Consider the following 57,671-nt stretch of genomic DNA (forward strand, 5'->3'; position numbering starts at 1 on the left):
TGGCGGTGATTGAACCCGCCGCCATGCAGCACGGCCAGTTTCTCGACGATGCGCAGGCCCGGGGTGGTCTTGCGGGTGCAGGTAATGCGCCCTTGGTCCCGGCGGTCTGCGCCACCAGCCCGGCGGTCAGGGTCGCCACGGTCAGACGACCGGCAAAGTTCAGCGCCACGCGTTCGCCGGACAGGATCGAGGCCGCGCTGCCGGCGATCTCCATGAGGGTCTGGCCCTTGGTGCAACGGTCCCCGTCCGCCACAAGCGGCGTGATCTTCAACGTCGGGTCCACCAGCCGGAACGCCAGGGCCGCAACCTGCATGCCCGACACAACCGCATCCTCGCGCGCGTTCAGCCGTGCGGCATAGGTCACGTCCGCCGGGATCACGGTGCGGGTAGTGATGTCGCCGCAGGTGCCCAGATCCTCGGTCAGGGCGGCGCGGACCATCGGTTCGAGGATCAGGTCGGGGACAGTGGCATGATGCATTTTGCGGTTTCCTTGAAGATTTTCGACCGCAGCGCCACGGCCTCGTCCAATGTCAGATCAGACCGCCGCCCCGGCCCTTCGGCCGTAACCGGACAATCCGACCGATAGTGCGCGCCGCGGCTTTCGGTGCGCATCAGCGCTGCTGCCGCGATCAGCGTGGCGGTTGCTGTCATGTTTCGGAACAGGTGCGACTGGCCGTGCAGCGACTCCAACACGGCGATCCGGCCCAAGGCGCGGCGCAGCCCGTCCGCGTCGCGCACCACCCCCACGCCATCAGTCATGACCTGGCGCAGTTCGGCTACGGCTTGGGGTCGGGTTCGGTGCCGCCGGACGGCAGGCCCAGCCGCACCTCGGGCGCGTCGGCCACCGTCAGGGTGCCCGCAATGTCACGGGCGCAGGCGCGGGCAAAGACCAGCGCCTCGAGCAGACCGTTCGAGGCCAGCCGGTTCGCCCCGTGCAACCCGGTCGAGGCCGCCTCGCCACAGGCCCAGAGCCCGGTCAGAGAACTGCGGCCGTTCAGGTCGGTGGCCACACCGCCCATGGTAATGCGCCGCCGCCGCCACCGGAATCGGTTGGGTTACGGGGTCGACACCGTTGCGCAGGCAGGCCTCGGTCACCGCCGGAAACTGACTGCGGATCGCCGCGCCAATCGCCGCGCGCGCCAGCGCGGGCCGGTTGCCGGCCTTGGTTTCCAGATAGACGGCGCGCGCCACGACATCACGTGGGGCCAGCTCGGCATCGGGGTGGACGCCTTGCATGAACCGTTCGCCGTGACGGTTGATCAGCACGGCGCCCTCGCCACGCAAAGCCTCGGTGGCCAGAGGCATCGGGTCTTCGCCCACGTCAATCGCGGTGGGGTGAAACTGAATGAACTCGGCATCGGCGATCCGGGCCCCGGCCCGTGCGGCCATGCCGATCCCCTGCCCGCGGATGCGCGCCGGGTTTGTGGTGCGAGCATAGAGCCCCGCCGACCCGCCCGTGGCCAGTACATGCCGCTCCGCGCAGCAGCACCGGTTCGGCCCCCGGCGTATCGGTCGGCGCCAGATATACGCCCGAGACCTTGGCCCCGTCGCTTTCCAGCCCCACGGCCAGCGCCCCTTCGATCACCTGGACCGAAGAGCGACGCCGCAGCTCGGCAATCAGGGCGCGCATGATCTCGGCACCGGCCTGGTCGCCTTTGACACGCACCACGCGGGCCACCGAATGCGCAGCCTCCTGCGATTGGATGAACCCGCCATCGGCGTCCCGGTCGAACCCGGTGCCCAGATCGGAAAGGTCCAGAATGTGATCCCGCGCCGCGCGGGTGACGAACTCGGCCACCTCCTGCAGGACCGATCCTGCGCCGGCGCGCATCGTGTCGCGGGCATGGGCTTCGGGGCTGTCGGACGGGTCCATCGCCGCCGCCACCCCGCCCTGCGCCCAGGCCGAACTGGCACCCGAGCCCAGCGGCTCGGGCGAGATCATCACCACCGGGTGCGGAGCAAGCTTGAGCGCTGTATAGACCGCGGCCAGCCCGCCGCCGATGATGACCACCCGAGGGGTCGAGACCGTCTGCATCGCCCCGATCAAATTCCCAGTTTGCGCGACAGGTCGATCATCCGCTGAACCGAAAGGCGCGCTTTTTCCGCCACGTCGGGGTCAACCTCGACCTGGCCGGTCATGGTGTCCAGCGCATACAGAACCTTTTCCAGCGTGATCTTCTTCATGTAGGGGCACATGTTGCAGGGCCCGACGAAATCGACCTGCGGCAGCGCGTCGGCGATGTTCGACGCCATCGAACACTCGGTGATCAGCATCGCCTTTTCGGGCTGTTCGTCGGTGACATATTTGATGATGCCGCTGGTAGACCCCGAGAAGTCGGCCTCGGCCACCACGTCGGGCGGGCATTCAGGATGCGCGATCAGGCGGGTGCCCGGGTTCCATTCGCGGAACTCACGCAGGTCCTGCGCCGTGTATTGTTCGTGCACGATGCACGAGCCTTCCCACCAGACCACGTTCTTCTGAGGCACGTCGCGGGCCACATTCTGCGCCAGGTACTGGTCGGGGGTCATGATGACCGTGTCGCTGTCCATCGCCGCGACAATCTGCGCCGCGTTGGACGAGGTGCAGCAGATGTCGGATGCCGCCTTCACCTCGGCCGTGGTGTTCACATAGGACACGACCGGCGCGCCGGGATAGCGGCGGCGCATCTCGGTGATGCCTTCGGCGGTGATCGACTCGGCCAGCGAACAGCCGGCCTCCATGTCGGGCATCAGAACCGTTTTTTCGGGGCTGAGGATCTTCGAGGTCTCGGCCATGAAATGCACACCGCATTGCACGATCACGTCGGCCTCGACCTCGGTCGCCTTGATGGCCAGCTGCAGGCTGTCGCCGACGAAGTCCGAAATGCCGTGATAGATCTCGGGCGTCATGTAGTTGTGGCCCAGGATCACCGCGTTGCGTTCGGCTTTCAGATCGTTGATCGCCTTGACATAGGGCGCGTAGATCGCCCAATCCGCTGGCGTGACGACTCGCGACATGCGGGCGTAGATGTCGCTCATGCTGACGGCCAGCTCGGGCGACGGGGTCAGATCGAATTTCTCGGCAAGATGCGCGCGCTGCGCGGGGAGGTCAAACACTGGACTGGTTTTCCGCCTGTTGAATAGGTGGCCTCGTTCTTATGGGGTTTCCAAACCGTTTTCCACAGTCGAACCGCGAAAAAACGCCCCGAAATTCAACGGGACGTTGGGCCACGTGACCAAATATCGCGGACAGGCCGGAGTCACCCGGCGTCAGGCACCTCAACCGCGCACCAGACGCAGTCATGATCCGAGAGCGGCTTGGCGTCGGCGGTCAGCGACGACAGCAGACCCCGGTCGCGGCAGATCAGCACCTTGCCGGCGAACCAGTCCAGCTTCATCACCCGGTCCGGGTGCGGCGTGATCAGGCTGGGCCGGGTAGTGTGGCCTTCGGTCGTGAACTCCCAGGAAAATCCGCGCTGCTCGGCCAGAGCAAACAGGGTTTCCCGGCGCCAGTCGAAATCCGGTGGCAGGTGGTTGCCGGTATTCAGATCGCCACCGATCAGCACCGGCATCCCGGGCGCAAACTCATCGAGCGCATCCAGCAGAAGCTGAAACTGCGTATGGCGATGCGCCGCCGCAGCATTGCTTTCCAGATGGGTGGAAACCACGCATACAGGCCCGTTCTCGGTCGCGACTTCTGCTGCAATCGCCATTCGGCCACCCAGCCGCGGTTGTTGCGGATCCGACGCCCCGGACTCGGCCGCAAACCAGTGGCCATGGTCGTCAAGACGGATCATGGCCACGCGTTTGAACGGAACCGAGGACAGAATCGCGTTCCCATGCCACCCGAGGGTGTTGAAATCATCCTTGCAAAAGCGCGCTCGGTCGGGCCGCCCAGATCCAGTTCGTGGAACTCGACCCCAAAGGCGTAGGCCATACCCAGCTTGTCGGCCATTTCTGCCGACGTGTGACGTTGACCGGTACGGGACATACCGTGGTCCACCTCGGACAGCAGAACGATGTCCGGGGTCACAGCCGCCAGGTGGGCTGCGCTTTCTTCGGGGAACAGGCAACGTTCCACATTCCAAGCCGCAGCCGAGAAACGTGCACCCAGAACGTCCCGGGTTGCGTTTCCGCCCAGTTGCACCACGTTCATCGCCGGTGTCTGCGCCATCAGGGCGCGGTGCGCCTCGGCCGTTCGCGGCGCTGCCAATATGCGGTCTCGGACATCATCCGAGACCGGCGGCAAAGACGACACGATGTTCGTGATCACAGGGCTTTTCCGGTTTCCGGGTGGAACAGGCTGATCGCGTCGGGCTTGAGTGAGATCCGCGTTTCTCCGGGCGCGGCTTCGACATCCTTGCCCACGTGGATCGTGAACTCCTGATCTGCCAGACGCCCGTGCAACAGGCGGTGCGCGCCAAGCTCTTCGATGATGTCGACGTGAAAGGCGATCGAGCCCTCCGCCCCGATCAGTACATCTTCGGGTCGCACACCTACAGTCACCGCGCCAGACCCTTCGGCCGTGGCAAGCACCGTGTCGCCGTTGATCATCACGCGGCCGCCCTCCAGACGTGCGCCGATCAGGTTCATCGGCGGAGCGCCCATGAAGCTGGCCACGAAGGTCGAGGCTGGACGGTGATAGATCTCGGCCGGGGTGCCGATCTGTTCGATCCGGCCCGCGTTCATCACGATGATGCGGTCGGCCATGGTCATCGCCTCGACCTGGTCATGGGTGACGTAGATCGAGGTCACCCCCAGACGCCGCTGCAGCGCCTTGATCTCGATCCGCATCTGGTTGCGCAGCTTGGCATCGAGGTTCGACAGCGGTTCGTCGAACAGGAAGAGCGCCGGATCACGCACGATGGCCCGTCCCATGGCAACCCGCTGGCGTTGACCGCCCGACAGTTGCGAGGGCTTGCGATCCAGAAACTCGTTCAGGTTCAGCATCGAAGCGGCTTCGGCCACCTTGCGGTCGATTTCGTCCTTGGGCGTCTTTCGATTTTTCAGACCATAGGCGATGTTCTTGCGCACGGTCATGTGCGGGTACAGCGCATAGTTCTGGAACACCATGGCGATGTCGCGATCGGCCGGGTCAACGTCATTCATGACGCGGCCATTGATCGTCAGTTCGCCTTCGGTGATTTCTTCCAGGCCGGCCACCATGCGCAGCAGAGTGGACTTGCCGCAGCCCGACGGGCCGACAAGAACCACGAATTCGCCATCACCGATGTCGAAACTGGACGGGTCAGCGCCTCGGCGCCGTTGGGATAGATTTTTCGGATGTTCTTCAGGGATACCTGAGCCATTGATTCTGCCTTACTTGTCGGATTCCGTCAGGCCCTTGACGAACCAGCTTTGGAAAAAGATGACGACCATGACCGGGGGGATGATGGCGATTATCGCCAGCAGGTTGGCCCGGCCGTATTCGGGAATGCGGTTGCCCTCCAGCACCTGCGTGATCTGCTTGATCCCGCGCACCAGGGTGAACATGTCCTCTTCGGTGGTGATCATCGTGGGCCACAAATACTGGTTCCACCCGAACACGAACATGATGATGAACATCGCCGCAATCATCGTACGCGACAGCGGCACCAGGATGTCGATGAAGAATTTCACCGGGCCGGCGCCGTCGATCCGCGCGGCCTCGACCAACTCTTCTGGAACCGAGCGGAAGAACTGCCTGAAGAAGAACGTGGCGGTGGCCGAGGCGATCAGCGGGATGATGAGGCCCTGATAGGTGTTCAGCATCCCCAGTTTCTGCACCACTTCGTACGAGGGCAGAATGCGCACCTCGAGCGGCAGCAACAACGTGGTGAAGATCACCCAGAAAGCCAGCGTGGCGAAGCGCAGCCGGAAATAGACGATCGCATAGGCCGCCATCATGCCGATGATGATCTTGCCGAGGGCAAAACCGATGCCCAGGATGAACGAGTTTTGAGCATGTTCATGCCCGTGTTCTGGCCGGAAAAGCCCGAGGCCTCGAACATTGCTTTCTGGAAGTTGGGGCCAAGTTCGTCCCCGATCGTCAGGCTGGGTCCGGTCTTGATCACCTCGACATCCGGAACGGTCGTCATCTGGAAGATCATCAGCAGCGGCAGCATCATGAACAACGATCCGACGATCAGAATCGTGTGATCCAGGATCGTGGACAGTCGGATGCCGCGCTTTCGCGTTTGGGTGGATGAAGTGGCGGACGCCATCGCAGGGGTATGTGCTTCGGTCATTGTCTGCCCTCCTTAGGTGTAGTGGATGCGGCGCTCGACCAGCCGGAACTGGAACACCGTCAGGGCCAGAACCAGCACCATCAGAACAACCGACTGCGCCGAGCTGCCACCCAGGTCGTTGCCGCGGAAGCCGTCCACATAGACCTTGTAGACCAACGTCATCGGGTTGTTGCCCGGCTCACCCTTCACCATCGTGTCGATCACACCGAAAGTATCAAACAGTGCGTAGGTGATATTGATGATCAGCAGGAAAAACCCGGTCGGCGCCAGCAGGGGGAAAGTCACGTCCCAGAACCGGCCCGTAGACGAGCGGTTGTCGATCAAAGCCGCCTCGCGCACCGATCGCGGGATCGATTGCAGGCCAGACAGAAAGAAGATGAAATTCACCGGAACCTGTTTCCAGACCGAAACGATAACCATCGCCGTGGCGGTGTCATTGAAATTCACGCCCAGTTTGAAATCCCACCCGATCGAGCGCGCCAGTTCGGTCAATGGCCCCCAGCTCTGGTTGAACAGGATCAGGCCGATGAAACCCGCCACCGGCGGCGCCACGGCGTAAACCCACATCAGCAGCGTGCGATAGGTCTTGGCGCCGCGCAGCACATTGTCGGCCTTCACGGCCAGCAACAACGCGATCGACAGCGAAAAGAACGTGACCAAAACGGTGAAGATCACCGTGAACCAGGCAATGCTGAGATACTCGGAATTCCCGGCAAGGTCGCTGTAGTTGTCCAGCCCGACGAAGGTCGACCCAAACCCGAACGGATCCTGAAGGAAGAAAGAAGACTGCACCGCGTGAGCGGCAGGCCAGTAGAAAAAGACCGCGATGATCAACAGCTGCGGCAACAGCAGAAGAACCGGCAGCCAGCGAGTGGAAAAACCAGCGCGTTTCATGAAAACTCCGAAAAAGGGAGGACGGTCGCACTTCTGCGACCGCCCGTTTCTTGGCGAGTGGGATCAGCTCTGGGTTTTGCGAAACGCTCGAGCAGACCGTTGGCTTCGTCCTCGATTGCCTTGAAGGCGTCCTCGACCGAGGTTTCACCCGTCAGGATCCGGCCATATTCGCGGTTCATCACGTCGCGGATCTGGACGTAGAAGCCCATGCGATAGCCCTTGGTGTTTTCACCAGCAGGCAGCGACAGCTGCTTGATGCCGACTTCGGCGGCCGGAGCACGGTCATAGTGACCATCGCCCTTCGCCATTTCATAGGCGGCGGTGGTGATAGGAACATAGCCGGTCTCGCGGTGCCACATGTACTGGGTTTCGGGCTTGGTCAGGAACTCGAAGAATGCCGCGGTGGCCTTGTTTTCCTCGTCGCTCTTGCCGGCCATCGCGAACAGGGCCGCGCCACCGATGAAGGTCTGCTTGGGTTCTTTGGTCACAGCTTCCCAATAGGGCAGGAAGGTGGCCGAAAACTCGAACGGCAGGTCCTTCTTGGACAGGCCGCCGAACGAACCGGACGAGCCCAGCCAGATGGCAACCTTGCCTTCTTCGAACGGGGTCTGGTTGTCGCTCCAGCCGGTGCCATACCATTCGAAGAACCCGTTGTCCTTCCAGTCTTTGACGGCGCTGAAGTGTGCCTTGATCGCGTCGTTGTTGACAAGAATCTTGGTGCCGTCAGCGCCTTCATAGCCGTTGTCGTTGGTGGCAAACGGCAGGTCGTGGCGCGAATGGAAGTTCTCGGTGAAGATCCAGGGCAGATGCGACTGCGACAGGCCGATATAACCGGCCTCTTTCAGCGCCGGCGCCGTCACGGTCTGGAACTCTTCCCAGGTTTTCGGCGGCGTCACACCCGCTTTTTCCAGCGCATCAACGTTGTAATACATGATGGGCGAGGACGAGTTGAACGGCATACCGATCATCTTGCCGTCGCTGTCGGCATAGAAGTAGCGAACGCCCGAGATATAATCCTCGATGTCGAACGCAACGCCGTTCTGTTCCAGCAGGTCCTGAACCGGAACGGTCGCGCCCTTGGCGCCAATCACAGTCGCGGCGCCGGCGTCGAATACCTGCAGGACGTTGGGCTGTTCACCCGCACGGAATGCGGCGATGCCGGCGGTCAGGGTCTCTTCATATGTGCCCTTGAAAACCGGCGTGATCTTGTAGTCGTCCTGGGACGCGTTGAAATCCTCGGCAATCTGGTTGACGGTGTCACCCAGGGCTCCTCCCATGGCGTGCCACCACGTAATCTCGACTTCGGCCGAGACCGTATTCGCCATCATCGCGAACGCGGCAGCAGCAGCACCTGTTTTGACGTTTATCATGTAGTTCCTCCGATTCATGTTGCGCCCCTACGGGCGGGCCAAAGCCCTGGAAACTATGGGGTATTTTCCCCGATGACATATTTCACATCCAGAAAAAGGCTGACACCTTTCGCAAAATGTGCACACGTGTTCACTAGCTTCCAACCGTGACAGTTTGATGAAAGATTCGATTCATTGCAAGAATGTTGAAACCCTCTGAACAGGCGAAACGCAAACCGCATGTGTAGCGAGAGAAACAAGGACGCAAAACGCCCCCGGCGCGCAACGGCCCAGACCGTTGCGGACCTTGCGGGCGTCTCGCGTTCAGCTGTTTCGCGCGCTTTCACGCCCGGTGCCTATGTCGATTCCGAGAAACGTAGACGGATCCTCAAGATCGCAGCCGATACCGGGTATCAGCCGAATGCCCTGGCCGCTGGCCTCAAGGCCGGGCAATCAAATTTGGTCGCCGTCTTCGTCGGCAACATGCGCAGCCCCTACGACTCGGCCTTTGTAGGTGAACTGGCCCAGGCCCTGAGCGGGTTGAAGAAATGGCCCATTCTGATCGATCGAACCGGCGCCAACACGGATCAGGCGCTGCGAGAGCTGCTGCGCTATCCGTTGGACGCATTGATTCTGCGCGGCGGCAGCATGTCCGAAGAGATCGTGGACAGATGTGCGCGGTTCGGCATCCCGATGATCTCGTCAGGCCGTCCCGTTCAAGGGCCCCGTGTCGACAATGTCTGCTGCCGCAATACCGATGGTATGACCATGATCACCGACTTGCTGATCAGCCGGGGGCGGCGCCGGTTCGGGTTTCTCAGCGGACCCGAGGAGTTCTATTCGTCTTCACGGCGACGCGCCGGGGTCCTCCAGGCGCTGGATCGGGCGGGGCTTGACCTCGTGGCCGAACACCCGACTGATTACTCGGTCGACAGCGGATACGGCGCCGCGCGCAGTCTGTTGTCCCGCGCCTCTCTGGATGCGCTTGTCTGCGCCAATGACGCCACGGCGATTGGGGCGCTATCGGCTGCGCGCGATCTGTCTCTGAACGTACCCGGCGATTTGGCGATTGTTGGTTTCGACGACATCGCCATGGCGAAATGGCCGACATTCCGCCTGACGACAGTCCGGAACCCCATCGACGCCGCCGTTGACGCGATCATCGCGTTGCTGGAGCGTAGGCTCGTCGATCCCGGACGTCCCGAAGAGAGTATCTTTTTGGACCCCAGCGTCATCGAACGCGAGACGCATTGAACAGCCGCGTCGATCGAGAAGCCTAGGCAGGGCCACCGGCGAACTGCTTGAGCTCAACCCCGCTCTTCTGCAGGGCATGGCGGACACCGGCCGCAATCGACACCGCCGTGGGCGTGTCTCCATGCAGGCAGATCGTGTCGATGCGGGTCGGGATATGCTTGCCGCTTTCGGTGATGATCGCCCCGGCCTTGACCATCTCGACCATGCGCGCGGCGGCACGGTCGGGGTCGTGGATCACCGCGCCGGGCAGGCTGCGGTCGACCAGAGTGGCGTCATCGTTGTAGGCGCGATCGGCAAAGATCTCGCAGGCCACCGGACAGCCCAGGTCTCGCGCGGCGCGCTGCTGGGCGGTTCCGGCCAGAACCATGATGATCAGATCCGGAGCCACCGACAGCGCCGCCTCGTAGCAGGCACGTGCCATCGCCTGATCCTCGGACGCCATGTTAGCCAGCGCACCGTGCAGTTTCAGATGACGCACCTGCCCGCCGGTTGCCCGTGCCATCGCCTGCGCCGCGCCGACCTGATAGCGGATCAGGTTCTGCAGCGACGGCAGGGGATAGTGCATCCGCTGACGCCCAAAGCCGTGCAGATCGGCAAAGCCGGGATGCGCGCCGATGCCCACGCCGTTTTCGACCGCCTGCGCCATCGTCGTGGCCATCACATCCCAGTCGCCCGCATGAAACCCGCAGGCCACGTTGGCCGACGTCACGATCTTCAGCAGCGCCGCGTCATCGCCCATTTTCCAGGGACCAAAGCTTTCGCCCATATCGGCGTTCAGATCGACTTGATGTGCCATGGCACAGGCTCCTTTTCTACAAAACGTCCTCTTCGCGGGCGATGGCGCCGCTGATCAGTTGATAGGATAGCAGGTCGAACATGCTGCGCGGATCGCGGATCAGCGGGCGCAGCGCCCGGGGCAGCGCGGCGCGAGCCTGGGCGGCGGCGCGCTTGGCGGCCACCGCCTCGTCCAGCGGCACGAAGCGGAACCGCAGGTCGGCCCCGGCCGGGGCCTGCGCCACCTTGGGCAGGTCGCAGGGCAGAACGGTGCCGATGCGGGGATAACCGCCGGTGGTCTGGCACTCGGCCAACAGCACGAAGGGCGTGCCGTCGCCGGTGACCTGGATGTCACCCGGCACGATGGTTTCCGACAGCACGCTGCGCCCGCCCGAGACATGAAAGCCTGGTCCGTCGCTTTCCAGCCGCACGCCCATGCGGTTGGCGCGCGCGTCCCGGCGAAAGGCGGTGGTTTGCAGCCGCTCCAGAACGTCGGCGGCGAACAGGTCGGTCTGGAAACTGGCCACGATTCGGATCTCCCCGCCCAAGAACCGGTCCTCGGGGTCAAAGGTCATGCCGGTTGCACCGCCCGCGTCCTGGCCGATCGCCAGGCGGTCGCCCGCCTTCAGCACGGCTCCGATCCCCGCCGTCAGATGCGCCGAACAGGCGCCAAGAACCGGATCGCCCTGCACCCCGCCGCCGATGCTGAGATACCCATAGCTGCCGGCCACGGCCGGACCGATGCTGAGCCGGGCGCCCGCAGGCAGCAGGTGCGAGGCATTCCAGACCGCCGTCGCGCCGTCGATCTGCGCCCGCATCCGCGCGCCCGTCAGGGCAATGCGCAGATCCTGATCGGCCTGGAATTCGCCGCCCATGCCAGCCATTTCCACGGCGGCTAGGTCGTCCGGCTGTCCCAGCAACGCCGCGCCTTCGGCCAATGCAAGCCGGTCCACCGCACCACCGCGCGACAGGCCCATGTCCAGATATCCGGGCCGCCCCATGTCCTGCAACGTCAGGCCGGGCCCGGCGCGCAATATGGTCAGATGCGCGCTCATGCCAGCGCCTCGCAACTGGCGCCGCCGCGCGGATCGCTGCGCATCCGCGCCAGCGATTCCGGGTCGGTGGGGCTGAACTGCACCTCGTCCCCGGGGCGCAGCAGGAAAGGTTCTTGCATATCGGGCTGGAACAGACGGATGGCGGTCTGGCCCACATGCTGCCATCCGGTCGGCGTGGTGACCGAGAACAGCACAAGCTGCCGCAGCGCCACCACCAGCGCGCCTTCGGGTACGCGCGGGGTCAACTCCTTTTGCCGGGGGATGTCCCAGGCGGGCGGCAATTCACCCAGATAAGGCTGACCGGGGGCAAAGCCGATGGTCTGCACACGCACCCGCGCTTGGGACAGCGACCGGATCGCCTCGGCCTCGGACAGGCCCGCCGCCTGCGCCGCCTGCGCCAGCTGCGGCGCCAGATCCGTGCCAAAGACGGTGGGCACCCGCCAGAACCTGCGCCCGCCGGGCAGGTCGGCCGCGTACCAGTCGCGCTGGTCCAGCAGCGCCTGCACCTGATGGTGCAACGCGGCATGCGTCAGATGCAGCGGATCGAACCGGGCGAAGGCCGAGACCAGCGAGGACGAGGTTTCCTCAACCCCTGCCCAGCCCTCCGCCTCGAGCGCGGCGCGAAAGGCGAGCGCAGCCCGGTTGGCCGGTTCGCTGAGTGCGGCGGCAAAGCTGATCAACAGCCCGTCCACCCCGGCGGTTCGTATGATCGGAAAATCCTGCATCGCTCCCGTCACATCTGGTTCGGCAGATAGGTCACGATGCCAGGGAAAACCACGATGATCACCAGCGCCACGATCATCAGGAAGAAGAACGGAAGCGCCGCATGGGCCACCCGCAGGATGTCGCGCCCGGTCAGCGATTGCAGCACGAACAGGTTGAAGCCAACGGGCGGGGTGATCTGCGACATCTCGACCACGATCACCAGGAAGATGCCGAACCACAGCGGGTCGATACCCGCCTGCATCACCATCGGCATGATGACCGAAGCCGTCAGCACCACAACCGAGATCCCGTCCAGAAAACACCCCATGATCACGAAGAACACCGTCAGCGCCGCCAGCAGAGTGAAAGTGGACAGGCCCAGCGACCCGATCCATTCCGCCAGCACGCGAGGAATGCCGGTGAAGCCCATCGCCACGGTCAGGAACGAGGCCCCCGCCAAAATGAAGGCGATCATGCAAGAGGTCACCGTGGCCCCCATCAGCCCGTCGACGAAACTGGCCCGGGTCAACGTGCCCTCGCGCCAGGACAGCAGCAGCGCCAGCACCACGCCCACGGCGGCCGCATCGGTGGGCGAGGCGATCCCGGCATAGATCGAGCCGATCACACCGACGATCAGCAGGATCACCGGCACCAGTCGGCGCGAGCGACGCAGTTTTTCCGCGAAACTCGCGCGGATGTCCTCGGTGGGCAGGATCGCGCGGTTGATCAGCGCCCAGATTGCGACATAGCCCACGAACAGCCCCACCAACAGCAGGCCCGGCAGAACTCCGGCCACGAACAGACGGGCGATGGATTGCTCGGTCGCCACGCCATAGACGATCAGGATGATCGACGGCGGGATCAGCAGGCCCAGCGTGGCCGAGCCGGCCAGCGTGCCGATGATCATCTTCTCGGGATAGCCGCGGCGCGAGAGTTCCGGGATCGACAGCTTGCCGATCGTGGCCGCGGTGGCCGCCGACGACCCGGACACAGCCGCAAAGATCCCGCAGGCAAAGACGTTCACATGCAGCAACTGCCCCGGCAGCCGGTTCATCCAAGGCGACAAGCCGGTGAACATGTCCTCGGACAGGCGCGAGCGGAACAGAATCTCGCCCATCCAGATGAACAGCGGAAGCGCTGCCAGCGCCCAAGAATTGCTGTGCCCCCACAAGGTGGTCGCCATGACCAGCCCCAGCGGCGCATCGGAGAACAGCGCCATCGCCGCGATCCCGACCCCCAGCAGCGAAAACGCCACCCACAGGCCCGACCCCAGAAAGGCGAACAACAGAACAAGAAGAATGATGGAAAGCGTGGCAATCGACATCTGCTGGCCCTATTCGCTCAGAAGGTTTTCGCCCTTGCCGTCCCAGCTGGGCGCGTGGCCCGCCAGCAGACCGACAAGTTCGTCGACAAGGGCAAGAGTCAGGATGGCCAGTCCCAGCAGGACCGGCATCTGCACGATCCACAACGGCACCGAGACCATGCCCGGGCTGCGGTCGCCATATTCCAGCGACTCCAGAACTAGCAGGCCCAGATACCAAGTGGCATAGGCGCTCATGGCAAGGGCAACCGTCACCACGCAGATCTCGGTCAGGCGGCGCGGTCCCTTGGGCATTCGCCCGATCAGCAGCGTCACCCGGATATGCCCGCCGGCGCGCAGCGTATAGGCCAGCGCCAGAAAGCTGGATGCGGCCAGAAAGAATCCGGTGAAATCGGCATAGGACGGGATGGTCAGACCCACGCCCCGCCCGGTCAGCGCGGCCCAGATCTTGTCGGCCAGGTTCAGCCCGACCTGCGCAAAGACCAGCACGACGATGGCCAGAATGAACAGCGCCGCCAATCCGCCGGCCGCACGATAGATGAAATCAAGACTGCGCCGCAGCATCGCCATCCCCTCCCCTTGTTGTCGAACCCGGCCGGGCGTTTGGCGCCCGGCCGGTTCGGGTCGTTTACTGCTGATAGGCCTGCAGCAACGCGGCACCGTCCTCGCCGGCGTTGGCCTTCCAGTTTTCGAGCATCTGCGCGCCGATTTCACGCAGGCCAGCCATCAACTCTTCGGATGGCTGCACCACGGTGATGCCGTTTTCCTGCAGAACTGCGGTCTGCTTGGCGGTCTCGGCCTGGCTCATTTCCCAGCCGCGGGCTTCGGCGGCGGCGGCAGCCTCGAGAACGGCGGCCTGGGTCGCGTCATCCAGACGGCGGAAGGCGCGCTTGTTCACCACGACCACGTTCTTGGGAATCCAGGCCTGGATGTCGGTGTAGTGGGTCAGAAAGTCCCACGCCTTGGAGTTCACCCCGGTCGAGGGCGAGGTGATCATCGCCTCGACCCGGCCGGTGCTGAAGGCCTGCGGAATATCCGGAACCTCGACCTGCGTGGGCGCGGCGCCCGCCAGGTTGGCGAATTCTTCCAGCGTGGCGTTGTAGGTGCGGAACTTCAGGCCCGCCAGGTCATCCACGCTGTTGATTTCCTTGGTGGTGTACAGGCCCTGCGGCGGCCACGGCACCGCGTACAGCACCATCATGCCTTGCTCGTCCAGCAGACCGTTGATCACGTCTTTCTGTGCCGCCCACAGCTTTTGGGCGTCGTCATAGTTGGTGGCCAGGAACGGCAGCGAGTCTGCGCCGAAGGCCGGGTTGTCATTGGCCAGCAACGACAGAAAAAACTCTCCGACGGGCACCTGGCCGCTGCGGACTGCCTTGCTGATCTCGGGGTGCTTGAACAGCGAACCTGCGGAATGGACCTTGATTTCAAGGGCGCCGTCTGTGGCCGCGGTCACGTCCTTGGCGAAGTCGTGGATGTTCACGGTATGGAAGGTGGCGTCCGGATAGGGCGTCGGCATGTCCCAGGTCTCGGCCTGCACTTGCATGGCCAACCCGGCCAGCGCGGCAACCGCGCCACCGGCAATCTTCATCAGTTTCATTTTGGCTCTCCCTGCTTGAGTACTGGCGCAGAAGCTGACTCAACGTTTGCGATTTGTCAACGTTTTGTTATCGTTTTGACCAAAACACTGCAGAGTCCAAAGGTCAGCACGTTGAAAACACACGCCCTTCATGCCAAAACACTGATAATTTCTCAGCGTTTTGCAGATCAAAAGGCCGCAATATGACCGATTCTTCCCCCGACACACGCCGCATCGTTTCCTCTCGCCACTTGGCCGAGGGCGAAGGCTGGGAACTTTCCGAACTCGAATTCGGCCTGATCATTGTCTATAATGCGTTCTCACGCTGGATGACCCGTTGCATGGCCGCAGCCGGGCAGGCCGATCTGGGACCGCTCGACATCCTGATCCTGCACAACGTCAACCACCGCGGACGCGACAAGCGCCTGACCGACATCTGCTTTCTTCTGAACATCGAGGACAGCCACACCGTGAACTACGCCCTGCGGAAACTGCTGAAGGCTGGGCTTCTGACGTCGGAAAAGCGTGGGAAAGAGGTGTTCTACCGCACCTCGCCCGAGGGAGTGGAGCTATGCGACGCCTACCGGAAAGTTCGCCAGCAATGCCTGCTGGAAGGGCTGTCAGCCACCGACCTGTCGGGCCCGGATCTGAGGGACCTGGCCCGCGATCTGCGGGCCCTGTCCGGCCACTATGACCAGGCCAGCCGCGCGGCGGCGTCTTTGTAGCGCCTTAGCATCCGCCCACGCAGCATGATCGGTAAGAAATAAAATGGTGCGGGTGGAGGGACTTGAACCCCCACGCCTTGCGGCGCCAGAACCTAAATCTGGTGCGTCTACCAATTTCGCCACACCCGCAACACGGCGCCGACGCGCCGAATGGAAGGGCTGATAACAAACCTTTTGGACAAGCGCGAGAGGAAATCTTGCCGTCTGCGGCGGAATATTGACCCCCGTTCGGAAACAATGGAAATGACCTAGGCGAGGGGAAGATCGACCCGCGCAACGGCGCCAGAATGTTTGGCATCCGGCTTCCCGGTTTATTTTTATCGCCAAATGGATTTCTTGACGCGGAAACCCGTCGTTTTCGGAGCGAAACAAAGCGCCATAATTGTTCTGTTTTTGGACACATTCCCAAATTTTCAAAAATTGCTAAATTCTCGCTGACGTTGTGGATCTCATTGGGACGTCTCTACCACCCTTATCAACCCCGCACTGAACCAATAGCAATGCGGTCCCTCCGCCTTCTGCCGTGGCGTGAACTCATCCTCTGATCTGGTTTTCCATTTTTCATATATTGTACAAAACACTAACCATCAGTCGAATTCATCACGACAAACCAAATCGCACGCCGAAACACACCCCGGTTTCAAACCCGGCGGTCCTGTCTATTTTAATTATTACACCCTGAAGTTGCGGCATTGTCATGCAACGGCCACCATAATTGCGCCACATTTCAAACGCCAAAATATCTCAATCACGTCAAAATAACACCGTGATGAAGGTAATTCTGTCTACCAAGGAGTTAATGAGTCTTTTTCGCCTTTACGGCACCGTACGAGTTTTTTGCTCAACTCCAGTACAAGGGTCTCAGTCGTGACCGAACAGATCAACTCCGCTGCCACCGAGCAAGACGTCGTCTTTCTTGCAAGAGAAAGCTTTGTCGGCGAGCTCAAAACCTCAACCAGCAATTCCCGAACACAGGTTTCGGCATTGCCCTGAAGACGCATGAGGGCAACGAATACCTGTTGGCAAATGCGCGAATGCCCCTTCCATCGGCCAAATCAAATGGGTTTCCGACCGGACGTCGGGTCGCGCGCCTGGACAATGGAACCCGGTTCAGCTCGATCGAAGTGCTGGCCGATTCGCGCCTTCGATACCATCTCGCCCGGAACCGAGGCCGAGATGCTGGGCAACGCTCTCGAACTGATCGCCCGGATCGACAGCTTTTCAGGCATGGCGCCTGCCAGTTTGACGGAATCCGGGCATACCCAAATCGCTGCAACCGGAACCGGAGGCTGAACATGGCCCGCAACGACCACCTTTTGTCTGTAGGAAACGAGGCATTGGCGCCGATGTCGGAAGCCATGTCCGCACTGACGACACAGATCGACCAACTGACAGAGGTGGCGGATGCGCGCTCGACTGCGCGGCTGGCCACGCTCAAGACCCGTATGGAAAACTTCACCGCCAGCGTCACTTTCGTCGGCCAGGTGAAGGCGGGCAAATCTTCGATCGTCAACATTCTGGCCGGTCGGCCCGGTCTGCTGCCGTCGGATGTGAACCCGTGGACCTCGGTCGTGACCACGCTGAACATCAACACCCGCATGCCCGGTGAATACAGATCCAAGTTCACCTTCTTCGAGCAGGAAGAATGGGACAATCTTATGGTCGGCGGTGGCCGTTTGGGCGAACTGGCCAATCGCGCAGGCGCCGACGACGAGATAGAGGACATCCGCCGTCAGATCGCGCAGATGAAGGCCAAGTCCGAGGAACGCCTTGGCAAGCATTTTGACCTGATCCTAGGCCAAAGCCACCAATACGATTACTTCGACGAAGAGCTGATCCAGCGCTATGTCTGCCTGGGTGACGAAGACGATCCGGACATCAACCCGAAAACGGGCCGGTTCGCCGACGTGACCAAAGCCGCGGAATTGTACATGGACATTCCGCAGTACCCGATCGCGCTGAAATTGTGCGACACGCCGGGCGTCAACGACACGTTCATGGTGCGCGAACAGATCACTCTGCGCAGCCTGCGCGGATCGGAGGTCTGCGTCGTGGTTCTGGCGGCAAGCCAGGCGCTGACCACTATGGACATGGCGCTGATGCGGATCATCGCGCAGTTCGAGAACCGGCAGATCGTCCTGTTCGTCAACCGGATCGACGAGCTGACCGACCCGGTCAAGCAAGTCCCCGAAATTCGCGACCGAATTCAGGATACACTCAAGCAAAACGGAATCGACACAAGCACCAGCGTTGTTTTCGGCAGTGCGTTGTGGGCCGAGGCCGCGCTGACCGGCAACCCGGACATTCTCACCGACGATTCCCGCCAGGCCCTCAACACGTTCTATCTGGCCGCCGGCTTTGGAGATCAGGCCGCATCGCTGGACAAGATCTGGGCCCTTTCTGGTCTGCCTGACCTGCTGTTGGCCATGAACGAACGTATCGCCCAAGGCGCAGGAACGCGTCTTTTGGACCGTGTCCGTCACCGCGCCCGCAACATCGCAAGTCAGATTCGCGCCACCTCGGTCGCAAAGAGCCTGTCGGGCGGAGACGGCGTTGTTCGCGATCTTGACGGCGTGTCACCCGAAGATGCGATCGCCACCGTCGCGGCCGAATATGACAAGAAAGCTGCTGTACTGACGACGTCCCTGCGCGACAAGGTGTTGGAACGTCTGGCTTCGGCCGAGGCAAACTTCGTCAAACGTGCAACGGACTCGTTGATAGCGCATCTCGAGCAGAACGGCGAACAGGGCACCTGGCAATACGACCCGGCCGGGCTTCGTACCCTTCAGAAGGCCGCCTATTTCAGCTTTGCCCGCGCAATGCGCAAGGACGCCAGCGCGCTGTATTCCGCAGCCGCAGCGGATGTCGAGGCCCTGTATCAGAAGCTTCTGGGTAACCACTTGGGCGAATTCAGCATCGAGGCGCCCATTGTGCCGCGCGTACCGCCGCCATTGGGCATTGGCAGAACGATCGCGCTGGACCTTCAAAGCACATGGTGGCGTCGCTGGTGGCAACGCCGGAAAGGGTTTGAAGCCTATGCGGCGGACTACACCCGCCTGATCGCATCAGAAGCCAATTCGATCACCAAGGATCTCGAAGAAACCCAGATCGCAGCCGTTCTGGAAAATGTTCGGGCCGTCCTGTCGGATTTCATGCGCGAGCAGCAGGAAACCCTTCTGAGCATCTCGCAATCCGCCGAAAAGGCACCGGGGACCGCCCCGGACCTGATGGCCGGGCTCGAGCCGAAGAAGTCACGTGACGAAATCCTCGGCGACATCCTCAAAGACCTCAGCAACGAAGCAGCGTAAGAAAGCCATGGCAAAAGATTCACAAATCCGCTTCGTCTCTCCTCGGGCATGGGAACGCATCGAGCAGTGGTCCCGCCGCAAACCGGTTTTTGCGCTGATGGGAGAGTTCAGCGCCGGAAAGTCCACGCTCATGAACTTTCTTCTGCGCAAGCAGGCCCTACCGACGCAGGTTACGGCCACCCAGCTGCCGCCGGTCTGGTTCAGTTGGGGCAACAAACCGGCTTACGTCCAGCGCCATGACGGGACCACTTCTCCGATTGGTTTGGACGAATTGGACAAGGTGGGCGTCAACGACGCGCAGTTCATCCGCATCTATCTTGAAGCGGACATTCTCGAGGCCGTCGACCTGATCGACACGCCCGGCATTTCGGACCCCAAAATTCAGGCCGATGTCTGGCGCCGTGCGGTAGGTCAAGCCAACGGGGTGCTATGGTGTACGCACTCGACGCAGGCCTGGCGCGAGACCGAACGCGCCACGTGGGTTTCGTTGCCGGAACGGCTTCAGCACAACTCGCTTCTGTTGGTCACGCGCGCGGACGCACTGGATCTGAAAGACCGCCAGAAAGTGCTCCGCCGCATCAACCGCGAAGCGGGGCACCTGTTCAATCGGACAATCCTGTTTTCCGCCCGTGACGCGATCATCGCGCGTGACAAAACGGGCGACGCCGAGCTGTGGTCGCGCAGCGGCGGCGGCAAGATGATCGACAGCTTTCTTGAGATCACCGAGCAGATCATGGACAGCCGTGCGGAAAAACTTGCCCGCTACCAGATCGACAAGAGCCTCGCCGGCACGCCCCGGTTCAACCGGTGCGTCCCGAACGATCCGATCGCCAGACCGCAGCCGAAGAGCCCGCGCCTTTCAAGTTGACCAACCCGTTGGATCAGGATGATGGATTCGAAGCGGTCCGGAACTCGGACGATGTGATCGCAACCTTCCCGGTTCGACCGGCCCGGGTGGAGCGCCGCGGCGAGTCGACCGAACGCGAGCGGATCAACCCCGATGACGCCGACCGCTTGCGCGCCGAAATGACGCCAGTGCCCGATGACGATTTGCGAGCGCTGTTCCGGGACGAGGATGAGGATCGGCTCAGCGTCGCCGCAACTTCGACTGCGGTGACTCAGCTGGACGACGAAGACTTTGACGAGGTCGATGACGATACGCTCGATTTCGAGGACGACGAAATGCTGGTCGCAGACGCCGATGACCAGACCAACGATCAGGGTGCCCAGGACGAAGACCTGCTGGCCACGCTGTCAGAACGTTTGGTTGGCGAGTCCCCCGCGCCGGCAGCAGACGAACAGGACGAGACCCCGGCACCCAGTGTCGAAGACTCGGTCTCGTCCATTGCTTCGCTGTTGTCCCAGCAACAGGGTGACGATGCCACGACCTATGAACCTGAGCCGGAATCGAACGGCTTGATTTCGGCCCAGACCCCTGAAGACCAGGAACCCGAAGTGCCTTGTGAGCAGGTCGGCGAAGGCGAAACCTCGCTGGAACACCTTTTGAGCGTGCCGGCAGGAGCTCCGCTTAGCGCGGCGGCGATGTGGCGGGAAATCGCGGCCAGCGAAGATATTCCCCAAGACGTGGACGGGCTGCACGCCGTGTTCCAAGCCTTTCTTGAGGAGTTCGACAAGATCGCTCACGAGCACACCGGGCGCGACGAACAGGACAGGATTCAACCGGTGCCAAATCCGAAAGACAGGGCGGAGTGGCATGTGTTGTAACCGGGCCTCAAGGGACACGCGGGAAACGATAAACCGTTTCCCGTCCCGAACGGCAATGCTACTCAGCGGCGCGACGGTTTCGAACCGCTCCGCCTTTGGGCTTAATAAGGGATAACAGAGCTTTAGATGACGATTGACGCCGCATTGACCACCGCCATGGAGACCATTCCCGACTGCATCGCAGCGGGATATGTCGACATGGAAACGGGCATGCTTCTGGGCATGTCGGCAACCGGCACCGAGGATGGCGCAGCCTTGGAAACCCTCGCCGTTGCGGTGGCAAATCTGTTTCAGGGTCGGGGCGTTCAAGCATTCGAAGCGCTGTTGGCCTCGGCCGGACTACAGGATCCGGAGAACCCGGGATTTGGGGAAATCTCGGTGTTTTCGAACGACCGGCTGCACATCTTCATGCGGACCCGGGCCTATCCGGAACACGTGGTCTGCTACATCTGCCGCGACAGCGCGAATATCGGGCTGACGCTTACAAAATCACATCTCAGCCTGGGGCCGGTAGCGGCCGCAGTTTAGACGGGACCAGAGGGGGTCACGGCATGATGGCGACAGACATAATCGACATGCTCGAAAACATCGGGCGGTCTGCGACGCCCCGTTTGTCGCCGGCCGTTCGGTTGACCGGGGACACGGCCGAGGCCCGGCGGGCCAGCATACTGAACCTGATCCGGGGAACGGTTCTTCCAAGACGCCTGGAGTTCAACGCCCAGAACGGAACGATCCTGGCGATCGAGGTGAACAGCTCACGGATCACGGATGTTTATTCGGCAAGCACCGGCGCCCTTCCGGATTTCGAAACCGAACCGCGCGAAGCGCTGATCAAAAAGCTGGCGCGGCTCGTGTCCGACCTAGCCGCGACTGCCCCACCGATCGAAGTTGTGTCTTTGAAACCGGACGGTCCGCTGGAGGCGGATGACGTCGGCATCACGTTCAGCGAAATGCAGAAAGCCTGTGCCGAGATCGTTCTACCGTCAGAGCCGCGGGTTTCGGTTGTCCCGGATCCCGTCGAGGACACGAAAGAGCAGGACAGCGCTGAAGGGCAAGAACCCAGCGTAGCCGCGGCTTTCTTCGACGGCGCCGAGCGGTTCGCCATGGGACGCCTGCTGACAAGTGCGGAGGGGCGACCCACCAGTTCGATGGCGTGTGCGCCGATGGACAGCCTCTTCATCCTTCGGATGATCTGTTGACCCGGTTCGCACAGGATCTGGCGGGATGGGATGCCGACAATGCCGGGCTGCTCGAGCAGCCGCAACTGATCGTCATGCGGCCGTCAGGCGGCAAGGGCGCGGGTGTCGCTCTGGTTCGGGATGGTCGCAATACAGCCGCCGCCGTACATGACGCGCGCAAGCTGGGTGCCGTCGTCAACCTGTGGAAATCTCTGCGGGAGTCGGTCTGATGGCACCGCTTTCGCGACAGTTGAAGTTAAGTTTGAAGCAAACCTTGGGTACCAGTTTTTAGGGTAGTGTTATGAGTGAAACCAACCGCCGGGAATTGATCCGGATCGCCAGCGAAATGAAAGAGGTGAGCAATGACGAGACCTGTCAGTTCATCTCTCGCATCGTTGACGATCTCAGCGGCCTGAAACCGTCGATTGCATTCGTCGGGCAGATCAAGGCCGGAAAGTCCCGCCTGATCAACGGCTTTACGGGACAGGCAGAATTTCTGCCGTCGGACGTGAACCCGTGGACGACCGTGATCACCGACATGCATTTCGGACATCCCTCCGGGCGCACATCGGGGGCCGAATTCCATTTCTTCGACAACCGCCAATGGCAGGCGCTGATCGCCGAAGGCGAAGAACTGCGCAACATGTTCCCCGACGATGAGGACAGCTATAAGCGCGAGATGATCGAGGAGCAGGTCGAGGCGATGAAAAACCGCGCTCGTCTGCGCCTGGGTGACAGTTTCGAACAGCTGATGGGCCAGCATCACGACCTCGAAGAACTGACGTCTGATGACCTTGCCCGCTATGTCTGTGCCGGGGATGATCCGACCGACGAAGCCGAACATGATCCGGGATCGGACCGGGGTTTGTACAGCGACATCACCCGCAAGGCCGAGGTGTATTTTGATCTTGGACACTTCCCGTTCCCGCTGACCGTGACCGACACGCCCGGCGTCAATGATCCGCTGTTGATCCGCGAAGAGATCTCGCGCCAGTACCTCAAGGAATCCGACTTTTTCGTCGTGGTTCTGTCCGCGCACCAGGCCCTGTCGCGCGCCGATTTGAAACTGTTCCGGCTGATGCAGGCGCTTGAGCTGGGTCAGATCGTGGTTTTCATCAACCGGGTCGACGAATTGGGCGGCGGTGCGGAAGACGCGGCGAAAGTACGCGCCGACGTTTTGGACGGGTTGGAAAAGGCGCTGGGGAAGTCCAGCATCGACGTTCTGATGGGCAGCGCTCAGTGGGCGCATTACGCACTGACCGGGGACGAAACCGGCGTCAACCACGATCACATCCTCGCCTGGCTGCGGGCGCATCCCGAACAGATGAAGCAGTACCTTGCCGGCGTCGAAGAGATCAAACGCGGCCCCGGCCCCATCAGCCGCGAGGCGGTTCTGCGGTATGCCGCGATGATCGCCTCGGGCTTGCCCGATCTGCGCCGGCATGTCACCACCGCGCTGACTGACGGCCCGCGCAACGAACAACTGCGTATGGCGTGGCAACATCTGAACGGCTTTGCCCAGGGCGAGCTGGAACGCAGCAAGGCCCGCCTCCGCGCGCTGGAAGAAGATGGCCAACCTTCGGACGATGCGGCTGACGAGAATGACAAGACCCTCGCCGAGTTGCGCAAGCTTGTATCGGACAAAACCGCAGAAATCACCCGCGACATGGATGATGTTCTGGCAAACTTGCGTGGTGTGATGGATGACACCGTGGCCGAAGCCGTCGTATCGGTTGTGCGCGGACCCGACGGGCAATCCCCGTTGCTTGCCAAAGGTGGCGCAACCGAACTGAACTTTACACCGTTGCGCGAACGCATGCGCGAACTGGTGCAGGGTGCGACTCAGGTCATTCGCCAGCGGATGCTCAGCGAACTCTATGCCATCGACATGCAGGCCAACGCGTCTCTGCGGTCCCTGCCGGGCTGGCAGGAGCCGACCGACAGCCGTATGAACACCAGTGCCGTGCGCTGGTTCCGTCCGGATACCACCGCATTGACCCGAGGGATTACGGTCGAGTTGCGGGTGAACTGGTTGTCGCGTCTGATTTCGCGGAAATCCGTCGTCTCTCGCGCCGAGCGCATGATCGTGCAGGAATTCGAGATGATCGGAGACGATCTGATCGATACCGCGCGTGAGAACCTGCTGGAGCGCCTGAATACCGCTCTGGACCATTTCCTGGCCCTGCTCGCCGGGCATCTTGAAAACCGCACCGCGACGGGCGAGACATGTGAGCGCACCCAGGCGCAGGTCGATTTCGACCGCGCACGCCGGATCGCGGACGAATTGCAATCGACCTTTGGCGCTGAACACAGCGACGAACGACAAGCGGAGGCCGCCGAGTGATTGAATTTCCCGGAACCGAGACGGAAGTGCGTCAGCTTGACCGTTTTCTGACCGCAACCGAACGCCTTCCGTCCACGCCCGAGTTGGACGACATGCGCGCGCGGGCACAATCCCACGCCGAGCGGTTGTCAAACGCGGTCTCAATCGGTTTTGCAGGGGAATTCGGCGCCGGGAAGTCCAGTCTTGCCAACATGCTCGCCGGAGCTGACATCCTGCCCACGGGTCCGCAACATCTGAAATTGCCTCTGGTGATTGTCACCTATGCGGACACACCTGAAACGACCGTTGGGTGGTGGGACCGCGAGCCAAAGGTTTATTCCGGCATCGCCCTGGAAAAGGCCGCGGCCGACAATCCTGATTTTATCTCGGTGGGGCTGAACACCCCTGCCCTGCGCGAAATCTCGTTGTTCGACCTGCCCGGCTCCGGTGCGCTGGACGACACTTACAAACAAACGCTTGATTTGTTGAAATTCGTCGATTGCGCCATCTGGTGCACGAACGGAACCAACGCTTGGCGCGAGACCGAGCGCCATTTGTGGGCACAAGTCCCGCAAAACCTGCGCGACAACAGCTTGCTAGCCGTCACTCACACGGACCTGCCCCTGTCCGCGACGCCCTCGATCGCGTTCTGTCGCGGTTGGAGAAGGAGAAGTCGGGCATGTTCCGCGCGATCGTACCGATCGGGACACCAGTTGCCGTTCGCGCCATGGCGCAAGAGCCGGAACCGGACTTCGCCTTGTGGGAAACCTGCGGCGGCCAGAACCTTGCGGAGAAGGTGCTTGAAATTGCATCGCATCGCCGCCGAACGGATCTGGAGGCCGCGCGGCAGGACCTTGCCGCTGACTTCCTGCCGTTCTTGGAGACATTGACCGGCGCGGGCGAAGCCGCAGCCTCGGACACCAGAACGGTACAGCCCAGTCTGGAATCTGCGCTGCCGCCGCTGGACAACCCGATCCTCGAAGACTGGCTGGCGGCGATCGCCAGCATTTACGAAGACCTGCGCGACAGTTCGGACATCGAACCGGCCGCCTTCCTGCAAAGCTGTCAGGAAATTGTCGAGGATTTTGCTGAACGGCTGGAAAACGGGTCCGAGATCGATCCCGAAGCCGACTGGATTCCGGGCGAGTTCGAAAAGGCCACCGACCTGCTTCTGCTGCTTCAATTCGAGAGCGGCGAAGGGCCACTCAAGGATGCGATCAGCATACTGGCGCAGCTCAGCGACAACCTGGCGTGGGCCGGCAGCACGGTCGCTTCGGCCCCTCCGAAGACCGGAACCTGAGTCATTCCCGCAAAGATTGAGCCGCGGCGCGGCGAATCGTTAACACTGGAATCATGATTCCATTGTTTCGAATCCGTGGACCATGGGTCGTCTGGCGCCCGGACTGAATCCTTTTTGTTCGCCGGGAGACACTACATATATGTATTCTATCAGATTTTTAATCAATATATTGATCTGCGCCCGAAACCGTTCTCAGTGAAGCCATGAGGCGGCCCCATTAAAGTCAAATTTGAAACGTCTAACCGTTCTCAAGTGTCCTGCGGTTGTGTTGGTTGTGTGTTCGTGGGCTGATTGCCCGGTTATTTTGGCCGCAAGTTTTTGGAATGATGGGCGGGAAGAAATGAACCACAACCAGGCTGTCGGTGCATCGCACGACGAACCTCAAATTCAAGGTCTGCAACCGGGCGCGAAACTGCTGCGCGGCCAGTACGAAATTCTTCGCTTCCTCAGCAATGGCGGGTTCGGCATCACGTATTTGGCGCGTGACAGCCTGGAACGCGATGTGGTCATCAAGGAATGCTATCCGGGTGCCTTGTGCCGCCGCAACGGTGACCTGGTCGAACCCAATGATCCGGCCTTCAAGGACGACCTACGCGCGATCATCGACCTGTTCATTCAGGAAGCCCGCAACCACGCTCGCCTGGTCCACCCCAATATCGTCGACGTGCACCAGGTCTTCGAAGACAACGATACTGCATATATCGCGATGGACCTGATCCGTGGATGCGATCTGCTGGATTACATCGAGGACCCCAAGACCGAAACCGGCCCGGACTTTATCGTCCAGGTCACCGAAAAGATGCTGTCCGCGGTTTCATTCATCCACCAAAGCGGGATGCTGCACCGGGACATTTCGCCAGACAACATCCTGATCGACGAAAACGGCGAACCGATCCTGATCGATTTCGGCGCCGCGCGCGAACAGGCTGCCAACCAATCGGCGGCGCTGTTGACGCTTCGGGTGATCAAGGATGGGTACTCGCCGCACGAGTTCTACGTGCGCGGCTCGGAGCAGGGTCCCAGCAGCGACTTGTATGTGTTGGCGGCAACGCTCTACCACGCGATCAGCGGCGAGCGCCCGATCGACGGCCAATCGCGCCTGAATGCCTTCAACAACGGACAGAAAGATCCCTATCAGCCGCTGACCGGTCGCTTCCAGGGTTACCCGGATGGCTTCCTTGAGGCGATCGACAAGGCCATGGAGGTCCACGCGACCGACCGCCTTCAATCCGCACTGGACTGGTTGCGGATGTTCCGCGGCCCCGGTGTCGAATTCGACAGCTTTGCCTATCGCCCCGTTTCGGTAATTGTCGCCTTGGACGGCAAGGACGAAGAGGCCGAAAAGGCCCGCATCAAGGCCGAAAGCGAAAATGCCGAAGCGGTGGTAACAGCCCTGCTGGCCGGCAATTCCGATCTGGCTCTTGGGCATGGCGAAAAGAACGACGACGGTCCGGCAAGTTTTGCCCAGAAGGACGAGCCCGCAGCGGCGGTGGATACGGTCGTCCAAAAAGGATCGGGCGGCAACGGCAAGTTGATCGCGGGTGTCGCCGCAATCGCGATTCTGGCCGCTGGTGGCTTCTTCCTGATGTCCGGCGGCTCGACCGAGACGGACCCGGAACCGATCCAGACCGCGACGCCCACCGAAACGGCCGAACCTGCCGAAACGCAGACGGCTGAACCAGTGATCGCACCAGAAGCAACCAAGGCAGAAGAAACCGCAGCAGCAACAGAAACAGAACAGCAGGTGGCAGAAGACCAGCCTGTCGAGCAGGCCGCAGCGGCTGTCACACCGCCGGCGGTGGATACACAGGAAGAAGCGGCTCAGCCCAAAGAACCTATCGAAGTGGCGGCGGTTGCACCGAGCGCTCCGGTCAATCTGGCCGAGACCCAAGTCAGCTATGCCCATTGGGATGTCAAAATCCCGTTCTCGACTTCGCAGCGGCGCGCCTCGACCGGAAACATCATCGCCATCACCGGTGTGGATGCCGACCAGGACATGTCCACGATCGGTGAATGGGTTCAGCGAGGCGCGGCGATCTATACCCTGAACGGCAACCCTGTGCGCGCCGGAACGACGCTTGCCGCACAGGTTCTGGACAACCTTCAGGTTGACCCGGACGGCTATATCCGTGTCGCGGCGCGGTATCGCCCCATCGGACAGACCCGCGCGCAGAACGGTCTGCTGGCCCTGCCCGCAATCCGCGAGTTCGGGCTGGCCAACGGTTACTCGTTCGAAGCCCGCGGCGCTGATTTGCCCGAATGGCAGACAGTTGTTGCCGGAGCACCGGCCGCAACGGCAGGTGGCCTGCAGACCGGCGACATTCTTGTCCGCGAGACTGTCTCGGGAACTGAGATAATTGCTGCCGACAGTCTGGATACTGCGCTGAACGCGTTGGTTTCCGAAAACAAGCCCGAAGCACGGTTGGTTGTGCTTAGAAACGGGGCGGAAACAACCGCCGTGATGCCTTTGGCGCAGGAGTGATCAGACCGGTACGTATTTGATCCGCTAGTTTGTGTTTGCTGAGGAGGATGCCGCGTTTTGGCCCTCCTGGTGGGGACCGGCCCACCGCGGAAGGTAAGAGTGTTTCAGGTTTCCAACTTCATAAGTGCCGCTGCGCCATGCGCAGCGGTTCGTAGCAGCCCCACGGGTCACCTAAGCCCGTGCAAGTAGTCAAAAGGTGTCGACACCATGTTCAAATACAAAAGCCCACTCAGCCGGCTTCTCGAGGGTGCCGGCAAAACCAAAGAAGCCGAAGGGTCGGAACCCGAAGTCGAAACGACAGACAAGGCCGAGCCGATTGCGGACTTCAATGCACTGCGCCAGGCTCTGGCTGGTGGAAACCTGAGCACGGACAGCTACGAGGAAACCGACGAACTGATCCCTGAAGAGAAGATGCCCGATTTCGCCGAGACCGAACAGACGGTGGAAGAGGCAACAGAGAGCGAAGAAACAGCCGAAGCCGCGCCTGAAGCGCCGGAAGAAGCCGAACAGGTCGTGACGCTGCACGTTGCGGCAACCGAAGAAGAAGAGACCATCCAGTCGGTCATGGCCGAAACTGCCGAACCCGATCTGGAGGAAGTCCAAGAGGAAGAGGCCTCGGCGCCGACCCCGTTCGAGTTGCCGGAACCCATTGCAATCGAAACCGCCCCGGACGAAGCAGCGGCAGATGCCGAACCTGTGGCCAGCGAGCCCGAAGAAGCCGAAGCCGCTCCGGAAGCAACCGAAGCGCCGGCCTCGGATCGTCGGTCGCGCGTCAAGACCACCTTCCTCGGGTTCGAGCGCCCTGACACACATGTGCAGGAACTGATCGAAACAGCCGAGCCGGTGGCCAAGACCGAAACCGCAGGCGCGACATTCCCGGTCGGTTGGCTGGCAGTAACCAGTGGCCCCGGGCGGGGGTCCAGCATCACGCTGACCGAAGGGCTTATGCAGATTGGCCGCAACGATGACCAGGCGATCCAATTGGATTTTGGCGACACCGGGATTTCACGGTCGAACCACGCCGTCATTGCTTATGACCCCGAAGACCGCAAATGCTATCTGGGCCATGGCGGCAAGGCAAACCTTGTGCGCCTGAACGGCAAACCCGTTCTCAGCACCGTGCCGCTGTCCAGCGGCGACCTGATCCGCATCAGCGAAACGTCGCTGCGGTTCGTGGCCTTCTGTGACGAAAACTTCGACTGGCGGGACGCGTAACGGATGCTGGCTACTCCGGCATATGACATTGCACTGATCCTTGATCAGGGTCAGCGCGACACGCAGGAAGACGCGGTTGCCTCGCGGGTCTTTGACGCCGCTAACGCCGGTTATGTCGTGGTGGCAGACGGGATGGGCGGTCACGCCGCGGGCGAAGTGGCCTCGGATCTGGTGGTCAAGTCCTGGTGCGAAGTGCTCGACGCAGTTCTGGAGACTCCGGAATTGACCGAGAATACGCTGCTGGATGCGCTGCCCATGGCCGCAATGCAGGCCAACGCGGCCGTGGCGGGGTACGGCGACGACCAGCAACAAGGCTTCAACATGGGCTCGACCCTGCTGGGTGTTCTGCTGCTGGGCAACAAAGTGTTCTGGATCTCGATCGGCGACAGCCCATTGTACCTGTTCCGCAACGGCGTTCTGTCTCAGATTAACGAAGATCATTCGATGGCCCCGGTCATCGACGCACAGGTGACCCGAGGGGAGCTGTCCGAAGCCGAAGCGCAGTCCCATCCCGACCGCAACCAGCTGACCTCGGTCATCATGGGCGCGGCGATCCCCAAGGTAGACTGCCCCGAAGACGCGCTGGAACTGACGACCGATGACATCCTCATCCTCGGCAGTGACGGGCTGCAGTATCTGGTCAACCACGACATCCAGTCCATCCTTCAGGACAACGCTTCGGCCCTCTCCCAGGACATCGCCGACAGCCTCCTCAAGGCGCTGATCGCCAAGGGTGATCCGGATCAGGACAACATTTCAATCGCCGTCATCAAAACGGCCCGACAATAACAAAAGCAAAGCAACAGGACCCATGAGAACACACCTGATCATATCCAGCATTGCCCTGGCGGCAGCAACGGGGGCAGCCTCGGCGCAAGAGGCATGCTCGACCTACGAGATCCAGCGCGGCGACAGCCTGCGTGAACTGGCCATAAAGGTCTATGCGACCGAAGACTATCGCATCATCTACGACGCCAACCGCGACACGATCGGGTCCAACCCCAACATCATCCGCGTCGGCGACGTTCTGACCTTCCCTTGCCTCGAGGATGTCGGCCGCGCCGCGCCTGAACCGGAAACCGAGGCCGAGCGCATGGCCGCCGAGATGGCAGCCGAACTGGTCAAGGCCGCGGAAGAACGTGCCGCCAAGGCCATCGCCGAGGCCGAAGCCCGCGTTGCGGAGGCCCAGCAGGCCAGCGACAAGGCTGTCATCGAAGCCAAGGCCGCCGCGAAGAAGGAAATCGAGGCCGCCCGCGCGGAAGGTGCCGCGTTGATCCGCAACGCCGGTGACGGCACCCGCCCCGAGATCCGCGACCGGCAGTTGCTGCTGATCACCGGGGGCAACTACGCGCCGTTTACGGACGAAGCCCTGCCCAATCGCGGTCTGTACACGAACCTAGTCGAAACCGCGATGCTGCGGGCGGCGCCGGAACAGGCCTACAAGATCCAGTTCGTGAACGACTGGTCGTCGCATCTGGACCTGCTGATGCCCACCCTGGCCTTTGATGCCACGTTCCCTTGGTCGCGCCCGAATTGCGAAGAAGCCGAGACACTTTCGGAAAGCGACCGGAACCGGTGCGAGACCTACAACTTCTCGAACCCGTTCTATGAAGTGGTCGATACATTCTTCGCGAAGGATGGCTCAGGCTACGAAACCTCGCTCAGCTACGCGGAATTCGTCGGCACCACGATCTGCCGCCCCGAGGGCTGGTCAACCTCGCATATGGACGCTGTGGGTCTTTATGAGCCTGCGATCACCATCTTGCGCCCCGTCGATCCGGACGAGTGTTTCCACGCAGTCATGGACGGGCGGGCTGACCTGGTCGCCATCGAAGCGCATCTGGCCGTCGAGGCCATCGGTCGGCTGGGCTACGAACACAAGATCATCGAAAACCCCAACCTGGCGGCGATCAAGTCGCTCAACGTCATGACCCACAAGGACAATCCGGATGGGGAAGCGATCCTCGAGACGCTCAATCAGGGTCTGGCGATCATGCAGCAATCGGGCGAATGGCGCGACATCGTCTCGACCGCCCTGCGGTACCAAATGGAAAACGGATAAGGGCCGGCAAGGTCTGACAAAACAAAAGTCTGGAGGAAGTGGACATGTTTGAAATCAATCTGAAGAAACTGGTGGCGGCAGCCACCGCAGTAACCGCCCTCAGCGCCGGCGCCGCCGCCGCTCAGGAGGCCTGTACCAACTATACGGTTCAGGACGGTGACACGATGGCAACCATCGCCATCGCGGCCTACGGCACATCGAACTACCAGCCGATCTTCAACGCAAACCGCAACGTCATCACCAACCCGAACTCGCTTGAGCCGGGCATCGTTCTGGCCCTGCCCTGTGAAGACGGCAGCCTGCCGAATGGCCGCAGCGCGCAGGAAATCATCGCCGCGGAAGAACAGCGCGCTGCAAGCGTGAAACGCTCGAGCGTTTATGAGCCGCCGATCAAACTGGTCACCGGTAACGGCTGGGCGCCCTTCGCAGATGAATCGCTGAATGGCGGTGGCATCATCCCGCGTCTGGCAACCACCTCGCTGCAGCGGGGCGGCAACGCCCGCGACTATTCGGTCAGCTTTGTTGACGACTGGAACTCGCACCTGGAAACCCTGCTGCCGCTGGGCGCGTTCGACGTGTCGATGGCATGGAACATGCCGGACTGCACCAACCGCAGCTACGAATGGTCCTGGGAAACCGAGGTGCGCTGCACGCAGTTCGACTCGTCGGTCCCAGTCTATGACATCGTGGTCGGTTTCTACACCCTGCCCGAAAGCCAGTTTGCCAACGCGACCACCTTTGACGAGCTGAAAGGGTCGACCATCTGCCGCATGGACGGCTGGTTCATCCACGATCTGGAACAGCAAGGTCTGATCAATGGCGACACCATCACCTTGATGCAGCCGATCACCGCGCGGGAATGTCTGGATGCCGTGCTGACCGGCACTGCAGATGTTGCAACCTTCGAGGTCCAGCTGTTCTCGGACACCATGGTTGAAATGGGCCTGAACCAGAACGACCTGATCGAGAACCCCTTCGTGACCTCGCTGTCGTCGCTGCGTTTCATCGCGCACCGTTCGAACCCGTTCGGCAAGCAGTACCTGGCCATGCTGAACAAGGGCCTGAACGAAATGCGTGAATCCGGCGAATGGTACGCGATCGTTTCGGACTCGCTGCGCGAGCACAACGACAAGCTGATGGCCGCGTCGAACTGATCCCTCGGTTCCGCGAATGACTGGGGCTGGTCGACTGACCGGCCCCTTTTTTATTCTCCGATCAACTGATCCAGCCGACCCGCAAGGCCGCCGGGGGCCAAGACTGTTTTTTGTCAAACATCCGATGGCCGACGGACGACCTCCGGTCGAGGTTGCCTGGCAGATGACCGCCACTGCAAGCACCCGAATCACTAAGGCACTCACACGCTGCTACTACTATTTAAGCGACGCTCGTGAGATACGTCAGACGCGGATTCAACCGAAAGCGCTTCAGTTGCGGGCAGAATTACGGGAAAACCCTTATAGTCCCATTTGCTCAATTCAGGTACGGTAATCTCAACATTACATTCGACCGGCGAGGCCATTGGCCGACACGCTCACTCGACAAATGACCAGCATATGGGGTGCTGGTCATTTTGTTTTTTTGGGATCGATCTTCAGCAGAACAGGGTATGCCTAATTCGAGCATTGATAGATCCCATTTTGCCCTAGAAAAATTATCCCGCTTCCCGGCGTTTCTCAAAAAATACTAGCCGGCTATCTGAGAGAACATCTAGCACGGATCTCTGCGTTGGCTATGCGCGTGATGACCTGAGCCTATCACTATTGAGGTGACCTGACCGTACTAAGCTCTCAACCACACGAAAGCCTGTGAGATTGCTTGATGGTTACCGGCGTCGGTTTGGACGCGAGCGCAGTGCGTGACACTCGCCACGCACGCGGTGATATCCGGAATTCTTGTTCGCCGCTGGCTGTGTGTCGTTTTTGTGTGAGTGCCGGCTATTTGCCGGGTGTCCTTCTGCTAGGTGGCTGTTGAGTTTTGGGGGGCGATTTCGTTTGCAGCTTCGGCGACAACGGAAGATTCTTGCAGGCTTTTCAAGCGATCTTTTATGGTGCGTGACTCGTTTTCGTGGTTCGCCGCCATTTTGTCGATTTGTTCGATGATACGATCGACGCCTGGGTTTCTTATGTCAAACACGTAGTCTTGCTGTTGGAAGTGCTCGGCCAGGTCTATGTATTTATTGGCCCACCCGAGAATGATTGCGGGCACGCCGCTTCTGTATGCGAACACGACCGAATGGTAGCGTGACGCCACAACGTATTTGAACCTGCTGATAATGTTTATGAGTTCCGGGCTCGAATACTCACCGGCAATCACGCCCACGTTGTCTTTGTTTCTGGTCTTTCCAAGAACTGTTTCAACAAGGTGCGTATCGGCAGTGGAGGTGGTTAGAATGTAAACTTTTTCTCCATTGTCCACCAGTTTGTCGAGCAGCTTTGCGTACAGATTGAAGACTGCTTCGGGATCACCAATTCTGAAGATGTTCTCATTTATTATGAACCCGACAGATCCTTTGGTTGGGTAATTTGTCTCGTCCTCCTGGTAGGATGGGTAGATATCGCTTGCTTTTGGAAAGAATTTTTCTCGAACAACCATGTCCGTTGATAGTTCAACGTTGTCCAGGCCCAGGGATTTCAGGCAGCCAAACCCCTCTTTCTCGCGGGCATATATTTTCGTGGCATAGGTCAGTTCGTCTTTCATCTCTTTGAGGAAAGCCCCGTTGTCGTCATCGTCCCAATCAAAGGGGCCGAAACTCTGAGGCATCAGGACGATTTTCGTGTTGTACCGTTTGGCGTATCTTATCGTGTCCAGCAGCAACCCGCCGCCTTTCTTTGACCAGCCTGAGCCAAGTGTATACCCGCTCGCATCGAACACAGCATCCGCTTCCCGCAGCGCTTTTTCCATTTCCGGGATCTTGCCCTTCCACTTGTCGGTTTTCTTCATCATGCCGACGAAAGAGGTCAAAAGTGGTTCCAGCAGCGGAACCTTGTTCAGCCGGTATTTGAAAACCAGCCGAGTGTAGTCGTCGTAGGGTAGCAACTTGAAAGTGTATTCTTCGGAGGGGTCGTATTTGTTGGAAAAGCCGACCACCTCGCAATCCTTGTAAATCGACTTCAACCCATAATAAAGCGTGAGAAACATCGCCTGAGAGCCTTTGTTTCTCATCTGAATACCAGTTATTATAAACTTCTTCATATCAATCAGCGGATACAGCATGTATCCGCCTTTCTCCTTTCTTTTTATTTGGCAAAAAATGCCAGTTTTTCCCGATCTCGGTTGGTATGTTTCGAAAATCTGCACCCATTTGAGCGAAAGCGATGATTGTTTGAACCATTCAGGCCACTACCGCGGTTCAGGTACCGCGGAAACGGAAAAGCTCCTCAATCGATCATGATGTTCCCGCGCGCTGGTTTGGTCTCCTCTCAGTCAATGTGTGCTTCATGTGGGTACGCGTTCCGCTTCAGTCTCCGAGCGACATCAGGCTGTCATTCCCCCCGGCTCGTCCATCGACCCATACCAATGGCTGAGTGACTGACCGCTAATCTGCTCCAAGGCCTCGATAGACGGGCCGTAATAGTCGTTAAGCCGTTTTCTTAGATCGTCCGTGAGCGGCGGGTACTGGGTTTCGCTTGCAATCCACCCGCGTGCCGTTTCAAAGGTTGCGGTCCCTCTTAGGGGGCGGACTATCGGCTTCATCCACCCAAGGCGCTTTTTCCAATGCGCTGGCACATTGGGAGCGGATTTGTCCTTTGTCTTGCTCCATCCTTCCGGCGCCAGGGGGTGCGGTGGCAAATCAAGATGGGTGCGAACCTGCGACATCTGCCCCTCTGGGTCGTCTAACACGCCTTCGAAGAACAGGATGAGAAGCTTCTCGCGTCCGAACAGGTCGATGTAGGTTTGCAGATGTGACGCAAAATGACCGGAGATCAGCAATTTGTTGCCGCCGCCCTGCGAAGGGTCGAGATAGGACTCGATGTCTGGTCCGACCTCACCGCGCTGGAACAACATACAGTAGTTGGAGTAGGCCCGCTCGACGGGGTTGCGCAATTGTGCAAGCAGCTTCACATGAGGCATGCGGTCGTGAATATGGGCTGCTGCATCGGGCGCATACAGGTAGGAATTGGACTTTTCGCCAACGGTCTGGCCCACCCCCGCATCTTTGAACTGAGAAAGGTACCATTCGTCACCTCGGCTGTAATTCCGAGAGAAGTAGTGAAGTTCCGGGTCTGGCATGTAGACTTCCGGATCAGATTGCAGCTGTTTTTGAAGCCAGGTGCTCGCCGACTTCCCTGCACCTATGATGATGAAATTTATGTCTTTGAAATGCATTGGCTAAGGGCGTCTCCGGTTGATGCGCTTGAAAATGGACAGTAAACGCCGATTGTAGCGCATAATTGGGATACGGATTTGCGAGTTGTAAGAACTGCTAATCCGCAATCATGGCGGCTATATTCATGAGTCAAGTATAGCGCCGGAATTGAGGCAAACTTAAGCCGCTGGGCAAACAGTGTCGAAGCCTCCAGCGTACTGTTCGTGATGTGGAAACGTGGTCTTTTGGACGTACTGCGGGACCGTGTTCTCGCGCGGCACGGCCCAGAGCAAGAAAGGCCTCGGTCACGATACAGAAAATGATTGTCCTTGCGGATGGCTTGGAGTGTTCCTCGATGGAATTGGCGGTCACGTCGACGATTGCGCGCTTCAATGGTGAATTCCATTTGCATTGCATCCATCACCGGCCCAGGACCCTCCCGCTTGATTGAACCAAATTCAGTGCTTTCCAGAGGCCTCGAGAATTGGGAGGGCGGCTTGAACGAGCGCTCTGATCTCATTTTCGGACCAGGTCGGGTCGACCAGGAAGGCCAGGCTCGTTTCGCCGAGATCGCGGGCGACAGGCAGCCGAGCTTTCGGTCTGATCGACTCGGGAAACACGGCCTCAAGGTAGATTTCCGGGCAGCTTCCAGAAAAAACCGGGAATCCTGCCGCCTGGATCTCAGTCATGATCCGATCGCGGCTCCAGCCTTCAGCCAGTTTTTCTGGTCGAACGTAAGTATAGAAGCGGTACCAGGCATGGGTTAGATTTGGGGCTGGCATCGGCGTACGAAGGACCGGGCAGTCTGAGAATGCTTGCGCGAGAATATGCGCGTTGCGTGCCCGGACCGACTGCCACTCAGGCAGACGACGAAGCTGAATCCGGCCAAGCGCGGCAGATATTCCGGTCATCCGCAGGTTGGTGCCGAGATGCGTGTGCAGCCAGCGGAACCCCGGTGGATGATCCGTAGCGAAGACTCTGTCATAGTCTTTTCCATGGTCCTTGTAGCTCCAGGCGAATTTCCAAAGCTCGGTATTGTTGGTTACGAGGAGACCGCCCTCTCCACCCGTGGTAAGGATCTTGTCCTGGCAAAACGAGAAGGAACCAAAATCGCCGTATGTGCCTACGGGGCGGCCGTTGATCAAAGCGCCGTGGGCTTGGGCGCAATCTTCGATGACCCACAACTTGTGCTCTGCAGCCAGTTCCATGATTCCAGGCATGTCGCATGGCCATCCGCCCAAATGGACGGGAATGATGCCTTTTGTCCTGGGGGTTATGCAGGCCCGAATTGTTTCGGGGGTGAGGTTTCCGCTGTCTGGGTCGATATCAGCAAAGACGGGTATCGCGCCAAACAGCAGAACGCAGGACGCCGAAGCTACAAAGCTGCGTGGCGTTACGATGACCTCATCGCCAGGGGCCAGTTTGAGCGCGGCAAGAGCCGTGTTGATTGAGACGCTGCCATTCGCGAACGCTACGGCGTGCTTCACATTCAAAGCTTCGGCATATTCATCTTCGAAAGACCTTACATCTGCCCCGGTCCATGCATTGACCTTTCCGGATCGGAGCAGTTCTGCGACGGCTTCAATTTGAATTTCATCGAAATGCGGCCAGCTTTGTGAGGATGGGGTAGACAATGTGCACTCCGTCAAATGGCGTGGCGATGAGAGCGAAAGCCTCACAGGCGGTTTTGCGAACTGCGGCGCCCCATACCCGTCACCCGTGCGTCAGGGATTATGGACTGAATGCTGCTTGAACTAAAAAAGGGTCTGGCGCGTCCGGTTGGCTTGATTATGCGGCGGATTTTCGATGAAGCAAGCGCTGTGTGTCGATTCATCCGTGCCGCGCGATGGATTTTATCAACGGGCGCGGGCCGGCGAAGGGTTTGTCGCCTTTGCGGATTGGAAAAGGCTGCGAGGTTTTGGCCAGCCACTCACATTTTCGCCTTCGACAACCGGCAAAAGGCGGGGTGTCGAACGCCCATGCGTTCATGAGCCGTGCAGAGGTCCATGAAAAGCTGGAGGATTGACGTTGGCCCGGCAACGAGAAGCGACGCCGTGGCGCAATCGGAGACACCATGTCGATTGCTGTGCATTGTCCTGATGGCGTCACCAGCTTCTCACCGGGACAGGGTAGCAAAAACCCAACTTCCAGTGGTCCAGGTTTGGGGGCAGCGTACAACCTGAAGCCTCTCTTCGTGAACGAGTAGCCCGTCGGGCGGCGGTCTACCAACTCACTCTTTCTGAAATGCACGGCGGTATGCTAGATGTCCTGCAGATGTTTCTGCAGTCAAGGTGGGCGGTCATTTTTTGCTGAGAGCTATTTCTTGGCCGGAAAACACTTCATCATCCGCTCTTACATACACGAGTATCCACGCGATCAGGGTATCCAGATTTCGAAGAGGTGTTTTTTGAACGTATCTCCCCAGAGCGACATATCGAAGTCGGAACCCACTTCGCGTGTGGGTCTGCAGGATCTGTGGCATCTTTTTAAACACAATTTTGTCCTGATCTTTTGTTTTGTTGCGGTAGGCATGGCGCTCACTGCAGCCGTCGTTTTTTCCATCAGTGAGCGTTACGTGGCGACCTCGGTAATCGTGCTGGAGACAGGCAATACCGCCTTTGACACGGTCAGCTCCCGCCTGCGCGTCATCGATCCAAGTGTGGCCCAAACCGAGGTCGAGGTGCTGCGGTCGCGCCAGTTCGCCGAATCAATTGCGGAACGCATGGAGCTTTGACGATCCTGACTTTGCGCCCAGCTTGGGGGATAATGACTTCTTTTTGTCGCGACTGTTTCGCTTTCTTCAACCCGGGGGAAGCGGCAGCACCATCAATGCCACAACCTCTGGTGAGGCGGTGGTAACGACCGAGCCAAGCGACCCGGCAGAACCGCTCGACGAAAGTGATCTGGAAGCCCTGAGTGAGGCAGACCGCATTGCGCAGTACGAAGCCCTGCAGCGCGAAGCCGTTATCGACAAGCTCCTTGGTATCTATTCGATCAATTACCCAGGCCATGGCTTGGCGATTCGAATAGAGTCCACATACGAAGACCCTGTATTTGCTGCGCGGGTCAGCAATGTTGTCGCAAGGACTTATATCGAGGAAGGGCTCCGCCGACAGCGGTTGGGTATCGACAGCGCTATCAACTTTCTGCGCAAGCGGTCTGTGACCGCCATCGAAAACCTTACAACACGGCAAGCTGAACTTGCTGCTTTGATTCGGTTGAATGCGCTCGATGACAGCAACCGCACCGAAGCGATGCTGGCTGAACTCGAAAGCCTGCGCGCAATTGCCGATCTAGAAGAACAGGGCGAGGGTTCGGATCTTGCGCGGCAGATACAGCAGCGGACTGATGCGCTTCGCCAACGCACCCGGGCTGAATTGGAGCGCGCGCAATTAGAACTCGCATTGCAGATCGATCAGCAGCGCTATCAATCGATCTTCGAGCGCTTGAACGATTATGAGGCGCAACGAGATTCGCTCACACCCACGGCACGCCAGATCACCGTGGCGCAGCCTCCTCGAAAGCCCTCCGAGCCGCAACGTGTCGCAACACTGGCCGTCGCGTTTGTGGTCTTAAGCTTCTTTGCCTTTATTTATGTTCTGTTCCGCGAACAGATGAACGCGCAAATCTGGACGGTGGACAGTGCCGAGGAGGCAAGTGGTTTGCCCGTTTTGGCGCAGATACCCCGGTTGCCGCGTTCGGGGGCTGGCGCGCGTGGTCACTTGATCGAGCACCTTTCTGCGGCTCCCTACTCGGCGTTCGGGCAGGCAGCGCGGTCACTTGCTACGTCAGCACTGGCCAGGACGGATACGGATAAAGGCGCTGCCCTGATGGTTCTCAGCGCCCTGCCCAACGAGGGCAAGTCCACCGTTTCCGTTGCCCTTAGCGCCTGTGCTGCCCACGACGGTCTGCGGGTAATTCTGATTGATCTGGATGTCCAGCAACAGAGTGCCAGCGCACTGCTTGGTGTGCCGAATTCCGATCTTGCCCTGCAGGATGCTTTCGACAGTTTCGAAACGTTCAGGAGGGGCATAAGCACCTGCAGTCAATACCCTCAGCTTGACGTGATCAACTTTGGACCAACCTCGCATTTCGGTCTCAAGTTGCGGGCTGATCGAAGCGAGGAAACCCGAATTGAGAACTACCTGCGCAAAACCTATGATCTCATAGTGATCGACACACCGTCGTATCTGGCTACAGAGAACGCCAATCGATTTGCAGAGTTTGCCGATGTTGCCGTTGTTGTTGCTCGTGCGGGGCAAACAAGAGAGCGGCACTGCGTGCAGCAACTCATGCCATGCGCAGCAAAATGATTCCGCTGGTTGGTGTCGCACTCAACGCCGTAGGCAAGCGATGAGCGATGGGATCACGCCGCGGCTCGGCACCCACGTCACAGTCGCAAACAGTATAAGGGTGAGCGTCGCGATGTACCTAAGACTCTAACCTGCCTCTTGGCAGTCGGGTTTGCCGGAATTGCCTCCTCCGAACCGATTGCCTTCCCCGGTGCCATTGGCTTTGGTGCCGGGGCAACCGGTTGGCGTGGGGTGAAGTTATTGCCGTTACCACGCTTGAGGATAAAGGAGAGGGCAGTTTACGTGCGTGTGTAGAGCTTGATGTACCTCGCGTTTGTGTCTTTCAAGTCAGTGGCACAATCGAGCTCGACAGTGAGCTTAGGGTGGGGTCGAATGTTTATGTTGCCGGGCAGACAGCGCCCGGGGATGGAATTCAGCTGAAGTTGCGCGACAGCATCCGATCACCGCTCGTGATCAAGGGCGCGCATGACGTAGTCATCCGTTTTCTCAAAGTGCGCCCGGGTCCGAGCATTGAGGATAGCCCGGCGGTTGATGGGATCACCATCGAGAACGCAGAGCGGATCTACATTGATCATGTCTCGGTAATGTTTGCGACGGATGAGAACATTAATGTTCATGTGAGCAGCAGCACTGCGGCTGACATCACCATTGCAAACAGTATTTTCGCTTATGGGCTGGAAAAAGCGACCCATCCCAAGGGGGCGCACTCGAAAGGCGCATTGATCTGCTCACACGAAGGTTCGGGTAATGCCTGTGGGCGGATTACGCTGACGCGGAACCTATTTGCCCACAATCGGGATCGAAATCCTGATCTCAAGGCGACGGATATTGGTCCGATCGAGGTTATCAACAACGTCTTCTACAATGCTGGGAGCCAGTTCGGCGAGTTTTACAACAACCTCGGAACTACACGCGTGAACTATGTCGGCAACGTTGTTCTGGCAGGCCCGAGTACGCGCAAGGATCGACGCTTTGCTGTTGAGGCGTTCCTGATGGACCCCAAAACCTGATTGAGATCTTTGCCAAGGACAATATCGCAATGGATTGCAAAACCGCGATACCGTTTGAGGTTCTAGATCCAGTTGCCAAGGATCATCAGGTTGCCACACCAGCCGACCCAATCGCTTCACCTGTCTTCTCGGTAAGTGAAACCATGACCTATGTTCTGGACAGAGCAGGAGATCAGATACCCGGCACGCGCGAAGCCGATGATCTCGACGCGCGGGTGCTCAATCATGTGCGCAATTGTGACGGGCGAATTGTAGACGATCCATTGGCCGACTTGGGCGGATGGCCGGAGATTTCAGCCGACCGGGAGCCTGCAGGCAGCGATGGCAGTGGCCTGGCTGATGCGCGGGACGGGCTCCGCCCTTCGTTTGATCTCTATGATCCTCAAGATGCCTGGGCAAAGCTTCCGGGAGCCGAAACATCCAATCTCGAACACTACCTCGCAAGGCTCGCTGGCGACGCCTAGCTGCAGCAAATGGCTCGATCATAATTTCGCCGTAGTTTTGTGGCCGAATCGGGCGTCCGGCATGCCGTCCCCAATCCGTCGTTTTTTCATGGATTCTCCACGGTGGCTCAACAGTTCGGCTATGGCTGCTGCCCGCATTTGCCTAATTTTTAAGCAAGTGTGGGGGTGAAGTAAAAACTGAGTACCGGAAAAGTAGAAGCTCCACATAACATGCGGCCTTAAGTTGTGCTTTTGGAAGGTTAAGGGATTTGGTGTGCTCACGCGCATGAAATCGATTTGAGAAAAATCTACTTAACGTTAAGCTACCTACAAGTTTTTTTAGTATGCGCCAAAACTGGCTCCATTTTGGCGTTCTGTTGTTTGTTGTTTTGGGGGTAATTTGTTGTGAAGTTCATTATTGGGCATAGAAATACACCTGCCTCTCAATTCCGCACTTTTGGTTCAGGGGTCCGGGAATTCCTTTTGAGTGTCGCCGGTGAGTTGAAGTCTCACAAGCGTCTGTTTTTCAGCGATATTTTTCTGGTCGCCGCTGCGCTTTCCGCGTCCTACATTCTGCGTAGCGGGCTCCCACTTGATGCGACCCACAGCGAAAGCATCACGGGTCTCGTGCTGACAGGTGTTCTGACGGCAGCCGTCATTTTTCCCTTTTGGGAATGTATCGGCGCCATCCGGAGACAACGTCTATCCGTGACGCAGTGATCGTGACAACGGCAACGACATTGGTGCTGTTGGCAATAGGCATCCTCCGGTCGCTTGGGTTGGCAGCAGTGAACGTCCCGCCCGAAGTTATGGTCATTGCTCTATTTGTAGCGCTTCCGTTTCTGTGCGGGACGCGCTTGGTCCGGCGGATCAACCAAAACCTGTTGGGAACGCTTCTTGGCGGAGGCAATCATTTGCAGGCGGCAACAGCGGAGCCGGTATTGCTTGTTGGGACCGGGACCGCCTGCGATCTGTTTTTGCGGGCCGTACGTAATATGCCCAATCCGCCTTACCAGCCGATCGGCATCGTTGACGGTGTCGAGAACACAAGAGGTTTGGTTTTTCACGATGTCCCGATCGTTGGTTCGGTTCTGGACGTCGAAGCGGTCAAAGACTGGTTCGCGACGCGCGCGCTGCCCCGCCACATCGTGCTGACAGAAGCCCCCGCACAGTTCAACGAGGACGAAGTGAGGAAGCTTGTGTCATGGGCCGAAAGCCAGGGCATCGGTGTACGTCGCTTGCCAGGGATCTGCGACTTGCACGGGCTCAACGATCTCGCCCGCTGAGTATTGAAGAAGTCCAGCCGAACGATCTGCTTCAGCGCCCGGCCCACGTCGTTGATCGCAAGCGTCTGGCCCGGCTGGTCACTGGCCGTCGGATCGTCGTGACTGGCGCCGGCGGCAGTATCGGCGGAGAACTTGTGCGTCAGATTGCAGCCAACCATCCCGAGAGCTTGTTGCTCATCGATAACTGCGAGTTCAATCTATATTCGATCGGCCAGGATCTGGACCGTCATTTCTCGTCGGTGGTCAAGAACTGTGAAATTTGCGACGTACGCGACCGTACGCGGGTTGAGAATCTGTTCATGACCTATCGTCCGGATATCGTCTTCCACGCTGCGGCGCTCAAGCATGTGCCCATTGTCGAGGCCAATCCTGGCGAAGGTGTGCTGACCAATGCGATCGGAACGCGCAATGTCGCGGATGCAGCCCGCCACGCAGGAGCTGCCGCAATGGTGCAGATCTCGACCGACAAGGCAGTCAATGCAACGTCGGTTATGGGAGCGACCAAGAGGGTTGCAGAGTTCTATTGTGGCGCGTTGGATCGGGAGGCGGAGCGCGAGGGAAAAGGCACACGCTTTATGACTGTGCGCTTTGGCAATGTGCTCGGTTCCTCAGGATCGCTTATTCCCCTTCTGAAAGAGCAGATCGCCAGCGGCGGACCTCTCACCGTAACCGACCCCAGAATGGAGCGGTTCTTCATGACGATCCGCGAAGCGGTGGAGCTCACTCTTATGGCGTCAGCTCATGGGATCGAGCAAAAAACATCGCGTGGTGCAATCTTTGTTCTCGATATGGGTGAGCCGGTCCGGATCATCGACATAGCCGAGCGGATGATCCGCCTGTCGGGCTTGGAGCCAGGCAAAGACATCGGGATCAAGATCATTGGTATGCGACCAGGCGAGAAGTTGTTCGAAGAACTCTTCGACAAGCTCGAAACCCGCGCACCAAGTGGTCTGGAGGGTGTGATGGTTGCAACTTCGGCAGAGGTTTCGCTGGCCGACGCCAAGGTGTGGATGAGCCGGCTAGAGGCCTTTGCGCGTCTGGGTGACTCGTCAATGATCATTGACACACTCCGCCAGATCGTTCCCCGTTACCGCGCCAATGAGGGCAAAGACGCTGAGCGGATTGCTGCATCGGTGGTGTTCGGGGCAGGAGAAGCAGAGCCAGGCGCAGTCAATACACCCGGAGAACCGACCGAAGGCGCGCGCGTCAATCTCACCAGCATGCTGAAGCCACAGAGCGGCAGATTGCTGGCATTCCCAAGCGCCCTGGAAAAACAGTGACGCACAGATTGGTCCCGGACTTTGGAAGCACTTAAAACCAGCGGATGGGGTTCCAACGATACAAGCAGTCCAAAGGAAGCGACATGAAGGTTCTCCATTGCATCACGAGCACCGGTTTCGGGGGCGCCCAGATCATGCTTCTGAGGTATCTCCGCGCCCTTGGGCAGCGCGCGTATGACCACTCTGTTTTGTCGCTGATGCCTCAGGGCGCAATTGGCCAGGAAATCGCGTCCCTTGGTGTACCGATCCATGACTTGGGGCTGCAACAGGGCAGGTATTCCGTAAGGGCGTTGAAGACTCTCAGGCAGCATGTCCGGCACACCCGACCGGACCTGATTCATGGGTGGATGTATCACGGAAATCTTGCGGCACGTCTGGCAACCATCGCGTCCACGGCCGCGCCACCTGTACTTTGGGCTGTCCACCACTCGCTGCAGGATATCCACAATGAACGCCGTTCAAGCCGTTTCTTCATACGTAGCGGTGCAGCGCTTTCCGGTGGCGTTTCCGGAATATCGTATTGTGCGCAAGTCTCAGCAGCACAGCACGAGGCGATAGGCTTTGCTTCCGATCGATCGATTGTCATCCCAAATGCGATCGACACCGACGAATTCCGCCCCGATGCTGAGGCACGGGCGCGGCTGGGGGTCATTGCAGGTATTCCCGACGGCCGGATCATCATCGGCAATGTGGGTCGCGACCACCCAATGAAAGACCAGGCCCGGATGGTCGCTGCCATCGCTCGATTGCTTGAGCTGGGTTACGACGTTCAGGGTGTTCTGATCGGGACTGGACAAGACGTGGGCAGCGCGCGTCGCGCCTCTCACGAGCTCGGAATCTCGGATCGCATCAGCACGCTGAGTGAACGGAGCGACATTGCAAAGCTTGTCAGCGGGTTTGATATTTTTCTTCTGCCATCCGCATGGGGTGAGGCTTTTCCACTTGCGGTGTGCGAAGCCATGGCTTGTGGTGTGCCATCCGTCGTCACAGATGTGGGTGATACCGGTTTGATCGTCGGTGAAACGGGTGCGGTCATTCCCCCCTCAGACACCGAGGCCCAAGCCAATGCGTTGGCCAAAATGGTGGACCTCGGCCCATCTGGCCGCCAGGCTATGGGAGCCGCTGCGCGAGACCGGATTTGCCAAAACTTTTCGATGTCTCGCTACATTGATGCCCATGATCAATGGTATCATGAGGCGATCTCTCAAGGGCAGAGAGGCGCATGGAGCCTGAACATGGCATCGAAAACAGGAATTTCGAAATGACGGGCAAGGTAGCGCCAAAGCGGATCGCCCTGGTCAGCAGTTACGCACCAAGCCTGACACGGTTCCGTTTCGATCTGATCCGCGCCCTGATTGCCGAAGGGCACCATGTTACCGCTTTCGCACCCGAAAACGACCGCGCTGTGGCCGACACGCTTGCCGATATTGGATGCGACTTTGAGGTGTTGCCAATGGCGCGGACGGGGACCAATCCTCTGGCGGATGCTGTGCTTTTGATGCGTATGGTACGTGCATTCCAGCGTCTGCGCCCCGACGTCGTGATCTCTTACACCATGAAGCCTGTCATCTATGGCGGTATCGCTGCGCGACTCGCAGGGGTGCCGGAACGCCATGCCCTGATGACCGGCCTCGGCTATGTCTTTGCCGATCCGGATCCACGTGGCAAACGGCGTATACTGCGGGACGTTTCCGTGCGGCTCTATCGCGCCGGATTGCGCGGTGTGGGGCGCGCTTTTGTCTATAACGGCGCGGATGAGGACGACATACGCCGGTTTGCCATGCTGGATGACAATTCCAAACTCATCCGGGTTGCAGGCACGGGCGTCAACCTTGAGCGTTTTGCACACAGGGCATTCCCCGAAGGTGCTCCGAAGTTTCTTGTCATTGCACGCCTTCTTGCTGACAAGGGTGTTCGCGAATTCGTTGCCGCTGCAAAACGCCTCAAGCCTGAATATCCGGACGCGGAGTTTCGAATTCTTGGCCCGCTCGATCCCAACCCCAAAGGCATAAAACCGGATGAAATCGAGAAATGGACTGAAGACGGCATCGTGACATACTTGGGTGAGACGGATGACGTCCGCCCCTATCTGTCAGATGCATCGGTCTTTGTGCTGCCGTCCTACTATCGAGAGGGCATCCCTCGCTCGATACTCGAGGCGATGGCAACAGGGCGCCCGGTTATTACCACTACGCTACCGGGTTGCGGAGATACCGTGGAGGACGGTGTGTCTGGTTTTCTGGTTGCTCCTCGCGACGCCAATGCCTTGGCGGATGTGATGAGAAAGTTTCTTGATGACACAGATCTTGCACTGCAGATGGGGAAAGAGGCGCGCGCCCGCGCGGAGGCGGTATTTGATATTCACAAAGTCAATTCTCACCTGTTGACTGAAATGAATCTTGGCGCTGCCCGCCATCCGTCCTCGACACGGGCGGCTTGAGTGAGGGCTCCATGTCGAATGCTTTCCGGCGCCTTATCCATTTCGACGAACTCGTACCCCGGATTCTAAGAAACGTCGGGTATTTGGTATCCGGAACCACGGCGGTTTCACTTATTGGAATCGTGACGCTGGTGCTGACGGCCCGTGCGCTTGGTCCAGCCGGTCTTGGAATTCTGGCCCTCGTCGAAGCTTATGTGCGAACGATCGACATGCTCTTTCGCCTTCAGCCGACGCAGGTGCTGATAAAATACGGCTCCGAGGCCTTGGAAAAGGACGACAAGGGCCGATTTGAGCGTTTGATCAAACTATCCATACTCATCGACCTTGCTGGCGGCGTGCTGGCAGGCCTCATCGCAATCTCCGTAGGGTGGCTGGCTGCGCCTGTGTTTGGGCTCGGCCCCGACGGTTTCGACTATATCCTGGTTGTTGCACTTGCTCTATTTGTCTCGTTCCGTCCCACTGGGGTTGCGCTGTTACGGCTATTCGATCGGTTCGGATTGCTTGCCGTCTCGGAATGCTGCTTGGCCGTCATGCGGCTTGCGATTGCGGCAGTGGCATTGGCGTTCGACTTGGGGATATGGGCTTTCATAGTCATGCTGCTGCTACACAGCTTGGCCGATGGTATTGTGGCCTTTGCCTTGGCAATACGGGAGCTTTTGCGGCGCGGATATGATGGCGTTTGGAGGGCCTCGGCACGCACGGCATGTACGGAGAACACCCGTATCTTTCGTTTCCTTTGGAATTCGAACATCTACCAAATCCTTCGCAACGCAACCCAGCGCTTCGATGTGCTGGCGCTCGGTGTTATGGTCAGCCCCGCTATCGTCGGTCAGTATCAGGTCGCAAAGCGATCAGGGCGAGCCGTGTTGCGTCTGGCCCGGACATTGACGCAGGTGCTGTTTCCCGAACTGGCGAAGCTCTGGATACAAGGTGAACGCTCGCGTTTCCGCAGGATGGTCCGCTATGTTACCCTTATGATCTTTGTTTCCAGTTCGGCGGTTGCGATCCCGTTGGCCTTTGCCGTGCCAAGCCTTGTGGATGCATTTTTTGGTGAGGATTTCACCGGCGCGATTCCAATGATCTGGGTTCTGGGGGGGGCAATTGTGTTGAATGTGACCGGATTGGCGTTCAATGCCGCGCTGCTGAGCATGGGTCGGGACCGAGAGCTGTTGCATGTCACAATCCTCAGTACCGCCCTCTTTGCTGTCGCCTTTGTGCCTGCAGTCAGTCTTTGGGGTGGGGTCGGTGCGATGTTGTGCCAAGTGCTGTTCAGCGCTGTATGGTTCTTGGGATGCTTGTGGCATCTGGAGATGCGCCCCTTGCCAGAAAAGTCCGCGGTGTGACCGTCACAGATTTGATACCCGCCAACAGTCATGCCCCCGACCGGCAGACGCAGGCCAGACGGCTGGAACTGTATCTGGCGGGCGCTACGGTCGCGCTGTCACCGATGAACTATTTCCGTCTTGAAATGGCCTATTTTACAGCCAGTGATTTTTTTGGCTTTCTGACGGTGATAGTTATGCTGCTGAACCGCAGCGTGCCGTTGCGATTTTTTGGGCCGGCAACATCGCTCTGGCTCTTCTCGCTCATGCTGTTTCTCGGAGGGTTGCTGCTCGGTTCGATCGTGCAGGGCGATCCAGTCGACGGGCTCATTGCCTTTGTTCAATATTTCTACTCGCTGGTTCTCATTCCCATAATCATTTCGTGCCGACGTCTGGAAGAGACATTTCTGCTGATGCGAGTTCTGATCTACTCCGTCTCAGCAATCATGTTGTTTGGTATCTACTTGATTGTTTTTGTGCCCGACGCCAATCCAATGCTGGTTTCGGGCAGCGGGCGTCTCCGCTCGCTTCTGGAGCGTGAAAACGCAGCGGGCGCCATGGCGGCAATCGCGATCACGTTTAGCGTCTATCTGCGGATAGTGGGAATATTCGGTCTCGTGCATTTTGTGGCCATTATGGCTATTTTGGTCTACGGGCTGATGCTTACCGGATCAAATACCGGGTTTGGCGCGGCAACTTTGGGGACAGGCATGATACTTTTGCTTGCGGGAGGCGTTCGAACCATCGTCGCGGCTGCACTCCTTGCGGCGATTTTTTCCGCGACCGTCCTGCAGTTTGGCGATTTGTTCCTGCCCGAGGTTTTTCAGAGGCGTGTATTCGGTGCCTTGTCATCGGTAGATATCGAGCAGGCGGGAACCTTTATGGACCGTTTCGCACTGATGCAGGAGGCGTTTCAGCTTTCAAATGAAACCGTGTGGCTCGGTCTTGGCGCCGACCAGTACCGGACGTTCAGTTCCTACGGCGCTCCGGTGCACAATACCTATTTGCTGGTTCTGTCGGAAGGCGGGGTCTTGTCGCTACTTGGCCTCTCCGGTTTTTTCCTTTCAGCTTTGGCCTTGGGGATAGTTGCGTACAGGTCCCCCGAAAGCCGCATGTTGGGCGCTTTGACACTGGTCACAGTTATTTTGTTCGCTCTTTTGCTGAACGCTTTCGCCCATTTTTATGCCCGGTTCTGGCATGTTCCCCTGGCACTGGCGATGAGTCTCAGCCTGCCACGCGTTGCCTATTCGATGTACCGGTAGCGCCGGAGCAAAGCCCCGGCAGCCATTTCCGCCTGTTTTCTCGCCGCGTTCGACATTTCGACTTCCCAGGCGTCGTCATATCGCAGCGCAACAGGGCCTTTCATCCGCAACCGGCTGCCCGCCATCTGGTGCGCAGGCACGACTTTTGCACCCTCGGCGATCGGTTCTGCGATTGCCGATAGATCTACTCCGATCGCTGTAGCAATTCGCATCATCTCGGTCAGCGGGTCGCGCATAAGGTCTTCATATCGAACACGCACCGAGTGTTCCGCTGGAAGGCGGGTGCGCAACTTCTCTGCGACGCTGTTATACATCCGCCATCTCAGCGCAGTTCGAAGGGCAGAACGCGGCACAATCTTTTTCTGAACGCCTTTCGCGACATCGAGAGGAATTGCGCGGCCCATTGCATGCGCCACCGCGCGGGCGTCGCGCACCAAATGGATCACGCGCAGATCGACGTCCGGGTCCCGGCTCAAGGCAAGCGCACGCCCCGGCGCCTTGGACGAGTCCAGAACAACCGGCCGCCCGGTCTCGGCGCGAATTGCGGAAAACAGCGCACGTGATTGGGCAAGAAATGCGTTGAGCCTTCGGCCGCCGATCGTACGCGCAGGCGCATAAAGCGGCTCGAAAAGGCGCTGCAGTGAAAGATGGTCGTTCGGATCACAGGCTTCGGTCCATCGAGCCATAACCGGTGCCCACACATCACAATCCCTAAGCCGGCTGCCGCAGGCGCAAAACTCGTTCTCGTGCCAAACATGGCGACACATGGCTGAAATCTCGCCGGACCCGAATATCTCGGGATGCATACCCAGCATCATATCGAGCATAGTCGATCCACTGCGTCCGTAGCCGGCGATGTAGATAATCCTAGATTGCATGAAGGTCTCCAGCGGACGGCAAACGGTGTCTGTAAATTAACCCTGTTTCGCGGTCGACGCAGACCCCTTTTTGGGATAGCCTCTTCAATTATAACCTTTTTGTTTGGTTTGATAGTAAAATAGTAGCAGGGTGGTTATGCTGTTTCGTCTGATGATCCTCGCTTTGATTTTTTTCATGCCCGCTTCTGCGATGGCAGAACCTTATTCTTTTGTTTCGGGGGATACTTTGCTGGTGCGGGCGGGACGTTGGGACCACTCCACCCAGAACTTCAGTTTTTGGGACGGGGTCAGCGGCGAATACCGCATTTCATCCAGCGGTGAGATACAGATACCACTGGCCGGAACCATTATGGCCAGCGGCAAGACGGCAGACGACCTGTCCACGGCGATTTCGCTTCAGATTCAGCGCCGGATTGGTTTGACGTCGCCGCCGGAAGTTGCAATCGAGATCGCAGGACACCCTCCGATCTATGTTGGTGGGTTTGTCACAAACCCGGGGGCTTATCCATTTCGTCTTGGGATGACTGTTCAGCAAGCGGTGGCGCAGTCGGGAGGAGTTGGCTCGAGTGATGGTACTGAAGAAAACACCGAAAGAGAGCTGATCCGCCTGAGCGGCCAAATGCGCATACTGACGAACGAGATCGCCGCCCTCGAAGCCGAGGAGGCGCGGTTGGTGGCAGAGGTTGCTGCAATCGAGATACGGGCGGCAGACGGTACTCCAACTGTCAACGGCGAAGGTATTGATGGGATTGAGCGAGAGCTTTTCATCGCCCGACAAAGGTCTTTCGACACTCGAGAAGCCAATATCCAGGAACTGCAGGAAGTTGTGGCCGAGCAAGTGCTCCGTCTTGACGCCCAGCTTGAACTGCGCCAGCAACAAGTCGCACTTGCCCGTGAAGAAGCCGAAGTGATGGGCGAACTGAAAGATCGCGGTCTCGCCGCGCGCACGCGAGAAACGGCGGTTCTTTCTGACTTGGCCGGTATGGAAGTCCAATTGAGTGCTTTGGAAGTCGCACGGCTAAATGCCCAACAGCAGCTCAACTTGGCGCGCCGCGATGAGATCACGCTCTTCGACGAGGCGCGCCTCAGCCGTCTCGCTGCACTGCGAGATGTTAGAAACGACCTGACCAATCGTCGGGCGGAATTGGAGACCGCCAAAAAACTCTATGCCGAAGCGACTGTGCGGGGCACCGCTGGTGTCGAGTCAGACGAGGCAGTCAAAGTCGTCTACGTTATCTCACGAGAGGTAAACGGCGCGTTTGAACGTATCCAAGCCGACCCCACGACACGTCTGGCACCGCGCGACACACTTGAAATCACCGTCGAGGTCTTGCCACCTTCCGCAGGCAACTGAATGTTCCCCCAAGAGTATTTCGTGAGGTCGTTTCCTTGAGCCGTTTGCGCATTCTGCTCCCGTTTGTAGGGGGCAAAACTATCGGCGGCAGCCATATCTCAGCCCTCAAGCTGGTGACTGGGCTGGACCGAAACCGTTTCAAGCCAACTGTTTTGTTACACGACCTCGATGGGTCAGGTCCGGGACCACTGGGAGACTATATCCATTCGCAGGGCCTTGAATACCGGACACTGGCGGATGTTGCGATCATTGCCCCGTCGCACAGCAAGACCGAAAGGTCTATATCGGTAGGAACCTATCTTACCCGAACGTTGCCCACGTTGCGCCGCTTTCTCAAGGAGGGAGCCTATGACATCGTCCACACAAACGACGGGCGGATGCATGTTAATTGGGCTGCCCCAGCACGCCTCGCCGGGTGCCGCTTGCTCTGGCATCATCGCGAGGATCCGAAAGGCTTTGGGGTCAACACAATTGCACCCTTTCTTGCAAACCGGATCGTGACCGTCTCAAATTTTGCGCGCCCGGCACACCCTCTCTTGCCAGTCAGACGCCGCACCCATGTCGTCTACAGCCCGTTTGAATTCGAAGAACAGCCTGACCGTGTGGCGGCCCGTGCCGCGCTGCTTAAAGAAATCAAAGCAGGAGAGAACGCGTTGCTCCTGGGCTTTTTCGGATCTCTGGTCCCGCGCAAGCAACCAATTGCTTTCGTGGAAGCAGTGGCAGAAACGATAAAGGCTCTGCCTGGCCGCGAGGTTCATGGTCTATTTTTTGGTGAGGCGATTTTGCCCCACGCGCCGCTGGACCGCGAAGCTCTGGCATTGGCCGAGCGTCTCGGGATCGGCAAAAATATTCACCTGATGGGTTTCAGACGACCGATCAACGGACCGATGGCGGCAATGGATGCCACAGTTGTGACGGCTCTAAACGAACCTTTTGGTCGAACATTGATCGAAGCGATGCATTTGGGCGTTCCGGTGATTGCCACCCGGCACGGCGGCAACATCGAAGCCATTCAGGACGGCAAGACAGGCCGGCTTGTGCCGGTAGGGGACCCAAGAGCCATTGCAGATGCAATCATGCATCTTGAAAGCGACCCGGAAAACCGCGCAGCCATTGTCGCGGAAGCCCGCGCGAACCTCATCAGTCGCTACGGCACAGAACGCCACATTGAACAGCTCAGCCAAATATATGACGACCTCGCGCCAGCAAGCCGAATACGATTTCCTGCTGTCACCTGAACCTACACGGAATGCATGACGCTCATGCCGGAACATATCGCTTATCACATAACAGCCCCGACCATGTTACAGTTGCGGGCATTTGTTGAGATGTGCCTTCCCGGCAAAGACTCTGGTGAACTGTGGCCGCCGAGCGCCGACGTATTTGAGAGCCCTCCTGTTTTTGGTGAAATCACAACGGAGCGCGTGAGGCTGGATCACCATCGGGATGCAAGCGGATTGCACCGTCCAGCAGTATGTACCAGCGACCATTGTGTTGACAGAAACCCGAGCGCAGACGAATGGAACAGGCCTCCAGCCGCGAACCTCGGCGATTTTGTCGTGGCTGCTGAATGATGGGGAAGCGTCTAGCAATTCTGCTCACGGGGCTCGGTGCCGGAGGGGCCGAACGGGTAGTGATGTTGCTTGCAAATCACTGGGTGGCACAAGGTCACGAGGTTCACATAATCAGCTTTGATGCGCCCGATGCCCCTGTCTACTTTGACGTGCCGCCGACTGTCGCGCTTCACCGCCTCGACCTTTCCCATCCTGGGCTGGGGCCGCTGCGAGTCCTCCGCCGGCTCATGGCTCTCCGACGGGTTCTCGTGAAAATTGAGCCAGATACGTTGATTTCATTTCTGACCAAGAACAATGTCCTGGCTTTGCTTTCGACGTGGGGGCGCTCGATACACACAGTCGTTTGCGAGCGCAACAACCCTATGCGCCAAGAGGCAAATAGCCTCTGGGGCAGGCTGCTGGCCCGCCTCTATCCTTTGGCAGACGCCATCGTGATGCAGACACGGGCAAGCCTCGTTTGTTTGCCGAAAGGTGTCGAAAGTGCCGCCTTTGTCATTCCCAATCCTATCGAGACGCCAACTGCACTCCCGCCCGAAGAGAGCGAGCCCAAAATCCTTGTGGCCGTAGGCCGCCTGGTGTCGCAGAAAGGGTTTGACCTATTGATCGATGCCTTTGCCCTAATTCAGGATGAATTCTCCGACTGGCAGCTCAAGATTTTTGGTGATGGACCACTGCGTGACAGCCTAGCATCCAGAATTTCCGCATGTGGCGGCAGCGAGCGTATCTTCCTTGCTGGCCAGACCGATACGCCTGGTGCATGGATCAGGGAAGGTCATGCTTTTGTGCTCTCGTCGCGCTTTGAGGGATTTCCCAACGTTCTTGGCGAGGCCATGGCGGCAGGGATGCCCGTAGTGAGTTTCGACTGCCCTTTCGGACCGGCCGAGATGGTAACCGACGGTGTAGACGGCCTGCTCGTTCCCGACGGTGATGTTGAGGAGTTGGCAAACGCGCTGCGCCGTTTGCTGTCCAACCGGGACTTCCGCGCAAAACTGGCAAATGAAGCGCGAAAGAGTAGCACCAGATTCACAGTGCCACGCGTCGCCGCTCAATGGGATGCGCTTCTTAACACCCTTGGAGAAACGAAGCGGGACCGGTGATCTGTTATTCAACAGGAAGCCGCCAAGCACCCCATACTCAAAGCCATGAAGCGCGACGATATCCACAAGTTCATGGGCAGAAAGCCGTGACGTATCATTGGTTTTTGGTGCCAGACAATCTCACGAAGCTCGTGACGGAGGCGGCCTAGCGTGCCGTCGGGATAGCTCTCCCAAGCTTTTCCAACGTTGCTTCCAATTCATCCAGGCTCTCTATCTGGGCATGGGGCGCGTATGCCTTATCAGGCGGTGGTGCCGTATGGACGCGGCCTTCGCGGCAAATCTGGATCGCGTGCCACCCTCGCGCTCGCGGTGTGACGAAATCCTTAAGTGCGTTGTCAGCAACATAAACAAGAGGAGCCCCACCAGCCGCCGCCTCCATTTCCAGAAATGCCCGTGGATGCGGTTTCGAGAATTCAGGCCCCCACGCAGCGGTTGGCCGCAACACCTTAAATTGCGGGGCAATCCCAAGCGCCGAAACCTTGGCCCGTTGCATCCGCTCAGGGCCATCGGTGATCAGCCCTAGGTCTGTGCACGGAGAAAGCCGGTCAAGACATCGCCTTGCATCGTCGCAAAGTGCAATCTGCGGGGTATGGTTGCGATACCTTGTAACAAGATCATCGATCATCCCGTCATCCTTAGGCAGGCCAAGCGCTGCCAGCGCCTCGTCGAAAATCCGTTGACGCCAACCCGCAAGAAACGCGGCCCGGCACCAAGCACCAAAGCCAACACATCCCGTTGTTTCTTCAATGTAACTATCGAGAGATGCATAGCCGGAGAACGCAAAATCCCGCTCGAGATACAGCGTGTCGTCCAAATCGAATACGATCAAGATAGCCCCCGGAAAACGGCGGCGTCATAACGCAGCATTTCAACCCCGTCGGTCCAGTTGTCATGCGCAGCTGAAGTACCGATCGTGACTTCTTCCAAGAGCCAGCGGGCAAAGGTTGCCCCTGCTGCATCGGCAAGTGGATAGCCGCCGCCGAACCGAGCATTGATTTCAAGGACCTTTGGACCATGCTCGGGATCGTCGATCACCTGAAAACATGATACACCGCGCAGACCAGGAAGGGCGGCAGAAATGCCCTCTGCAATCGCCTTCAGGTCAGCACGCCGTTCAGTGCGACCCTTCTCGACTTCCCCGGCGCGTATCGACAACCGGATATGCGGGATCACTGTTCTGAGTTCACCACGGGTCGACAAACATGTTGATTGTGTATTCCGGTCCTCCGAGACAATCCTGCGCGATCATGGGTTCATCAGTATGATCTGGTAAATCCCCAGGATGGTTGATCACAGCCAACCCACGACTTGCGCTGCCTCCCGACGGCTTGAGAAAAACCGGCCAGGACAGGAGGTCCGGCTTGGCGCGCAAAGCCTCCAATGCGTGCGTGCAGGGCACTGGGACACCCGCGGCACTCAGCACCTCGGCGGTTCGGGCCTTATCGCGGACCACCGAGATTGTTTCGGGGTCTGAGACATGAACCCGAGCGCCGATTTGAGCAAAGTCCTCGGCCGCCTCGGCCAGCGGCGCCAGCTCCGGGTCGATTGTCGGAACGACCAGTCTTGCACCTGTCTCAGCCGCAATTGCCAAAACAACATCAACATACGAAGGATCATCGCATCGTGGTACCGCGTATGCTCCGTCGGCTCGCGCACAGGCCGCCGAAAGATCAGGTGCAAGATCGCAGGCAAACACACGCGAGTCGATCCCGAGCCCACGTGCGGCAGTCCGAAAGCACTCCAACAACTCAACCCGTCGTCCTGCCGATGTGAGCAACACGCCGACTTGATCCTTGACTGTTTCTTTCATCGAAACCTCATGCGTGCTCCCCTTAGGAGGACCGTATACTGTCATACCTCGAAATTGCAGCGATACTGGAACGTGGCCACAATATTTCACGGGAACTTAAACCGTTACCATTGGTATCGCCCCGTGCGACCCTTAGGCCAATGGATGTGGCAGCAAGGCAGACCTCTGCCTCCATAAAGGTCGCTAAGGTCACCCAAACGCACTTTCATGAACCAAAGAGCGCATGCCTGACCCGCACTGACCGCCAAGGTCGAACGCGGGCCGAATGCCGCAACCTACGATCGATTGATGGGCGGATTGTACTCGCGCATAACCTCAAGCGGCCGTTTCTGCGAATAGGCGACCATAGCCTCGGGATCCGGGTAACCCACCGCCATGAAGAACACCGGCCGTTCGTACCCCTTCAGACCCAGAACTTCCTGCGCGCGCTTTTCATGGGCCTCAATATCCGGCCAATTGCAGATGCAAGAGCTCAATCCGAGGGTTTCCAGCGCGTATGAGAAAGACATCGCAGCAAGGGAGCCATCAATGTAAATCACGTGCCGGTCCTTTTCGCTGTAGAACGCATCAAGCGACCCCAGAACGACCACCATCACGGGTATATTGTGCTTCCACCCAATGGTTCCCCCGGGCAACGATGCGACCTGTTCGACAGTTTCAGGATCATCAAACACGAGAAAGCGGAAAGGTTGCCGGTTACAGGCACTGGGCGACAAACCGGCCACCGTAAACGCCTTGTCCAGCAATTCACGCGGTACTGGCTTTTGCTCGAACCACCGCACCGATCGACGCTTAAGAGCCAATTGCTCCAGCTGCTCGTACGAGACCGGATGATCATCAAGAAGACGCTTGTAAGGGATCCGTTTCGCCTCGGCGCTGTTGCCGGCCGGTGCCGGGCATTTCTCAAATACCTCACGCGCATGATCAAGGACCGGGTCAGCAGCCACAGCACCAAAATAAGCACGCAAAACGTCGTGAGCCCAAAGCAGAGACTCGGCCGTACTTTCGTCAGCGTGCGAAGGTTCGGAAACGATCTTGCGGTAAACGTTAACCGTTTCGAGAATGTAGTCCTTGGCAAACACCGGACGCCGAGGCCGCATCAACAGACCTTTCTCCAGACGGTGCACATTCCGGCGCATCAAAAAGACGTTGGCATCATCCTCTTGAAGTTCCGCATGATATTTTGCGAGCCCAAGCAGAACCGCTCGTTCCTCGCGCCTAAATTGCCGTGACAACAAGGAATAATACGCCGTGGCAAGGGGTTTGGCGGACGAGGCAAATTTCAGACCGCTTGTCTGAACCGACGTGGCCAATCGGGCCGCTCCGGACTCCTTCAAAAGAAGACGGGCATTGCGCAGCCGGTCGACTTGGCTTTCCGGCAAAAAATTCTTCACCAACGTTTTCATCTCAAATCGATCTCCGTAAACAAATCTTGTTCAGCCCTCATACACGCACCACGCGCGCACAATGCCTGCTCATATTGCTCTTTGTTTCCCATTCGGATTCGTTCTGCCTCGAATCATAGGATCCGTCGGCGACAGAACAGGTCGGTGCAAACGGCCCTCACGGACCATTCCAGTATCGGCACAGGTCAGTCCATATCGCGAAAGAGAAAGGTCCAGGCCAATGGCCGACACCGGACCACCTTCAGAAAATAAACCGTTTCGAACCGGACTTAGGCGTCCCGACACAGCCTTCCCCTCTCCACGAGCGCGAAACGCGATCATTTCGCAGGGCAAAACCTGTCCAAGACTGGGAACTGCAACACCGTTCATCACCACAACCACCCGAGCTCGCCATACGCGACCACCTCGGCAACACTAAAAACCTCAAGAAGCTTC

At 59.1% G+C, this 57,671-nt stretch carries 51 protein-coding genes, 1 tRNA gene and 4 pseudogenes; 32 read left to right on the plus strand and 24 right to left on the minus strand.

Annotated features, from left to right (window positions below; genetic code table 11):
- The 9 genes and pseudogenes from ACR3EK_RS17275 to ACR3EK_RS17315 all read right to left on the minus strand — a co-directional run.
- A pseudogene (locus ACR3EK_RS17275) lies at window positions 1-478 on the minus strand (nicotinate-nucleotide diphosphorylase); the annotation flags it as partial.
- Window positions 451-2,035, minus strand: a pseudogene (locus tag ACR3EK_RS17280) (L-aspartate oxidase). The pseudogenes ACR3EK_RS17275 and ACR3EK_RS17280, both read right to left, overlap by 28 nt.
- Window positions 2,036-2,043: 8 nt before the next feature.
- Window positions 2,044-3,096: a quinolinate synthase NadA gene (nadA, locus tag ACR3EK_RS17285; protein ID WP_480634049.1), complete on the minus strand. Its 1,053-nt coding sequence runs from the start codon at window positions 3,094-3,096 to the stop codon at window positions 2,044-2,046.
- A 143-nt stretch (window positions 3,097-3,239) separates the two neighbouring features.
- Window positions 3,240-3,776, minus strand: a complete 537-nt coding sequence (locus ACR3EK_RS17290) for a hypothetical protein (protein ID WP_480634050.1) — start codon at window positions 3,774-3,776, stop codon at window positions 3,240-3,242.
- Window positions 3,773-4,252, minus strand: coding sequence for a hypothetical protein (locus ACR3EK_RS17295; protein ID WP_480634051.1), 480 nt, complete (start codon window positions 4,250-4,252; stop codon window positions 3,773-3,775). Before ACR3EK_RS17295 ends, ACR3EK_RS17290 begins: the two co-directional genes overlap by 4 nt.
- Window positions 4,249-5,288, minus strand: a pseudogene (locus tag ACR3EK_RS17300) (ABC transporter ATP-binding protein). Before ACR3EK_RS17300 ends, ACR3EK_RS17295 begins: the two are co-directional and overlap by 4 nt.
- Before the next feature lie 10 nt (window positions 5,289-5,298).
- Window positions 5,299-6,182: pseudogene (locus ACR3EK_RS17305) on the minus strand (ABC transporter permease subunit).
- 36 nt (window positions 6,183-6,218) lie between these two features.
- On the minus strand, window positions 6,219-7,100 hold the full coding sequence (locus ACR3EK_RS17310; protein WP_093963282.1) for an ABC transporter permease subunit: 882 nt from the start codon (window positions 7,098-7,100) through the stop codon (window positions 6,219-6,221).
- On the minus strand, window positions 7,097-8,470 hold the full coding sequence (locus ACR3EK_RS17315; protein WP_480634052.1) for an extracellular solute-binding protein: 1,374 nt from the start codon (window positions 8,468-8,470) through the stop codon (window positions 7,097-7,099). The genes ACR3EK_RS17310 and ACR3EK_RS17315 overlap by 4 nt, the downstream gene beginning before the upstream one ends.
- Before the next feature lie 219 nt (window positions 8,471-8,689).
- On the opposite strand from ACR3EK_RS17315, the gene ACR3EK_RS17320 reads away from it, so the two are divergent.
- Window positions 8,690-9,703: a LacI family DNA-binding transcriptional regulator gene (locus ACR3EK_RS17320; RefSeq protein ID WP_170391545.1), complete on the plus strand. Its 1,014-nt coding sequence runs from the start codon at window positions 8,690-8,692 to the stop codon at window positions 9,701-9,703.
- A 22-nt stretch (window positions 9,704-9,725) separates the two neighbouring features.
- Here the strand turns inward: ACR3EK_RS17320 and ACR3EK_RS17325 are convergent, their stop codons facing one another.
- From ACR3EK_RS17325 to ACR3EK_RS17350, 6 genes are all read right to left on the minus strand, one after another.
- Window positions 9,726-10,499 carry a LamB/YcsF family protein gene (locus tag ACR3EK_RS17325; RefSeq protein WP_480634053.1) on the minus strand — a complete coding sequence of 258 codons (774 nt, stop codon included), beginning with the start codon at window positions 10,497-10,499 and terminating at the stop codon, window positions 9,726-9,728.
- 16 nt (window positions 10,500-10,515) lie between these two features.
- A complete protein-coding gene (locus ACR3EK_RS17330) occupies window positions 10,516-11,532 on the minus strand; it encodes a 5-oxoprolinase subunit C family protein (RefSeq protein ID WP_480634054.1) in 1,017 nt (338 codons plus the stop codon).
- Window positions 11,529-12,257, minus strand: a complete 729-nt coding sequence (locus tag ACR3EK_RS17335; RefSeq protein ID WP_480634055.1) for a 5-oxoprolinase subunit B family protein — start codon at window positions 12,255-12,257, stop codon at window positions 11,529-11,531. The genes ACR3EK_RS17330 and ACR3EK_RS17335 overlap by 4 nt, the downstream gene beginning before the upstream one ends.
- A gap of 8 nt (window positions 12,258-12,265) precedes the next feature.
- A complete protein-coding gene (locus tag ACR3EK_RS17340; protein ID WP_480634056.1) occupies window positions 12,266-13,561 on the minus strand; it encodes a TRAP transporter large permease in 1,296 nt (431 codons plus the stop codon).
- Between the two features lie 9 nt (window positions 13,562-13,570).
- Complete coding sequence (locus tag ACR3EK_RS17345) at window positions 13,571-14,122, minus strand: TRAP transporter small permease (protein WP_311201687.1); 552 nt, start codon at window positions 14,120-14,122, stop codon at window positions 13,571-13,573.
- A 64-nt stretch (window positions 14,123-14,186) separates the two neighbouring features.
- A complete protein-coding gene (locus ACR3EK_RS17350; RefSeq protein ID WP_170359565.1) occupies window positions 14,187-15,158 on the minus strand; it encodes a TRAP transporter substrate-binding protein in 972 nt (323 codons plus the stop codon).
- 182 nt (window positions 15,159-15,340) lie between these two features.
- Between ACR3EK_RS17350 and ACR3EK_RS17355 the strand changes: the two genes are divergently transcribed.
- The gene (locus ACR3EK_RS17355) at window positions 15,341-15,862 is read left to right on the plus strand and encodes a winged helix DNA-binding protein (protein WP_093963275.1); all 522 of its coding nucleotides are present in this window, start codon (window positions 15,341-15,343) and stop codon (window positions 15,860-15,862) included.
- A 44-nt stretch (window positions 15,863-15,906) separates the two neighbouring features.
- Here the strand turns inward: ACR3EK_RS17355 and ACR3EK_RS17360 are convergent.
- Window positions 15,907-15,991 (minus strand) — tRNA-Leu (locus ACR3EK_RS17360).
- A 738-nt stretch (window positions 15,992-16,729) separates the two neighbouring features.
- On the opposite strand from ACR3EK_RS17360, the gene ACR3EK_RS17365 reads away from it, so the two are divergent.
- From ACR3EK_RS17365 to ACR3EK_RS17440, 16 genes are all read left to right on the plus strand, one after another.
- Window positions 16,730-16,855 (plus strand): hypothetical protein, encoded by a 126-nt coding sequence (locus ACR3EK_RS17365; RefSeq protein WP_480634057.1) that lies wholly within the window; start codon window positions 16,730-16,732, stop codon window positions 16,853-16,855.
- Window positions 16,856-16,921: 66 nt separating this feature from the next.
- Window positions 16,922-17,155, plus strand: a complete 234-nt coding sequence (locus ACR3EK_RS17370) for a hypothetical protein (protein ID WP_480634058.1) — start codon at window positions 16,922-16,924, stop codon at window positions 17,153-17,155.
- 2 nt (window positions 17,156-17,157) lie between these two features.
- Window positions 17,158-19,170, plus strand: a complete 2,013-nt coding sequence (locus tag ACR3EK_RS17375; protein ID WP_480634059.1) for a dynamin family protein — start codon at window positions 17,158-17,160, stop codon at window positions 19,168-19,170.
- A gap of 7 nt (window positions 19,171-19,177) precedes the next feature.
- Window positions 19,178-20,038 (plus strand): dynamin family protein, encoded by an 861-nt coding sequence (locus ACR3EK_RS17380; RefSeq protein ID WP_480634060.1) that lies wholly within the window; start codon window positions 19,178-19,180, stop codon window positions 20,036-20,038.
- Window positions 19,978-20,895 carry a hypothetical protein gene (locus ACR3EK_RS17385; RefSeq protein ID WP_480634061.1) on the plus strand — a complete coding sequence of 306 codons (918 nt, stop codon included), beginning with the start codon at window positions 19,978-19,980 and terminating at the stop codon, window positions 20,893-20,895. The genes ACR3EK_RS17380 and ACR3EK_RS17385 overlap by 61 nt, the downstream gene beginning before the upstream one ends.
- A 126-nt stretch (window positions 20,896-21,021) precedes the next feature.
- Entirely contained in the window at window positions 21,022-21,423 is a 402-nt protein-coding gene (locus ACR3EK_RS17390; RefSeq protein WP_170365737.1) for a hypothetical protein, read from the plus strand.
- A gap of 26 nt (window positions 21,424-21,449) precedes the next feature.
- Window positions 21,450-22,094 carry a hypothetical protein gene (locus ACR3EK_RS17395; protein WP_480634062.1) on the plus strand — a complete coding sequence of 215 codons (645 nt, stop codon included), beginning with the start codon at window positions 21,450-21,452 and terminating at the stop codon, window positions 22,092-22,094.
- Window positions 22,091-22,303 carry a hypothetical protein gene (locus ACR3EK_RS17400; RefSeq protein WP_480634063.1) on the plus strand — a complete coding sequence of 71 codons (213 nt, stop codon included), beginning with the start codon at window positions 22,091-22,093 and terminating at the stop codon, window positions 22,301-22,303. The genes ACR3EK_RS17395 and ACR3EK_RS17400 overlap by 4 nt, the downstream gene beginning before the upstream one ends.
- Before the next feature lie 71 nt (window positions 22,304-22,374).
- Complete coding sequence (locus tag ACR3EK_RS17405; protein WP_480634064.1) at window positions 22,375-24,417, plus strand: dynamin family protein; 2,043 nt, start codon at window positions 22,375-22,377, stop codon at window positions 24,415-24,417.
- Complete coding sequence (locus ACR3EK_RS17410; protein WP_480634065.1) at window positions 24,414-25,286, plus strand: dynamin family protein; 873 nt, start codon at window positions 24,414-24,416, stop codon at window positions 25,284-25,286. Before ACR3EK_RS17405 ends, ACR3EK_RS17410 begins: the two co-directional genes overlap by 4 nt.
- A complete protein-coding gene (locus ACR3EK_RS17415; protein ID WP_480634066.1) occupies window positions 25,274-25,696 on the plus strand; it encodes a hypothetical protein in 423 nt (140 codons plus the stop codon). The genes ACR3EK_RS17410 and ACR3EK_RS17415 overlap by 13 nt, the downstream gene beginning before the upstream one ends.
- Before the next feature lie 340 nt (window positions 25,697-26,036).
- Window positions 26,037-28,178, plus strand: a complete 2,142-nt coding sequence (locus tag ACR3EK_RS17420; protein WP_480634067.1) for a serine/threonine-protein kinase — start codon at window positions 26,037-26,039, stop codon at window positions 28,176-28,178.
- Between the two features lie 207 nt (window positions 28,179-28,385).
- A complete protein-coding gene (locus ACR3EK_RS17425; protein WP_480634068.1) occupies window positions 28,386-29,393 on the plus strand; it encodes an FHA domain-containing protein in 1,008 nt (335 codons plus the stop codon).
- A gap of 3 nt (window positions 29,394-29,396) precedes the next feature.
- Window positions 29,397-30,182, plus strand: coding sequence for a PP2C family protein-serine/threonine phosphatase (locus ACR3EK_RS17430; RefSeq protein ID WP_480634069.1), 786 nt, complete (start codon window positions 29,397-29,399; stop codon window positions 30,180-30,182).
- Window positions 30,183-30,204: 22 nt separating this feature from the next.
- Window positions 30,205-31,455, plus strand: coding sequence for a transporter substrate-binding domain-containing protein (locus ACR3EK_RS17435; RefSeq protein WP_170341687.1), 1,251 nt, complete (start codon window positions 30,205-30,207; stop codon window positions 31,453-31,455).
- A 44-nt stretch (window positions 31,456-31,499) separates the two neighbouring features.
- Window positions 31,500-32,609, plus strand: a complete 1,110-nt coding sequence (locus ACR3EK_RS17440; RefSeq protein ID WP_170341645.1) for a transporter substrate-binding domain-containing protein — start codon at window positions 31,500-31,502, stop codon at window positions 32,607-32,609.
- Window positions 32,610-33,411: 802 nt separating this feature from the next.
- On the opposite strand, the gene ACR3EK_RS17445 is transcribed toward ACR3EK_RS17440, so the two are convergent.
- The 3 genes from ACR3EK_RS17445 to ACR3EK_RS17455 all read right to left on the minus strand — a co-directional run bounded on the left by ACR3EK_RS17445 (window position 33,412) and on the right by ACR3EK_RS17455 (window position 37,395).
- The gene (locus tag ACR3EK_RS17445) at window positions 33,412-34,668 is read right to left on the minus strand and encodes a polysaccharide pyruvyl transferase family protein (RefSeq protein WP_480634070.1); all 1,257 of its coding nucleotides are present in this window, start codon (window positions 34,666-34,668) and stop codon (window positions 33,412-33,414) included.
- 261 nt (window positions 34,669-34,929) lie between these two features.
- A complete protein-coding gene (locus ACR3EK_RS17450; RefSeq protein ID WP_480634071.1) occupies window positions 34,930-35,781 on the minus strand; it encodes a sulfotransferase family protein in 852 nt (283 codons plus the stop codon).
- Window positions 35,782-36,219: 438 nt separating this feature from the next.
- Window positions 36,220-37,395 carry a DegT/DnrJ/EryC1/StrS family aminotransferase gene (locus ACR3EK_RS17455; protein WP_480634072.1) on the minus strand — a complete coding sequence of 392 codons (1,176 nt, stop codon included), beginning with the start codon at window positions 37,393-37,395 and terminating at the stop codon, window positions 36,220-36,222.
- Window positions 37,396-38,168: 773 nt separating this feature from the next.
- Between ACR3EK_RS17455 and ACR3EK_RS17460 the strand changes: the two genes are divergently transcribed.
- The 11 genes from ACR3EK_RS17460 to ACR3EK_RS17510 all read left to right on the plus strand — a co-directional run bounded on the left by ACR3EK_RS17460 (window position 38,169) and on the right by ACR3EK_RS17510 (window position 49,117).
- Window positions 38,169-38,495 (plus strand): Wzz/FepE/Etk N-terminal domain-containing protein, encoded by a 327-nt coding sequence (locus ACR3EK_RS17460; protein ID WP_480634073.1) that lies wholly within the window; start codon window positions 38,169-38,171, stop codon window positions 38,493-38,495.
- Window positions 38,496-38,517: 22 nt separating this feature from the next.
- Window positions 38,518-40,074, plus strand: coding sequence for an AAA family ATPase (locus ACR3EK_RS17465; RefSeq protein WP_480634074.1), 1,557 nt, complete (start codon window positions 38,518-38,520; stop codon window positions 40,072-40,074).
- A gap of 221 nt (window positions 40,075-40,295) precedes the next feature.
- A complete protein-coding gene (locus ACR3EK_RS17470) occupies window positions 40,296-41,084 on the plus strand; it encodes a pectate lyase family protein (protein ID WP_480634075.1) in 789 nt (262 codons plus the stop codon).
- A 29-nt stretch (window positions 41,085-41,113) separates the two neighbouring features.
- Window positions 41,114-41,548 (plus strand): hypothetical protein, encoded by a 435-nt coding sequence (locus tag ACR3EK_RS17475; protein WP_480634076.1) that lies wholly within the window; start codon window positions 41,114-41,116, stop codon window positions 41,546-41,548.
- A gap of 384 nt (window positions 41,549-41,932) precedes the next feature.
- Window positions 41,933-42,247 (plus strand): hypothetical protein, encoded by a 315-nt coding sequence (locus tag ACR3EK_RS17480; RefSeq protein WP_480634077.1) that lies wholly within the window; start codon window positions 41,933-41,935, stop codon window positions 42,245-42,247.
- Between the two features lie 2 nt (window positions 42,248-42,249).
- Window positions 42,250-42,813 carry a nucleoside-diphosphate sugar epimerase/dehydratase gene (locus tag ACR3EK_RS17485; RefSeq protein ID WP_480634078.1) on the plus strand — a complete coding sequence of 188 codons (564 nt, stop codon included), beginning with the start codon at window positions 42,250-42,252 and terminating at the stop codon, window positions 42,811-42,813.
- Entirely contained in the window at window positions 42,732-44,093 is a 1,362-nt protein-coding gene (locus tag ACR3EK_RS17490) for a UDP-N-acetylglucosamine 4,6-dehydratase family protein (protein WP_480634079.1), read from the plus strand. The genes ACR3EK_RS17485 and ACR3EK_RS17490 overlap by 82 nt, the downstream gene beginning before the upstream one ends.
- Window positions 44,094-44,176: 83 nt before the next feature.
- The gene (locus ACR3EK_RS17495) at window positions 44,177-45,358 is read left to right on the plus strand and encodes a glycosyltransferase (protein WP_480634080.1); all 1,182 of its coding nucleotides are present in this window, start codon (window positions 44,177-44,179) and stop codon (window positions 45,356-45,358) included.
- Window positions 45,316-46,533: a glycosyltransferase family 4 protein gene (locus ACR3EK_RS17500; RefSeq protein ID WP_170442398.1), complete on the plus strand. Its 1,218-nt coding sequence runs from the start codon at window positions 45,316-45,318 to the stop codon at window positions 46,531-46,533. The genes ACR3EK_RS17495 and ACR3EK_RS17500 overlap by 43 nt, the downstream gene beginning before the upstream one ends.
- 11 nt (window positions 46,534-46,544) lie before the next feature.
- Window positions 46,545-47,876: a lipopolysaccharide biosynthesis protein gene (locus ACR3EK_RS17505; RefSeq protein ID WP_170442393.1), complete on the plus strand. Its 1,332-nt coding sequence runs from the start codon at window positions 46,545-46,547 to the stop codon at window positions 47,874-47,876.
- Complete coding sequence (locus tag ACR3EK_RS17510; RefSeq protein ID WP_480634081.1) at window positions 47,873-49,117, plus strand: O-antigen ligase family protein; 1,245 nt, start codon at window positions 47,873-47,875, stop codon at window positions 49,115-49,117. The genes ACR3EK_RS17505 and ACR3EK_RS17510 overlap by 4 nt, the downstream gene beginning before the upstream one ends.
- On the opposite strand, the gene ACR3EK_RS17515 is transcribed toward ACR3EK_RS17510, so the two are convergent.
- Window positions 49,099-49,995 carry a sulfotransferase gene (locus ACR3EK_RS17515; protein ID WP_480634082.1) on the minus strand — a complete coding sequence of 299 codons (897 nt, stop codon included), beginning with the start codon at window positions 49,993-49,995 and terminating at the stop codon, window positions 49,099-49,101. The genes ACR3EK_RS17510 and ACR3EK_RS17515 overlap by 19 nt on opposite strands.
- Before the next feature lie 136 nt (window positions 49,996-50,131).
- Here ACR3EK_RS17515 and ACR3EK_RS17520 point away from each other — a divergent pair, with 136 nt between their 5' ends.
- The 3 genes from ACR3EK_RS17520 (at window position 50,132) to ACR3EK_RS17530 (ending at window position 54,020) form a co-directional block, all read left to right on the plus strand.
- On the plus strand, window positions 50,132-51,349 hold the full coding sequence (locus ACR3EK_RS17520) for a polysaccharide biosynthesis/export family protein (RefSeq protein WP_480634083.1): 1,218 nt from the start codon (window positions 50,132-50,134) through the stop codon (window positions 51,347-51,349).
- A gap of 35 nt (window positions 51,350-51,384) precedes the next feature.
- Complete coding sequence (locus tag ACR3EK_RS17525; protein ID WP_480634084.1) at window positions 51,385-52,587, plus strand: glycosyltransferase family 4 protein; 1,203 nt, start codon at window positions 51,385-51,387, stop codon at window positions 52,585-52,587.
- A 335-nt stretch (window positions 52,588-52,922) separates the two neighbouring features.
- Window positions 52,923-54,020, plus strand: a complete 1,098-nt coding sequence (locus ACR3EK_RS17530; protein ID WP_480634085.1) for a glycosyltransferase family 4 protein — start codon at window positions 52,923-52,925, stop codon at window positions 54,018-54,020.
- Window positions 54,021-54,165: 145 nt separating this feature from the next.
- Here the strand turns inward: ACR3EK_RS17530 and ACR3EK_RS17535 are convergent, their stop codons facing one another.
- The 4 genes from ACR3EK_RS17535 to ACR3EK_RS17550 all read right to left on the minus strand — a co-directional run bounded on the left by ACR3EK_RS17535 (window position 54,166) and on the right by ACR3EK_RS17550 (window position 57,236).
- On the minus strand, window positions 54,166-54,849 hold the full coding sequence (locus tag ACR3EK_RS17535) for an HAD family hydrolase (RefSeq protein WP_480634086.1): 684 nt from the start codon (window positions 54,847-54,849) through the stop codon (window positions 54,166-54,168).
- On the minus strand, window positions 54,846-55,193 hold the full coding sequence (locus ACR3EK_RS17540) for an ATP-grasp domain-containing protein (RefSeq protein WP_480634087.1): 348 nt from the start codon (window positions 55,191-55,193) through the stop codon (window positions 54,846-54,848). The genes ACR3EK_RS17535 and ACR3EK_RS17540 overlap by 4 nt, the downstream gene beginning before the upstream one ends.
- A gap of 10 nt (window positions 55,194-55,203) precedes the next feature.
- Window positions 55,204-55,830 (minus strand): ATP-grasp domain-containing protein, encoded by a 627-nt coding sequence (locus tag ACR3EK_RS17545; RefSeq protein ID WP_480634088.1) that lies wholly within the window; start codon window positions 55,828-55,830, stop codon window positions 55,204-55,206.
- Between the two features lie 275 nt (window positions 55,831-56,105).
- Window positions 56,106-57,236, minus strand: a complete 1,131-nt coding sequence (locus ACR3EK_RS17550; RefSeq protein WP_170442374.1) for a nitroreductase family protein — start codon at window positions 57,234-57,236, stop codon at window positions 56,106-56,108.
- Between the last annotated feature and the right edge of the window lie 435 nt (window positions 57,237-57,671).

It is taken from the genome of Ruegeria sp. BC8 (assembly GCF_056535705.1).

Excerpts from the sequence above, each read along its gene's own strand:
- ACR3EK_RS17290 (WP_480634050.1), bottom strand. The coding sequence starts at position 3,776 with ATGATCCGTCTTGACGACCATGGCCACTGGTTTGCGGCCGAGTCCGGG.
- ACR3EK_RS17310 (WP_093963282.1), bottom strand. The coding sequence starts at position 7,100 with ATGAAACGCGCTGGTTTTTCCACTCGCTGGCTGCCGGTTCTTCTGCTG.
- ACR3EK_RS17315 (WP_480634052.1), bottom strand. The coding sequence starts at position 8,470 with ATGATAAACGTCAAAACAGGTGCTGCTGCTGCCGCGTTCGCGATGATG.
- ACR3EK_RS17320 (WP_170391545.1), top strand. The coding sequence starts at position 8,690 with ATGTGTAGCGAGAGAAACAAGGACGCAAAACGCCCCCGGCGCGCAACG.
- ACR3EK_RS17325 (WP_480634053.1), bottom strand. The coding sequence starts at position 10,499 with ATGGCACATCAAGTCGATCTGAACGCCGATATGGGCGAAAGCTTTGGT.
- ACR3EK_RS17330 (WP_480634054.1), bottom strand. The coding sequence starts at position 11,532 with ATGAGCGCGCATCTGACCATATTGCGCGCCGGGCCCGGCCTGACGTTG.
- ACR3EK_RS17335 (WP_480634055.1), bottom strand. The coding sequence starts at position 12,257 with ATGCAGGATTTTCCGATCATACGAACCGCCGGGGTGGACGGGCTGTTG.
- ACR3EK_RS17340 (WP_480634056.1), bottom strand. The coding sequence starts at position 13,561 with ATGTCGATTGCCACGCTTTCCATCATTCTTCTTGTTCTGTTGTTCGCC.
- ACR3EK_RS17345 (WP_311201687.1), bottom strand. The coding sequence starts at position 14,122 with ATGCTGCGGCGCAGTCTTGATTTCATCTATCGTGCGGCCGGCGGATTG.
- ACR3EK_RS17350 (WP_170359565.1), bottom strand. The coding sequence starts at position 15,158 with ATGAAACTGATGAAGATTGCCGGTGGCGCGGTTGCCGCGCTGGCCGGG.
- ACR3EK_RS17355 (WP_093963275.1), top strand. The coding sequence starts at position 15,341 with ATGACCGATTCTTCCCCCGACACACGCCGCATCGTTTCCTCTCGCCAC.
- ACR3EK_RS17370 (WP_480634058.1), top strand. The coding sequence starts at position 16,922 with ATGGGTTTCCGACCGGACGTCGGGTCGCGCGCCTGGACAATGGAACCC.
- ACR3EK_RS17375 (WP_480634059.1), top strand. The coding sequence starts at position 17,158 with ATGGCCCGCAACGACCACCTTTTGTCTGTAGGAAACGAGGCATTGGCG.
- ACR3EK_RS17380 (WP_480634060.1), top strand. The coding sequence starts at position 19,178 with ATGGCAAAAGATTCACAAATCCGCTTCGTCTCTCCTCGGGCATGGGAA.
- ACR3EK_RS17390 (WP_170365737.1), top strand. The coding sequence starts at position 21,022 with ATGACGATTGACGCCGCATTGACCACCGCCATGGAGACCATTCCCGAC.
- ACR3EK_RS17395 (WP_480634062.1), top strand. The coding sequence starts at position 21,450 with ATGGCGACAGACATAATCGACATGCTCGAAAACATCGGGCGGTCTGCG.
- ACR3EK_RS17405 (WP_480634064.1), top strand. The coding sequence starts at position 22,375 with ATGAGTGAAACCAACCGCCGGGAATTGATCCGGATCGCCAGCGAAATG.
- ACR3EK_RS17420 (WP_480634067.1), top strand. The coding sequence starts at position 26,037 with ATGAACCACAACCAGGCTGTCGGTGCATCGCACGACGAACCTCAAATT.
- ACR3EK_RS17425 (WP_480634068.1), top strand. The coding sequence starts at position 28,386 with ATGTTCAAATACAAAAGCCCACTCAGCCGGCTTCTCGAGGGTGCCGGC.
- ACR3EK_RS17430 (WP_480634069.1), top strand. The coding sequence starts at position 29,397 with ATGCTGGCTACTCCGGCATATGACATTGCACTGATCCTTGATCAGGGT.
- ACR3EK_RS17435 (WP_170341687.1), top strand. The coding sequence starts at position 30,205 with ATGAGAACACACCTGATCATATCCAGCATTGCCCTGGCGGCAGCAACG.
- ACR3EK_RS17440 (WP_170341645.1), top strand. The coding sequence starts at position 31,500 with ATGTTTGAAATCAATCTGAAGAAACTGGTGGCGGCAGCCACCGCAGTA.
- ACR3EK_RS17445 (WP_480634070.1), bottom strand. The coding sequence starts at position 34,668 with ATGCTGTATCCGCTGATTGATATGAAGAAGTTTATAATAACTGGTATT.
- ACR3EK_RS17450 (WP_480634071.1), bottom strand. The coding sequence starts at position 35,781 with ATGCATTTCAAAGACATAAATTTCATCATCATAGGTGCAGGGAAGTCG.
- ACR3EK_RS17475 (WP_480634076.1), top strand. The coding sequence starts at position 41,114 with ATGGATTGCAAAACCGCGATACCGTTTGAGGTTCTAGATCCAGTTGCC.
- ACR3EK_RS17490 (WP_480634079.1), top strand. The coding sequence starts at position 42,732 with ATGGGCCGAAAGCCAGGGCATCGGTGTACGTCGCTTGCCAGGGATCTG.
- ACR3EK_RS17495 (WP_480634080.1), top strand. The coding sequence starts at position 44,177 with ATGAAGGTTCTCCATTGCATCACGAGCACCGGTTTCGGGGGCGCCCAG.
- ACR3EK_RS17500 (WP_170442398.1), top strand. The coding sequence starts at position 45,316 with ATGGAGCCTGAACATGGCATCGAAAACAGGAATTTCGAAATGACGGGC.
- ACR3EK_RS17505 (WP_170442393.1), top strand. The coding sequence starts at position 46,545 with ATGTCGAATGCTTTCCGGCGCCTTATCCATTTCGACGAACTCGTACCC.
- ACR3EK_RS17515 (WP_480634082.1), bottom strand. The coding sequence starts at position 49,995 with ATGCAATCTAGGATTATCTACATCGCCGGCTACGGACGCAGTGGATCG.
- ACR3EK_RS17520 (WP_480634083.1), top strand. The coding sequence starts at position 50,132 with ATGCTGTTTCGTCTGATGATCCTCGCTTTGATTTTTTTCATGCCCGCT.
- ACR3EK_RS17530 (WP_480634085.1), top strand. The coding sequence starts at position 52,923 with ATGGGGAAGCGTCTAGCAATTCTGCTCACGGGGCTCGGTGCCGGAGGG.
- ACR3EK_RS17545 (WP_480634088.1), bottom strand. The coding sequence starts at position 55,830 with ATGAAAGAAACAGTCAAGGATCAAGTCGGCGTGTTGCTCACATCGGCA.
- ACR3EK_RS17550 (WP_170442374.1), bottom strand. The coding sequence starts at position 57,236 with ATGAAAACGTTGGTGAAGAATTTTTTGCCGGAAAGCCAAGTCGACCGG.